Raw genomic sequence first — 50,414 nt, 5'->3', positions numbered from 1 at the left:
CATCTCAAGGGCGGTTTGTTCGGCTGACGGCGCTTTGAGCATACCTCAATGAATCAGAAACCCCCGACTTACGCCAGAGGTTTGTCAGCAGTCTGAGCCTGCCCTTTTGGGGCAGGCTTTTTCTTTGATATCAGAAGGTTTGTGGGGTCGCGGACCCCACGCCCCATTAGTTGTCCTTTGTGAGGAACGTCCGAAACGCCTCAGCATAGTCCGGATGCCAGCGCGACAGCGGCGGGCGGTTCTCGACAATATCCCCGATCGCCCAGACCATGCGCTTTTCATCCAGCGCACGTGGAACATCGTTGTCCGGACAGAGAATATAGAAGTCGCCCCGCTCGATGCTCTCAATCATGAAGTCGACCGTCTGCTCCGCGGTCCAGGCGCCGGCAGGCTTTTCCGCCTGGCCGCGCGCCGTCATCCCTGTCCACACAAAGCCCGGGATCAGCAGATGCGCCGTCACCAATGGGTTGGTCCCATTGCGCAATTCATGCTGAAGCGCTTCGGTAAACACCTTCACTCCGGCCTTCGACACATTATAGGCCGGATCGCCTGGAGGCGTCGTAATCCCCTGCTTCGAACCCGTATTGATCACCAGACCCGGCTTGCCGCGCGTCACCATATGCGGAACAAAGGCCTGCGAACCATACACCACCCCCCACAGATTGGCGCCCAGCACCTTTTGCCAATTGGCCGGATCGAGCACGCTTGAACCCGGCCCGATGGCGGCATTGTTCATCAAGACATCGACTTCGCGCACCGTCTTGGCCAGTCCCGTCATCGCCTCGGCATCGCTGACATCGGCCTCGATGGCGCGGATGTGACTGGCAGCCGCACCGTCATGAATGATCGTCCGCACCGCCGCATCCAGCCGGTCGCTGCCGAGATCGACCAACACGACGTTCAGCCCCATCCCTGCAAACCGTCGCGCGGCCGCCAGGCCTATGCCGGAAGCGCCTCCGGTGATCAGCGCGGTGTTGCCGGGTTGCAGCGCCGGGTGGGTCATGACAGCCTCCATATGGACTTCTGATAGGACGACGGACTACAGCCTGCTTCGACGTAAAAGCAATATCTGAAAACATGGGCTGGCATATGAAACCGCATACCGCGCGAATGACTTTTCTTGTGTTCGGTATGGTGACAGGTGCAACGCCGGCATTGGCGGAAGACGGCGAGGTCATTATCCGTGCCAATCGCCTCAGCGCCTATCGCGGCGATGCGGCCTTCGCCGTTACCGACATCGATCAAGAGACTTTACAACGCGCCGGGCTCGACCAGACCCTGAAGCGCGAAACCCAGGCCTCATTGTTTCGCCGCCAATCGAGCCTGACCGCCAACCCGACCATCCAGGGCATATCGTTACGCGCCATCGGTCCGTCCGGCGCCGGTCGCGCCTTGGTGACACTCGATGGCGTGCCGCAGAACGATCCGTTCGGTGGCTGGGTCATCTGGGCCGCTCTTCCCCAGGACGCCATCGACAACGTCCGTGTCCTGAAGGGCGCAGGCGGCGGGGCCTACGGAGCCGGGGCCCTGACCGGCGTGATCGATATGTCATTGGCGCCTGCGCGCGGCACGCACTATGGCCGCGTCCGCGCCGGCGAAGACCAGAACTGGCTGGTCGCCGGGGGCCTGGGCTTAGGTGATGTCGCCGTCCATTACAGCGCCCGCAATCTGAACGGCGACGCGGCCGTGCGCGCTCCGCAGGCCGGCGCTGCCGACGGCCCGGTCACCGGCCGCGATAGCGCCTGGCTGGGTCATGGCAGCTTTGATCTTTGCGACGGCTGCGGCACCTTGAGCCTCATCGCCGGCACCTATGAAAGCCGCCGCGATACCGGACTGATCGGCGCCACAGCCACCTCGACCGGCGCGCAACTGGCCGTAAGCCTGATCAAGCAGCCGACACCCGAAGCCCTGGGTTGGCGGCTCCAGGCCTGGCACCGCGACTCTGGCCTGAGCAATCGCTCGGTCGCGGTCGCCGCCGGCCGCACGGGCACCAGCACCGCCGCCGACCAGATCAAGACGCCGGCGACCGGCGACGGCATCAATGCCGCGCTGCGCCACCAGAGCAGCGGCACCGAGTGGGAAATCGGCCTCGATGCCCGTGTGACCGAAGGCGAGTCGCGCGAATTCTACCGCTATATGTCGGGCGCCCCGACACGCTACCGCGTCGCCGGCGGCAAGACGGCGCTGACCGGCCTCTATGCCGAGGGGTCAAACACGCAAGGCCCCTGGACCCTGGCCGCCGCCCTGCGTGCCGACACATGGAAGGCCTCTGACGCTCACCGCACGGAAACCGACACGGCCACCGGCTTGCCGACCTTGCAACTGAACCTGGCCGACAAGGACGAAAGCGTCCTGTCCGCCCGGCTGGGCGTCGCCTATGCCTTCGATCGCGTCATCGCCCGCGCCGCCGCCTATAATGGCTTCCGGCCGCCATCGCTGAACGAGCTTTATCGTCCCTTCCGCGTCGGCAACGACGTCACCGAAGCCAATGCCGAACTCAAGCCCGAAACCCTGACCGGTTATGAAATCGGCCTGCGCACACCTGGCCGCGACCGCTTTATCGACGCCACCCTGTTCGCCAATACGCTCACAGATCCCATCGCCAATGTCACTATAGGGACGGGCCCCGGCAGCTTCCCGACTGCGGGCTTTATCCCGGCCGGCGGCACGCTGCGGCAGCGCCGCAATCTGGGCCAGATCAATGCTCATGGCGCCGAAATGCGCGGGCTTTACACCTTCAGCGATCGCTTGGCGGTCAGCAGCTCCGCGACGTGGACGCACGCCCGCGTCGACGCCCCCGGCCAGCCCGCCGATGGCAAACGCCCTGCCCAGGCGCCGGAATACAGCCTGTCGCTGGGCCTGAAATCGCAGCTCGGCAAGACGCAGATCACCGCCGACCTGATACGAGACGGAGAAACCTTTGAGGACGACCTCAATACGCTGACGCTGGAACCCTCGACGCGTCTCAACGTCGATGTCGGTTATCCCTTGAGCGAACGCCTGACGCTCAACCTGTCGGTCGAAAACGCCCTGGACGACGCCATCATGATCCAGCGTTCGGGCGACGGCACCATCAATTATGACAATCGCCGCGCCGTCAGCATCAGCTTGACCTACCGCCGGTAAAATTATTCAACCGACCGGTTGACTATTATTTAGACCGCATCTATATTCAACCACATGGTTGAATTAGAATCCCCCCAACTCAATGCTGTCTTCCATGCGCTTGGCGATGTGACGCGGCGCCGGATGTTGCGGCAGCTTTCAAGCAGTGAACGCACGGTCAGCGAACTCGCCGAACCGTTCGACATCTCGCTGGCGGCCGCCTCCAAGCACATTAAGGCGCTGGAAGCCGCCGGCCTGATCCGGCGCGAAGTCCGCGGCCGCACCCATATGTGCCGCCTCAATCCCGGTCCGATGGCTAGCGCCCATCAATGGCTCAGCACCTATGAGCGCTTCTGGACCAGCCGCCTCGACCTGCTCGAACAGCGCCTGCGTGAAGACGACGCCCGCAAACAATCCCAAACTTCAGAAGGAGACAAGGAATGAACGAAGTCACCACTCTCGACGCCTTTGGCGTCCTGGTCGAACCAGCAACCCTGAAACTGGAACGCCTGCTGCCCGGTCCGGTCGAGCGCGTCTGGGCCTACCTGACCGACAGTGAGTTACGCAAAACATGGCTGGCGGCCGGCGATATGGACCTGCAGGACGGCCTGCCGTTCGAATTCATCTGGCGCAATGACGAACTGTCCAATCCACCAAGCGAGCGCCTTGCCGGCTTTCCGGAAGAGCAGCGCATGACAAGCTGCATCGTCGTCAGCGACCCGCCGCGCAAATTGTCCTTCACCTGGCAAGGTACGGGCGATGTCTCATTCGAGCTGACCCCAAAGGACGATGAAGTCCTGCTGACCGTAACACACAGCCGTATCCCCGAGCGCGGCACCATGCTGATGGTCGGCGCCGGCTGGCACATGCACCTGGATATCCTGACCGCGCGCGCCAACGGCAGGCCGGCCCCCGCCTTCTGGCCAGGCTGGCAGCGGTTACGCGATCAATACGATCAGCGCCTGCCGATCTAGGCTAAGAAAACAAACGCCGCCCGTTTGGAACGGGCGGCGTTCTTGTGAATCCGGAGCGGGTAAGGACGTGCACCGGCAAATGTCTCTGTTCTGAGGCTAGACGGGCGGCCACATCCGTTCCTCAATACGTCTCAGATCATCAACGACAGCTTTGCAGACTTGTTCAAAATGCTTGGAGTAAGTTCCAAAAGTTGAAATTGCATCATCGATAATCTGCTGGGCTTCACTGCTACCAGTATGACCTTTCACCTTTGAGCGAATGCGTTGGACTGCCCGTAGTCCACCCAAACCGGTGCCGCCACTGGCGGCGTCGATACCAAGCAACTTCTCTAACAGCAGAATGCTTTGGTCGTCTTTCGTGTAGGCAATCCCGGCCGCACCCAGCCATTGGCGAATGATTTTCGTTTCAAACCCTTCTGCAATAAGCTTCGACAAATCCATGAATGCTTCCGCCCATTCATCCGTGCTGGTCGTCAGCGGCGTACTTACGCGATCAAACAGCTTTTCATCGCGCAGGGTCCATAGCGGCGACTTCTTCTCGTGCCATTGCCTGAGCATTGAAATTATTTCCCGAAGGGGATGGCTGAAGTGAACCCATTCCCCGAGAAAGTCATTGGTATAAGCGCGTTCGGATATGCTGGTTTTCGGGGGCTCGTTAAACGATAGCCAGTGCAATTGCTCGGTATAAGGCAGTCTGCGGAGGTCGCAGATGTATGCGTGGACCTGCCCGGCCTCGTTCACGTCGTACCCTTTCAAATACCATGCTGCACGGCAGGATACCGACCTCTCACTAACTGTATATTTGTCGCGGTCGGTTTTGTATTTCGACAGAACCTCGGGCTTGAAAAAGGCCGGTGAAAGCTCAAACGGAAGCTCATTCTCGTGCGCTTCAAAATAATTCGTTGTCGCGGCAGGGGCTGTCGATACTGTCGCTACCTTCCCGTGTCTGAAGTCATACGCCGTAAATTCAACGTGCTTCTCATCTCGTTTCCCAAACCATCCGGCCTTTATATCCTCTATGATCTCGGATGGTGCGCGGCGCGGGGAAAGAATTTGGACGCCGCGTGTATAGGCGGCATCACCCGCAATTTTCCGGCGGAAGAAAATCTGATCGCTTCTGTCGTATTTTTCTTCTAGACCATCTGGCCAGCCACCGAAAAATCCCGGACGAAGGAGCGTAAAGTCAAACATCTGGACTAGCGAGGCGTCGGCGACAGCCAGATAGTCCTCCAGTTTATCCCATTTTACCGAGACAAGCTTCACGCCGGAGGTTGCGTCAATGTTAGAAGTTACAGATATGACTTTATCTAAATCCCCGTTACCGTCGTACTTACAGTACGCGCGGTGTTCAGGACGCCAGTGTATTCCGGCCAGGTGCGTGAATTCCTGATGAATCTCGAAATAGTTCCGATCCGCGCCCGCCCATCCTTCAAAAGTCCGCCAGAAAACCAAATCCATCGCCCCCTTCAGGCTCTTGGAGCCGTTGGTGGTGTCTCCCCGCTCAATCCACATACCTTCCCGACCGCCACCTGTCACATAGCTTGCGATACTTGTATCGGGCGTGCTGCTCCATGTCAGCAAATCGTCTTTGTCTAACGGAAAGAGCTGAGAATTGGGAACTACTTGGGAAACCAAATAAGTGAAGGGGCCAGTGGCAAGCAGGGCAACTTCATCTGAAGTACCGTTGGCGTTTACGAATTTGAGATGCCGTTCGCCTGTAATCCAGTTTGTGTATTCGGTCGGATCAGTTGGAATTTCGTCGATCTTTGCAATTGTCTCAATAATTTTTGTATGCGCAAAACTAGTCAAAGTGCCGCTCCGCCACAGAATCGGGCGGAATGTTAACAAATCAACACATCGATGTCGTTAGTTAAAGGCTGTGTCGCCACATTGCCAACGGCAACATAGGGGAACTCAGACACCAAGTGTCGAGGACGACTGTCGCAGTCTTTGCAGAACACACCAAAATCCGGTATCGCCCTCGCGTCGTGAAGCTCAACCGTCCAGATTGCCGCGAGGGATTCTATAAGCGGCAGAACACCAATTCTTCAAATTATTCTACACAGAACCTACACAGGCAAAAATTCCTAATTTTTACCTATATATTTCAACTACTTATTCAAATCCAAAGATTTGGAGCGGGTGAAGGGAATCGAACCCTCGTATTCAGCTTGGGAAGCTGCTGCTCTACCATTGAGCTACACCCGCGTGACTATCGCTAGTGCCACAGGTGCGGCGATGGCGTCAACGTAAAGAAGGCCGCTACCCGCGGAGGGGCGCGGAACTTTCCCGCGCGATCAGGTTGACCGGGATGATATGCGACGGCGTCTCCTTGCCCGACAGGCGCTGCATCAGCATGTCGACCATTATGCCGGCGGCCGACGCCAGGTCCTGGCGCACGGTCGTCAAGGGCGGCGTCAGGAATTTCGCCAGCGACACATCGTCGAAACCGACAAACGCGCAGTCGTCCGGCACCTTGCCACCCCAGTCGGCGAACGCCCGGCGCGCGCCGTGGGCAATCACGTCCGAACCGGCGAAGATCGCGTCGAAATCACCCTTGCGCGCCAGCACGCTGCGCATGGCGGCGTAGGCGGCGGACTCGGTCGGGCGCGTCGAAATGGGCTCGAGGAAGTCCTCGTCAGTATCGGGAACCGCGGCCTTCATCGCTTCGACATAGCCAACATAGCGGCTGTTCATCTCTGGCGCCGAAACATCGCCCAGGAAACGGATGCGCTTGCGGCCCGAGGCCAGCAGGTGCTCAACCGCCATGCGGCCGCCCGCCAGGTTGTCGCTGCCGACCGTACAATAGGCCTGGTTGGGCTGCTGCTCGCCCCATACCACCATGGGCCTGTAGCGCTGGGCGATATCATTGAGCGCCGTGTGCTGTTCGTGCTGGCCGATCACCAGCATGCCGTCGAAGCGGTGCGACTGAACCAACTCATTGAGCCAGCCTTCACGCGGCTGGGTCAGGCGGGTGAGCAAAAGATCGTAACCGCGTGTCACGACGGCATCCGATAGATGACCGATGAATTCGAGCAGGAAGGGGTCGGTGACGTGGCGGCCGTCTTCGCGCGTCATCGGCAGGACCAGGCCCACCGCGCGCGTCGTTTGCAGGCGCAGATTGCGGGCCGACGCATTGACGACATAGCCGTGTTCGCGGGCTATGGCCTCGATTTTTTCGCGCGACGCCTGCGGGATCAGCGGGCTGCCGGCCAGGGCGCGCGATACGGTGGAAACGGAAACGTCGGCAAGGCGGGCAATATCGGCCATCTTAAGCCGCCCGGTGCGGGCGGCGACGGCAGTGTCCAGATTGGCACGCATACTCAAGGCCTCAAAAATTACGAGTGTCTAGCAATGTGCAAAAAACGGCAAAAAACCGTTAACTCCCAGCCACGGACCGCATCCCCAAGGCGCAGTGTACAGAAGCAAAGCGTCTTGGCAATTCGCAATCGGCGACATGACGACGCTTTTTTCACGCCTGTGAACGATATGCCCAATTTATCCACACATGTGGATGTATCGACCACTACATATTGATTTTATGTGGACAGATGAAATTCCCCTGACACCATATATTGCGTCCTTTAACATTTCGTTTACCATTCATAGACGGCTGGGAGAATATCCCACGGGGCATAGTCTATATGTTGCGGTCTGCTTGCTTGCATATCGCAAGTTATATAGGTTTTTCAGGGAGTAGAGAGCATGAGCTGGACTGACGAACGGGTAGAAACCTTGAAGAAGCTCTGGCAGGAAGGCCATTCCGCCAGTCAGATCGCCAAAACGCTGGGCGGCGTGACGCGCAATGCCGTGATCGGCAAGGTGCACCGCCTGGGACTGTCGGGCCGTGCGGCGCCGTCGCAGCCCGCCCGTCCCCTGTACAAACCGCAGCGACCGCCGCGTCCCGTATCGACGCCGCAGCACGCTCCCGCCATGGCGTCCGCGCCGCTGCGCCGAACCGATCCGGTGCTGGCGCGTCCGGTGATCAGCCAGCCCGTGGTGCCCTATGTCGAGACGCCTGGTACGGCGACCGTGCTGACCCTGGGGTCGAAGATGTGCAAGTGGCCGATTGGCGATCCGTCCTCGGACAGCTTCTCGTTCTGCGGCCGCCGTTCGGATGACGGCACGCCCTACTGCGTCGAACATGCCCGCGTGGCCTATCAGCCATCGCAGAAGACCAAGAAGCGCGACACCGGCGCGGACCTGTCGCGCAACCTGCGTCGTTACCTGTAATTGAACTTATCGGGGTTGGGACCTGCGACCCCAAGGCCTTTAAAACCCAAAGAAAAGCCTGGCCTCAAAAAGGTCAGGCTTTTTTTGGCCATCAAAAGATTTTGTGGGGAGCCGACCCCACGCCCCGTAAGTCAATTCAAGACACGGCCCGGATCCGGCAGGTCCAGTGAGAAGGTCGGGATGATCACTTTCAGCGGCGCACCGTCTTCGCGGACAAAGACATAGTAGCCGCTCATCGAGCCCGACGGCGTCGGCAGCGGACAACCCGACGTATAGGTATATTTCTGGCCCGGCTGCAGACGCGGCTTCTGCCCGACCACGCCTTCGCCATTGACCTTGTGCGCGCGGCCAAATCCATCGGTGATCGTCCAGTGACGCGTCTTCAGCTGTACCACTTCATCGGACGAATTACGCATGGTGATGTGATAGGCCCAGGCGAACTGATCCGGGCCGTAGTCGTGCAGCCCGGGCGCCAGGTATTCGACCTCGACGCTGATGGTTATGCCGTGACTGGTATGACTATACACGATCGGGGAATTCTCCTTCTAAAGCCTCGTCCTTCCCTAAAAGTGGAGCCACCTTCCGGACACGAGACTCTTAATTTGTCGCGCCTTTTTGTCCAAAAACCGTTTCACACTTTTTGGAAAGCGCTCTAGATTGCCCGGCCACCGCCCTCGCAGCATATTAATCAATTCGCCGCGACGCACAAAGTTTTTGTTGGACGCGTGCGCCCACAAGTTAAGAGACAAGCCACATTTCATGACCGCCACGACCCTGATCGCGGACCCCGTCGCAGCTACGGCCGACCAGAAACACGGCATCCTGCCCATGCAAAGCCTGGCCGAACTGGTCGCGCAGGGCGTCGTCAAAAGCCAAAGCGCGCTCGACCACGACCAGATCCAGCCGGCCAGCATCGACCTGCGCCTCGGCGACCGGGCTTGGCGCGTGCGCGCCTCCTACCTGCCACGCGGCCGCAAGGTGTCCGAACGCCTGCCCGACGTCGTCATGCATGAGATGGATTTGTCCAAGGGCGCCGTCTTCGAATCCGGCTGCGTCTACATCGCCGAACTTCAGGAAAGCCTGCATCTGCCCGCCGGCATCTCCGCCCGCGCCAATCCGAAATCGTCGACCGGCCGTGTAGACGTTTTCGTACGCCTGCTGTCCGACTATGGCGACCTGTTCGACGACGTCGCGCCTGGCTATACCGGCCCCATCTATGTCGAAATCGCGCCCCAGACCTTCTCGGTCCTGGCGCGCACCGGCACCCGGCTGAACCAGTTGCGCATCAAACGCGGCAATTCGCCCAAGCTCTATACCGCCGACTGCGGCGTCGATCTGACGGGTGACCTGGTCGGCTATCGTGCCCGCCGCCACGCCGGCGTCATCGACCTCGACAATATCGACGGCCACGACCCCAGGAAGTACTGGGAGCCGCTGTACCAGAACAACGGCCAGCTTCTACTGGATCCGGGCGAGTTCTACATCCTGGCTTCGAAAGGCGCCGTCGAAATTCCTGTCATGGAAGCGGCCGAAATGCTGCCGATCGACCCCAGTGTTGGCGAATTCCGCGTCCACTATGCCGGCTTTTTCGACCCTGGCTTCGGCACGGACGAGGCCGGCGCCAAGGGCTCGCGCGGCGTGCTCGAAGTCCGCTGTTTCGACACGCCCTTCCTGCTGGAAGACGGCCAGACCGTCGCACGCCTGGTCTATGAGCCTCTGACCGAACGCCCGGCCCAGCTCTACGGCCAGAGCGGCTCGCACTATCAGGGCCAGGGCCTGAAACTGTCCAAGCACTTCCGGCCCTGGGACGGCACGCATCCGTAACCGCTTCGGTCACGTTTGATAGCAAGGCCGTGATCGGGGTTGACGCATCGCGCTTCAACCCTGAAAGTGCAACCAATCCGCAATCTTAGCTTATGAAGCTCCGGCCAGGAGTCTTGTCCGGCCGGTTTTGCGGGCCTTTTCTGTTTCACACGAACTCTAAAGGCGAGGCATGGACCACCACAATATTTCACTCATCACCACCCTTGCGTCCGGCTTCGGCCTGGCGCTTGTCCTGGGGTTTCTGGCCGCGCGCGTAAAGCTGCCGCCACTGGTCGGCTACCTGCTGGCCGGCATTCTGGTCGGCCCGTTTACGCCCGGCTTCGTCGCTGACGGCCATATCGCCGCCCAGCTGTCAGAAATCGGCGTCATGCTGCTGATGTTCGGCGTCGGCCTGCACTTCTCGCTCGACGACCTGATGTCGGTGCGGAAGATCGCCCTGCCCGGCGCCATCGTGCAGATGTCACTGGCGACCCTGCTCGGCATCGCCCTGACCATGGGGCTATGGGGCTGGGCGTTCGGACCGGCGCTGGTCTTTGGCCTGTGCTTGTCGTGCGCCAGCACCGTCGTGCTGCTGAAGGCGCTCGAGGCCGCCGACGCTACCGAGACCATGAATGGCCGTATCGCCATCGGCTGGCTGGTTGTCGAAGACCTGGTCACGGTTTTGGTACTCGTCCTGCTGCCGCCGCTGGCCCATATTCTCAATGCTGACGGGGCGGCACAAACCGCCACCCATGCGCCGCCGCAAAATCTCTGGATATCGATCGCCACCACGCTTCTGAGTGTCGGCGCCTTTATAGCCCTGATGCTGCTGGTTGGGCGCAAGGTCATGCCCTGGATCCTGTGGCAGGTCGCCAAGACCGGATCGCGCGAACTCTTCACCCTGTCGGTCATCGCCGCCGCCATCAGCATCGCCTGGGGCGCATCGGAACTGTTCAGCGTGTCGTTTGCCCTCGGCGCCTTCTTCGCCGGCATGGTCATGCGCGAATCCAAGTTCAGCCACCGCGCCGCCGAAGAGTCGCTCCCCCTCCGCGACGCCTTTTCCGTGCTGTTCTTTGTTTCGGTCGGCATGCTGTTCGACCCGATGGTCCTGCTGAACAAGCCCATCGAGGTGCTGGCGGTCGTCGCCATCATCATCGCCGGCAAGGGATTGGCCGCGGCCGCCCTCGTCCTGGCCTTCCGCTATCCGCTCAATACCGCCCTGATGGTCGCCGCCAGCCTGGCGCAGATCGGCGAGTTTTCGTTCATTCTTGGCGGGCTTGGCGTCAGCCTGGGCCTGTTGCCGCAGGAAGGCATGAACCTGATCCTGGCCGGCGCGCTGATCTCGATCGCCACCAACCCGTTTATATTCAACGCGATGAAGCCAATTGGCGCCTGGGCGCTCAAGCACTCGAAAACCGTTCGGAGGATGGAGGAACGCGTCGAGCCCCTGGCCGAGCTGCCGACGGCGACCGAGGACCGTTATCTGAAAGGGCAGGTCATCCTGGTCGGTTATGGGCGCGTCGGCAAGCGCATCGCCGAGGCGCTTGACACTCAGGGTATCGCCTATGTTGTCGTTGACCAGAACCGCGAGCGCATTGAAGACCTGCGCAATAACGGCAAGGCCGCGGTCTACGGCAATGCCGCCGAACCCGTGGTCCTGGCCCAGGCGCATGTGCTGAACGCGGCCATGCTGGTCATCGCCACGCCTGACCTGCTGCACGTCCGCCAGATGGTCGATACCGCCCGCCGGGTCAATCCCGACATCGAGGTCGTCCTGCGCACCCACAGCGAAGGCGAAGTCCAGTTCCTCAGAAGCGAGAAGCTGGGCGCCGTCTTCTTTGGCGAGGAGGAACTGGCCAAGGGCATGACGCGGCATATCCTGGAGCGGTTCACGCCGGCACCGGCCGCCGCATAAGAAAGAGGCCGCCTTTTAGAGCGATATGGCGAAAAGTGTAGGCGGTTTTCGCCTTAAATATCGCGACAAAACAAAAACTTAGATCGGTATGACGTTTCCACTTAAAATCATACCGATCTAAACGGCCTCGATTACCTACTTCGCCAGGCCTTCGGCGCGCGCAAGGTCCATGCCGTCGACCAGTCCTTTAAGGGTGGCCATGTCGACATTGTCGCCTTGCGCTTCGATGTTGATCCGTGGCCCGACCAGGACGGAATAGCTGCCGCTTTTGGCGCTGTTGTCGTAATCTTCCGTTACGACGCGGCCGTTGCTGGAAACGATCTTCTTGTATCCGGTTGCCGTCGTCTCGGTCCGGTTGACATTGACCGCCTGAGCCATGGCTGTCAGGCCGCTCATGCTGCCCAGGTCGCTGACCTTCAGCCGAACGGTTCCGGCCCCTAAGGCGTAGGTTGCCTCGGCGTTTGCCACCGCAATGCCGCCGGCCTGGTCCGCACTGGTGGTTGGGTTGGATCGGCTGGCGCCCTGATAGGTTTCCGGCATCAGGGCCAGAAGCTGCGCCGGGTCAACCGTTGCCACAGTCGCCTGCCCGGCCTGCATGGCCGAGGCCTGGGCTTCCATCTGCTTGGTAGCCGCCTCCAGCTTGGCGAGATCGAGCGAGCCAGCCCCCGGCACGGCGACCGTTCCCACAGCCGCGCCGGTAGCGCCCGTCGCGGCGCCACTCAGGAAGCCGCCCGGCATACCGAACTTGTAAATCGGCGCGGACAGCAGGCTGAAGACAAGGCCCAGGACGATCATGACGATGACCGTGACCGCCGTATACCCGACGGCCTTTTCCTGTGGCACATTCATCAGCTTAGGCAGCCCGACATAGAGAAGATAGAGACTATAAAGGCCGAGGATACCCAGCATGGCCAGTGGCGGCAGAATGGCAAAAATACCCGCCAGCCAGCCGGCTGTGCCCGAATAGGCCGCCACCTTGAAGGCGCGCAACTGATTTTTCTGGCCACCGAAGGACGGCGCCAGGGCGTCGATGACCAGGGCAAGGACGAAGACCATAACCAGCGCCAGCACGAATTGCACGACCGCGCCGGTGGCCGCCCACATCAGCGGCGTCTTGTAGCTGATCAACCCGGGAATGCCGACGCCGAATACGCTCATGCCGATGGCACTGGCGATCGGACCGATGGCGGCCAGGGGAATGATGTAGCCGAGATAGATCGATTTGATGTCAGCCGGCTCGTTGGCAATGACATCCCAGGTGGGAGAGGGTTTCAGCAGGATGTTCTTGACGCGGTCGATCAGTGGAGGCGCGGGCTGGGACGGCTTCGATACGGTTTCGGACATGACAACTCCCGGTGTGGAGACGCATCCGGATCATGTGGCGAAACCGGTATGCGTAACAAAAAAGCTAAGACACCATAGGGCTCAGCCCTCTTCGGCGTCACGACTGATACGCATACCAACCTCTTATCGTGATCACGAAAATCCCGGCCGGGCAAGGGATTGCTTTTTTATTTCGACATCAATTCAACCTTAATGCCCGTTAGGTAAACCGATTGCAGTTCATCTCCTGTGGATTGCCATCATGTTTGTCCGTCTTTCCGCCGCCCTCCTTGCCATGGCTGTGCTGGCGACCGCCGGATCGGCGAATGCGCAGTCCCTCACCGGCAGCGGTAAGCTGCTTCTGACCGGCGGTGTCAGCCAGATCGAAGGCGCGGCCGGCGGCGGCCTTACACCGTGGGCGGTCATTGGCGGCTATGGCTCGGCGCGCCAGATCGGCGCCAATGTCTATGCGACCGACGTCAACACCACGGACTTCGATATCCGTTCGACCGGCGTGCTGATCGGCCTCTACGATCGCGTCGAGCTGTCTTATTCGCGCCAGGCGTTCAACACCCAGGACGTCGGCACGGCGCTCGGCCTCGGCCAGAACTATACGATCAATCAGGATACATTGGGCATCAAGGTCAAGGTGCTGGGCGACGCCGTCCTCGACCAGGACCGCTGGTGGCCCCAGGTCAGCGTCGGCGCGCAGTTCAAAAAGAATGACAAGGCCGCGTTGGTGACGGCTCTGGGCGCGCGCCGCGGCAAGGACACCGACTATTACATCAGCGCCACCAAGCTGTATCTGGCACGGGGTATCCTGCTGAATGGCACCTTACGCAGCACGCGCGCCAACCAGTATGGTATCTTAGGCTTCGGCGGCATGGACGATAAACGCCACACCCAGTTCGAAGGCTCGGCGGCCTGGCTGATCAACCGCAAGCTGGCCATCGGCGCCGAGGTCCGCACCAAGCCGGACAACCTCGCCATCGCCAAGGAAGGCGCGGCCTTCGACGTCTTCGCCGCCTATGCGGCCAGCAAGAATATCTCGCTGACAATCGCCTACGCCGACCTCGGCCACGTCGTCACCCGCCGCCAGACCGGCCTTTACGCCTCGCTTCAGGTAGGATTCTGATCATGACCTTTATCGCACTTGCCCTGCTTCTGGCGGCGGCGCCCGTACCCGGCCAGCCCGGCGCCGCCACCACGCCCGTGATCGCGACGGACGGCAAGCTGTTCGCTGAATTCGGCGGCCGCGAAGGCCTTGTGAAGATCGTCGACGACATGTTCGTCAATGTCGACGCCGACCCGCGCATCAACACCTTTTTTGAGCCCGCCAAGCGCGAACAGACCAAGGCGCGCCTGGTCGAGCAGTTCTGCGTCGTATTGGGCGGCGGCTGCACCTACACAGGCAAGGACATGAAGGCGGCGCACAAGAACCTCGGCATTCAGAAGGCCGATTTCAACGCGTTGGTTGAAAACCTGCAAAAGGCGATGGACAAGAACGGCGTGCCATTCTCGGCGCAGAACAAGCTTCTGGCCGCCCTGGCGCCGCAACACCGCGACGTCGTGGAAAAGCCGGCGTACTGATTGATATTGCCCGCACGATGAACCATCGGATGGCCCCGCCCACCGCCTAGCGGCGGTCCCCCCTCCCCATAAATGGGGAGGGGGGACCAATTGCGGAGCAATTGGTGGGCGGGGCCATACTGACGACGCTTCACACTCGGTTGAGCGGGATTATGTCCACCACCGCACCAGCCGCCTGCGCTTGGGCATTGGCCGGCAGGCGCAAGAGCGCATTGGCGCGGGCAAAGACGCTGACCAGCGAGGAGTCCTGATCGCGGAAGGGCGTCACCATCTGGCGGCCATCCTCGGATGTCTCGAGCCTTGCGCGCATATAGGTTTCGCGCGGCCCGGCCGGACCGACGCCCACAGCCAGCGCAGCCTTGATGAAAGGTGATTGCTCAGCCATGCCCAACGACGCTTCGATCCAAGGCTTCAGCAGCAGTTGCGCAACGACAAAGGCCGAGGCGGGATTACCAGGCAGGCTCAGCGTCCTGCGCCCATCGGCCAGTTGCCCGAACGCGGTCGGCTTACCTGGGCGCAGATTGAGCGTTTCAAATTCCAGTGTCAGCCCCAGCGCGCCAAGCGCCGGCTTGACCAGGTCATAGTCGCCGACACTGGCGCCGCCGACCGTGACGATCAGGTCGGCTTCAGCGTGGCGCACCGCCTCTGTAATCGCCGCTTGGCCATCGCCTTCGACGCCGAGATAGGCAGCCTCCCCGCCCCACTCCGCGATCAAGGCCATAAGGGCCAGCGAACCGGATTCAAAAATCTGATCCGGGCCCGGCGTCTGTCCCGGCAGAATCAGTTCATCGCCGGTACACAAGACGGCGATGCGCGGGCGTTTCACGACCTCAAGATTAGCGCGTCCGGCGGCAGCGGCCAGCGACAGGCGCCACGGATCGAGTCGGTCGCCGTTCGCCAGAAGCGGATCAGATGTGCGGAAGTCTCCGCCTTTCGGTCGGATGTTGTTGCTCTTCGCCGTCACAGCGTCGGGCAGGAGGCGGATACCACCTTCGATCTTTTCCGTATTTTCCTGAATGATAACCGCATCGCAGTCGTCCGGCACCGGTGCCCCGGTGAAGATGCGCACGGCCAGCCCGTCGCCAACCGCAGCTTCAAACCGCGCACCGGCAGCGCTCTCGCCAATCACCGCAAGGGTTTCATGCCCCAGATCAGCCTTACGCACCGCATAGCCGTCCATGGCGCTGCTGCGAAACGGCGGCTGGTCGCGCGTCGCTAAGACATCCGCCGCCAGCACGCGCCCCACGGCTGCGTTCAAAGCCACGGTTTCGGGCTGCGGCGTCAGGGCGCCCGAGCGAACGATCCCGACCGCTTCGGTCATGGGCACATTGCGGCGCGCCGGCATCTACTTTTCTTTGAGCCGGGGCATCAGCTCGACCATGTTGCAGGGGCCATGGCGGCTGTCGAGTTGCCAGCGGATGACCTTGTCCCAGCCATCCTTAACCGCGCCGTTAGACCCCGGCAGACAGAAGATGAAGACGCCATCAATGATGCCGGCCAAGGCCCGCGATTGCAGGGTCGACAGGCCAACTGTCTGATAGCTCAGCATGTGGAAGATGGTCGAAAAACCTTCGATCCGCTTATGCAACAAGGGCTCTACAGCCTCAGGCGTGACGTCGCGGCCGGTAATGCCCGTGCCGCCGGTCGAGACAATCGCGTCGATATTGCCGGAACTGACCCAGTTCTTGACGTGCGTACGGATCGCGTCGATGTCATCGCGAACGATAGCGCGCGCCGCCAGGTGATGGCCGGCCATGGTGATCCGCGCCGCCAGCACGTCACCCGACGTGTCGGTCTCCTCGGTGCGCGTATCGGACACAGTCAGGACGGCGATGTTGACCGAGCGAAACGGCCGTTCAGCGTCGATGCGCCCGCCCCCCAGATATTTGAGATCGTTTTCCGTCATTTCGCTCATCTTCGTCCCTATTTTGCGCGCGATATTTAGCCAAAAACCGCTGCACACTTTTTGGCATATCGCTTTAACCGCCGGTCAGCGACATGGTGCGCGCCGGGCGATATCCGGGCGTGTCCTGGGCCAGAAGCGACGATGAGGCAATGACAAAATCATGCCTGCGCGGCTTTTGCACCAGGGCTTGGCTAAGCGCCGTTTCCAGCCCGGCATCGGTCGCATCTTCACGAAGGGCGGCACGCAGGTCGACGTGGTCGTCCTGACCCAGGCACATATAGAGCCGGCCGGTACAGGTCACGCGCACGCGGTTGCAGGTGTCGCAGAAATTGTGGCTGAGCGGCGTGATCAGGCCCAGCCGCCCACCGGTCTCATCAATCCGGTAATAGCGCGCCGGACCCGCCGTGGTGTCATTGACCGGCGTCACGCGCCAGAAGCTTTGCAGTTCGGACAAGACATCGGCCAGCGACACGAATTGCGCTTCGCGATCGATCTCCTCGCCCATCGGCATGGTCTCGATTAGCGACACGTCGATGCCACGCGCATGGGCGAAACTGATAATGTCGGGCAGTTCGGCGCGATTGTCCTGGGCCAGCGCAACCACATTCAGCTTGATGCGGATACCTGCCTCTTGCGCCGCCTCGATGCCGTCCAGCACCCTAGCGAGATCACCGCCGCGCGTGATGCGGCGATAGGCGTCGGGTTTCAGCGTATCGCACGACACATTGATGCGTTTGATGCCTGCCTCGACCAGGGCCGGCACCGCGCCTTTAAGCAGCGTACCGTTGGTCGTCAGGGTCAGTTCCTTCAGGCGCCCGGCATGGACCTCTTCGCCGATACGGCGCAGGAAGTCGAGCACGCCCTTGCGCACCAAGGGCTCACCGCCGGTAATACGCAGCTTGTCGACGCCGCGCGCGATCAGGAAGCGGCTCAGGCGCTCCATCTCTTCCCAGGTCAGCAGGTCCTTGCGCGGCAGGAAGGTCTGGTGCTCGCTCATGCAGTAGGTGCAGCGCAGGTCGCAGCGGTCCGTCACCGACAGCCGCACATAGGAAATGCGGCGGCCAAAGGCATCGATGAGAGGCGCGGTAGAACTCATCCCTGAAATTTAGCCGCAATCGCCGGGACTTCAAGGCTTTACTTGCGCCGAGTTCACGGCCAGACTGGGCTTACAACAGAAAATTACAGGGACGTGATGCGATGAACCGCCGTGACGCGCTTTTGGGCCTGACCGCAGCCACCACCATGACACCGGTAGCAGGATGGGCGAAAACGAAACCGCCAACGGTCGCGACGACCGCCGGACCTGTCATCGGCCAGACCAAGGGCGGGGTGCAGGTGTTTCTGGGCCTGCGTTACGGCGCCGATACCAGCCGCGCGCGCTTTCAGCCGCCGGTCAAACCTGCGCCATGGAAAACGCCTTACAAGGCCGATCATTACGGCCCGGCCTCGCCGCAGGGCAGTACACCCGATCCGTGGGGTAAGAGTGAAGACTGCCTGTTCCTCAATGTCTGGACGCCGGAAGCCAATACAAAAAAGGCCCGGCCGGTCATGTTCTATATTCACGGCGGCGCCTACAGTAATGGTTCCGGCGGCGACGCGCTTTACGACGGCACCAACCTGGCCACAGCCGGCGATGTCGTCGTTGTCACGGTCAATCACCGGCTGAACGCCTTCGGCTATCTCTATCTGGCGCGTATGGAGCGGGCGGTGACCGGCGCTCCGGGGCCCTTGCGCTACTCCGGCAACTGCGGGCAGTTGGACCTGCACCTGGCGCTGGAATGGGTGCGCGACAATATCCGCAATTTCGGCGGCGATCCCAACTGCGTCATGGTCTTCGGACAATCTGGCGGCGGCGCCAAGATCGCCACCATGATGGCCACGCCCTTGGCCAAGGGGCTGTTCCACCGCGCCGCCACCATGAGCGGTCAGCAGGTGACGGCCTCAGGGCCCGGCAATGCCACCTTGCGCGCCACGGCGTTCCTGAAGACGCTTGGGCTCAACGGGGACGCTGACGGCCTCGCCAAGGTTCAGACCCTGCCAATGGAAGACCTGGTCGCGGCGCTGAAGGTCACCGATCCGGTACTGGGCAAGGGTGGCGTCTATATGGGCCCGGTGCTGGATGAGGCCATTCTGTTCCGCCATCCCTTCTGGCCGGATGCGCCGGATCAATCGCGTCACATCCCGATGATCATCGGCAATACGCACGATGAGACGCGCGCCTTCTTAGGGGGCAACCCGAAGAACTTCGCCCTGGCCTGGGAAGACCTGCCGGCCATGCTGCCGCCAGAATACCGCGTAGATATCGACCCTTATCTGGTGATCGACACCTACCGTAAGCTTTACCCCGGCATGACACCGTCGGATGTATTCTTTGCCGCCACCACAGCCGGCCGGTCCTGGCGCGGTGCGGTTGAGGAGGTTGAGGCACGCGCGCGTCAGGGGGCGCCGGCTTTCGCCTATCAGTTCGATTGGGCGACGCCGAAGGACGGCGGCAGGTTGGGCGCGCCGCACACCATCGAAATCCCGCTGGTCTTCCGCAACACCCACGTGCCGGACGCCATCACGACTGACAGCGCCGAGGCCCGGCAAATGGCCGGACTGATCTCGGATGCGTTTATCGCCTTCGCGCGGACGGGATCGCCACAGACGCCGGCGATCCCTGAATGGAAGGGCTATACGCTGGAAAAGCGCGAGACCATGGTGTGGAACCTTAAGCCGGAACTGGCGTTTGATCCGCGCGGTGAAGAGCGCAAGCTGTTCGGCAAGGTGCCGTTTGTCCAGGCGGGGACGTAAAGAACTCTCCTCCCTGTCGCGTAGCGATGGGGAGGGGGACCGCGCGATTGAGCGAAGCGAATGAGATGCGGTGGTGGGGTATTCCGCCGGAGTCACCCCCCACCGTCATCTTCGCTTACGCTCGATGCCACCTCCCCATCGCTGCGCGACAGGGAGGAGGGAGTTACGCTAAACGGCTTACCAGCAGTTCGCTATAAGCCTTTTCAATCCCGGCCACGACCTTGGGGTTCGCCGCCAGCGCTTCCGGAAACACCGAGCGCAAGGCAAGAACCGCCTTCACGTCCGACACATCGTCCTTCAGCTCAGCCCCCAGCGCCAGCAACTCGGTCGCCAGCGGATCGGTGATCGCCTCGCCCTTCACCGCCTTGGTGCGGACAAAGCGCATCCACGCCGCCAGCGGCACGCCAAAGCGCGAAATGTCCTGGCCGCGTTCCAGTGCTTCACTCAGCGAACTCAGGATACGGATCGGCAGCTTCTGCGACCCATCCCAGGCAATCTGTGACAGCAGGTGCTTGATCGCCGGATTGCGGAAGCGCTTAAGGATGGCTTCGCAATAGGCCGGCAAGTCCATGCCCTTTGGCGCTTCCAAAAGCGGCACGACGTCCTTCAGCATCAGGTCGCGGACCAGTTGCTCCAGTTCCGGGTCGCCGACCGCCTGGGACACGCTCTCATAGCCCTTGTGCAGGCCGGCATAGGCAAGCGTCGAGTGCGGGCCGTTCAACAGGCGCAGCTTGGCGCGCTCATAAGCGGGCACATTGTCGGTCAGCGTAACACCAACACTGGCCCAGTCCGGACCGCCGTCGTGGACGTGCTCTTCGATCACCCACTGGGTAAAGGCCTCGCGCTGGATCGGCCAGGCGTCCTCAAGGCCGATGGCTTCGGCCACGCGCGTGCGCAGGGCGTCGTCGGTCGCCGGCGTGATCGAGTCGACCATGGTGCACGGGCATTGCAGATTGGCTTCGATCCACGCCGCAAGACCGGCATCGCCGCGCGCGGCAAAAGCGATGACCGCGGCCTTCAGGCGCTGGCCATTCTTCGGCAGGTTGTCGCACGGGATCAGCACGAAAGGCTTCAAACCTGCGGCCTTGCGGCGGCTTAAGCCTTCGGTGACATAGCCGATAAACGACTTCGGTGTTTGCGGGTTCGCCAGGTCATGAACGATGTCGGCATGGCCGAAGTCGAGCGTCCAGTCAGGCGCCAGGCAATAGCCTTTTTCGGTGACGGTTGAGGTCACCAGTTCCACCGAGGGGCGTGTCAGACGTTCGAACACCGCTTCGATATCGTCGTGCGCCACCAGCACTTCACGCATCGAACCGATGATCTGATAGCGGATCTCGGCATCGAGAATGGCCAAGGTGTAGAGCCCATCCTGCGGCGCCAGCGCATCGCGCACGCCGGCCGAATGCAGCGACACGCCGCAGATTCCCCAGCGCTTGTCCGCAGACGCCAGCGCGTCGAAATAGGCCGCCTGGTGGGCGCGATGGAAGGCGCCCGGACCGAAATGGACGACGCCGATATCCAGGGTCGACGGATCGTAGGCAGGCCTGGTGGCGGCCGGTGACAACTGATCAAGGTTTGCCAGATTAAGACGCGTCATGAGGCTCTCTTGGGTTTCGTTGAGGGCTGCGAGTGAATAACTACGCTATTGGCCTGACCTCTGCCGCCATGCAATACCAAATCGCATTGTTTTCAACTTTTACCGATAAAAGTCATTACCAAAGAAAACAAGATGCGGTTTAGGACCTTTTAGGTTACGGTAACCGGTGTCACTTTCTGACGCAGGTGCTTTTGGGTTAGGTGATTTGGCAAAAACGCTTTCCTGTGACACAAAACCTGCGCAAGTGCCGTAAACTTGATTCGATAACCTATAAAAAAGCCCATATGGCCCGATCCCCCGCACCGAAACCTTTTAGCCAGCCCCTGGCCTCCAGCCGCGAATTCGGCCGCGATATCGGCGACGCCATCGAGGACTTTATCCGCCGCCGCAAGAAGGCGACGATCAACGATGTCGCCAGCCTGGCCCGGGTGTCGAAGAAGACGGTGTCGCGCGTCATCAACAATTCGCCGTCGGTGCGGCCGGACACACGCGATCAGGTCAATGAGATCATCGCCCGCATTGGCTTTCGGCCCGACCCCCAGGCGCGCGGCCTGGCCTTTCGGCGCTCGTTCCTGTTCGGTTTGATCTACGACAACCCGAACGCCACCTATGTCGTCAACATGCAGATGGGCGCCCTCGACAGCCTTCGCGGCTCCGGGCTCGACCTGGTCGTGCACCCGTGCGACCGCCATGCCGACAACTTCATCGAAGACATCCGCGAATTCATCGAGATGCAGCGCCTGGCCGGGGTCATCCTGCTGCCGCCGATCGCCGAGGACCGCAGGCTACTGGAACTGATGGAAGAGCTGGACACACCGGTCATCCGCGTGACGGCCCGATCCGGCGACCGCAATGATCCACCGATCCATACCGCCCAGATCGTATCGAACGACCGTGCCGGCTGCGCCGAAGGCGGCGATCACCTGGCGGCGCTGGGCCATAAGCGCATCGCCTTCATCAACGGCAATCCGGCCTACCCGTCGGCGCACGAACGCCGCGCCGGTTTCGAGGAAGGACTGCGCCGCAACGGTCTCGAGATCGCTCCGGACCTCGACGAACCCGGCGATTATAGTTTCGATGCGGGCATCGCGGCCGCCACCCGGCTGCTTAAGACCGCCAATCCGCCGACCGCCATCATCGCCTGCAACGATCAGATGGCCGCCGGCGCCTATCACGCCGCCTATGGACTGGGACTGAAGATTCCCGAAGACGTCACCATCATCGGCTTCGATGACGCCGACGTCGCCACGCGCATCTATCCGCCGCTGACGACCGTGCGCCTGCCGATCCGCGATATGGCGCGCACGGCGACCGAAACCCTGATGAGTGGTGAGATGACCGAGCAGACCTCGATCGTCTTCCAGTCGAAGCTCATCGTTCGCGGCTCGTCCGGCCAAGCAAAGCGGTAAGGCCAAAATAATTAAATCGCGATTTTTAGCGAAATTGTCGCAAAAAATCTGTTGTCAAAAGCCATGACACCGGTTACCTATGGCGATAACGGGATAATTAGGGAGTGCGGCCGGACCAATCTGCGGGCAATATGCGGGTCCCCGGCCAATTCCAGAACGAAACGACCAAAATGCCAAAGCCCCTCTTTCTTCATGAGGATCGCCTTCTGCCGAGCGATCCCACGCAGCGTACGCTGGCCCGCGAGCTGTACGCGCTGGTCAAGGACTTCCCGATCCTCAGCCCGCATGGCCACACCGATCCGTCCTGGTTCGCCGGCAATGCGCCGTTCGAGAACGCCACAGCTCTTTTCCTGAGCCCCGACCACTACATCTTCCGCATGCTCTACTCACAGGGCATCGACATGTCATCCGTCGGCGTGGCCTCGAAGGCTGGCCCATCCTCGGCCGATCCGCGCGAAGCCTGGCGCATCTTTGCCGCGAACCAGCACCTGTTCCGCGGCACGCCGACCTCGATCTGGATGAACCACGTGTTCGGTACGATCATGGGCTTCGACGTCGCCCTGGATGCCGATACGTCGGACATGTATTTCGACCGTATCGGCGAGCTTCTGGCCTCCGAAGCCTATCGCCCACGCGCCCTGTTCGAGCGTTTCAACATCGAGTTGCTGGCCACGACCGAAAGCCCGACCGACTCGCTGGAGCATCACCAGGCGATCAAGGCGTCGGGCTGGAAGGGCCGCGTCGTCACCGCCTACCGTCCAGACCCGGTCATCGATCCTGAACACGAAGAGTTCCACGACAAGCTGAAGGTCTTTGCCGACCTGTCGGGCGAGGACGTCTATAACTGGCAGGGCTACCTGAAGGCCCACCGCGTCCGCCGCGACTTTTTCATGACCATGGGCGCAACGTCCAGCGACCACGGCCACCCGACCGCCCAGACGGCCAACCTGTCCGCCGCAGACGCCGAGGCCCTGTTCAAGCGCGTCCTGAGCCCGCAGGTCACGGCCGAAGATGCCGAGCTGTTCCGCGCCCAGATGCTGACAGAAATGGCGCGCATGAGCCTGGATGACGGCATGACCATGCAGATCCACCCGGGATCGTTCCGCAACCACAATCAAAAGGTCTTCGAGACCTTCGGCCGCGACAAGGGCTGCGATATCCCCTTGCCGACCAACTACGTCCATGCACTGAAGCCGCTGCTCGACGCCTATGGCAACGAAAAGAACCTGACGGTCATCCTGTTCACCCTGGACGAGACCAACTATGCGCGCGAACTGGCGCCGCTGGCCGGCCACTATCCGGTCCTGAAGCTGGGCCCGTCCTGGTGGTTCCACGACAGCCCGGAAGGCATGATGCGCTTCCGCGAGCAGGTCACGGAAACCGGTGGCTTCTACAACACGGTCGGGTTCAACGACGACACCCGCGCCTTCCTGTCCATCCCGGCGCGCCACGACGTCGCCCGTCGCATGGACGCCCACTTCCTGGCCCGGCTGGTGTCGGAGCATCGCATCGCGATGGAAGACGCCGCCGACGTCATCAAAGACCTCACCTACAACCTTCCCAAAGCGGCCTACAAGCTGTAAGGGATTGAAAATGACACCTATTGATCAATTCTGATCATTAAAACTATCGGAGCCCACCGCGCCATGTGCCAGAATTCGCTGTACCAGAAGATCTACCACGCCACCCATCCTGACATGATGGACGGCGCGGACACGCAGGATCTGCGCGAAAAATACCTGATGGGCGGCCTGTTCGCGCCCGGCGCGGTGGTCCTCAACTACACCCATTTCGAACGCTTCGTCGTCGGCGGCGCAGCCCCCGTCAACGGCCAGTTGAAGCTGCCGGACCAGACTGAGCCCGCTTCGGCCGCCGGTCATCCCTTCCTTGAGCGCCGCGAACTGGGCGTCATCAATGTCGGCGGCGGTTCGGGCAAGGTCAGTGTCGACGGCACGGTCTACGACCTGGCGCAGAAAGATGGCCTGTACATCCCGATGGGCACCAAGGAAGTCCTGTTCTCGTCGGACGACGCCGCCAACCCGGCCCTCTATTACCTGACATCGACCCCGGCGCACCAGCGTTATGAGACGGTCAAGATCTCGATCGACCAGGCCGTGCCGCTGGCGCGCGGCTCGCTGGAGCAGTCGAACGAACGCGTCATCTATCAGTACATCGTGCCGACGACCGCCAAGTCGTGTCAGCTGCTGCTGGGCCTGACCATCCTGTCGCCGGGCAGCGTGTGGAACACCATGCCGCCGCACCTGCACGACCGCCGCTCGGAAGTCTATTTCTACTTCAACCTCGGCGAAAACGACCGCGTGTTCCATTTCATGGGCGAGCCCGACAAGGCGCGCCACATCGTCATCCAGAACAACGAAGCCGTCGTTTCGCCGCCGTGGTCGATCCACATGGGCTGCGGCACGGCCAACTACGCCTTCATCTGGGCCATGGGCGGGGAAAACCTCGACTATACCGACATGAAGGTCCTCGACATCTGCCAGCTGGCATAACTCCACAAGCCCCGAACCAGGAAACACAATAATGGGACTTCAAGCATTCGATCTGACGGGCAAGGTTGCCCTGGTCACCGGCGCCAATACCGGCCTCGGTCAGGGCATCGCCCTGGCCCTGGCCGAAGCCGGCGCTGATATCGCCGCCGCCGGCATCGTGCCGGCCGATGAAACCGGCGAAAAGGTCAAGGCCCTCGACCGCAGGTTTCTCAACATCGACGCCAACCTGATCAGCATCGAGCCGGTCGAACGCATCGTCAAGGAAACCGTAGAAGGCCTGGGCGGGCTTGACATCTTGGTCAACAATGCCGGGCTGATCCGCCGCGCCGACGCCGTCGAGTTCTCTGAAAAGGACTGGGACGATGTGATGAACGTCAACATCAAGGGCGCTTTCTTCATGGCCCAGGCCGCCGGCAAGCACATGATCGCTAAAGGACGCGGCAAGATCATCAACATCGCCTCGATGCTTTCCTTCCAGGGCGGCATCCGCGTCCCCAGCTACACGGCGTCGAAGTCGGGCATTGCCGGCATCACCCGCCTGCTGGCCAACGAATGGGCCGCGAAGGGCATCAATATCAACGCCATCGCGCCAGGCTACATGGCCACCGACAACACGGCGCAGATTCGCGCCGATGAGGTCCGCGAAAAGGCCATCCTCGACCGCATCCCGGCCAACCGCTGGGGCCTGCCGGCCGATCTGGGCGGCACGGCGGTCTTCCTGGCCGCGGCGGCTTCGGACTACGTCAACGGCGCGGTCATCCCGGTCGATGGCGGCTGGCTGGCGCGCTAAGCCAGCAAGCAGATACCAATGCAAATCCTGGGACACCCGGCGGGCACCTCACACCCGCCGGATCATGACCAGGTTGACGAGGGCCAGACAAGGCTGCCGGTGAAACGATCTTTCTCCCGCCAAACGGCAGCCGGCCCTCTCATTTTTTCCTCTATCCCGTATTTTTCAGACCGGCGCTTGACGCCGTTATTTTTTACCCTATACGTAACCAAATGGTTACCTATTGAGGCAATATGACCGCAGCACGGAAAATCCGGACGGCAGAGAATGAAGAGGGCGGCGCGGACGACATCTTCCGCGCCATCGCCGATCCGACGCGTCGCGCCATTCTAGATGCCCTGCGCAACGGCCCCCAACCTGTCAATGCCGTCGCCGAAGCCTTTCCCGTGTCGCGCCCGGCCATCTCCAAGCATCTGCGCATCCTGCGCGAGGCGGGTGTCGTCGAGGAAACGCGCCACGGCCGCGAACGGCTTTATCGCCTCAAGCCCGCCAAGCTCGAACCGGTTGATCACTGGATCCTGACCTATCGCCGGTTCTGGGCCGGCCATCTCAACGCACTCAAAGCCTTTGTGGAGACTCCCGATGCCTGACGCTCGCGCCATTGCCGATATCAACGCCGGCCTCGTACTGGCCACGGTGGATATCAACGCGCCGATCGAACGCGTCTTCGCCGCCCTCACCGACCCGGACCAACTGCCGAAATGGTGGGGCGCCGATGATCTTTACCGCACCACCGCCATGACATCGGACCTGCGCGAAGGCGGCGTCTGGAAGAGCTCGGGCGTGGGCGCCGACGGCACGGGCTTCGACGTCGGCGGCACCTATACGCGCGTCGAAGCGCCTCATCGCCTGGAGATGACGTGGCGCCCGAGCTGGGAAAGCTTTGAAAGCCACGTCAGCTACAACCTGACGCCGATCGAAGGCGGAACGCGTGTCACATTGCGCCACTCCGGCTTTGGCGAGCACGCCCAGTCGTGCGGCAGCCATGCCTCGGGATGGGAGCGGGTTCTCACCTGGCTGGAAGGCTATTTCGCGCCTGAGCAGGGCACAGCCCCCGCCTTTGTCATGAAACTGATCCCGCCGCGGGCGACCTTCCCGTTCGACGCCACGCCGGAAGAAATGGCCGACATGCAGGCCCACGTCGTTCATTGGCAACCCTGGGTCAAGCAAGGCGCGGTCCTTGCGCTGGGTCCCGTGGCCGACGGCAGCGGCGCCTATGGCCTGGGCGTGGTGCGCGGCCTGGCTGATACCGAACTTCAGGCGCTGCAGGCAAAAGATCCGATCATCCTGTCGGGACGCGGCTTCCGCTATGAGACGGCGCCCATGCTGCGTCTGATGACGCCATAATCCCGCCGACCTTCAAAGCTGCGTGGTGGCAAAAAGGGTTGCCGATGACACCGGTTTCCGCTAGTTAGCGCCCAACTGAGGAGACCTGCCATGACCTTCGACGATATCGCCAACCGTTTCGTGACCGCCCGCCGCTCCGCCACGGCGCTCGAAGGCTATCCCGGCGACATCCCGTCGAAGCTCGAAGACTCCTACGCCATCCAGGAACGCGCCATCAAGCTGTGGGACCGCCCTGTAATCGGCTGGAAGATCGGACGCCTGGCGCCGGAAAAACAGGCCGAACACGGCACCGAGCGCCTGGCCGGCCCAATCTTCGCCCCGACCTTCAAAGACTATGACGGCGCCGCGGTTACCCTGCCCGTCTTCACCGGCGGCTTCGCGGCGGTTGAGGCTGAATACGTCTTCCGCATCGCGCACGATACCGATCCCGCCAAGACGGAATACAGCGAAGAAGAAGCGCTGCGCCTGATCGACGGCCTGTTTGCCGGTATTGAAATGGCGGGCTCGCCGCTGGCCACCATCAACAAGCTGGGTCCGACGGTCGTCGCTTCGGACTTCGGCAATAATTTCGGCCTGATCCTCTCGGAACGCCTGGCGGAGTTCGACAGCGACTCCACCGTCGCTACTCTCAGCCCCGACGCCGTCAAGGCCTACAAGGCGCGCACCGAAATCGACGGCCAGGTCGTCGGCGAAGGCGGCCTGTTCACCATGCCGGGCGGTCCGCTCAAGGCCATTGCCTGGCTGGCCGGTCATCTGGCAGGACGCGGCCGTCCGCTGACCAAGGGCCAACTGATCTCGTCCGGCGCCACCACCGGCATCCACGACATTGCCGCGGGCCAGACTTCGCGCGTCATCTTCAGCACCGAAGGCCGCGCCGATATCGTCCTTGAGCTGAAGACCGAAGCCGCCAGCCAGAACAGCCGCGAGCTTTCCCAATAATTAAATGAGCCTTAACGGGTTTCTATGCCAGACGGGCACCTATGGCAAAAATAACGCAGGTGCAAAACTTCTTCACCCGCATGATGCTACCGGTGTCTTTTCCGGCTTGTCTCTGCTTCAGAACTGTGAATAATCAGCGTATTGGTGTCGGGTAGGCAACAACCACTCATGACACCGGTGTCAGGCAGACATTCACACAGTAAAGCTGTGTTAATCAACTGTCTATACGATCATTCTTGTCGGTCGCCAGATCATAACAGACCGCGCAAGTTGGCAAAACGGGGAGTAACCTTATGAAGTCCAAGTCTAACGGCGCCACAGCTGCGTCTAAAATCAGCCGCAATAAGGCCGCCCTGCTGGGTGTTTCGCTTGGGGTCCTGATGGCCACGGCCGTCGGCGCCCATGCTCAGGATGCCGCTCCGGCTCCGGCTGCTGACGAAGGCGATATCGTCATCGTCACCGGCTTCCGCAACTCGCTGCAGACGGCCATTAGCGAGAAGAAGAAATCGACAGACATGGTCGATGTCATCAAGGCGGAAGACATCGGCCAGTTTCCGGATCTGAACCTTGCCGAATCGATGCAGCGCATCCCGGGCGTGTCGATCGACCGCGACGGCGGTGAAGGCAAGCAGATTACCGTCCGCGGCCTGAACGCGGAATTCTCGCGTACGCGCCTGAACGGCATGGAAGCCCTGGCGACCACCGGCGCCAAGGACTCGTCGGGCGGCACCAACCGTACCCGCGGCTTCGACTTCAACGTCTTTGCCGCCGACCTGTTCAACTCGATCACCGTGCGCAAGTCGTTGTCGGCTGAAATCGAGGAAGGCAGCTTGGGCGCCACCGTCGACCTGCAGACCGCCCGTCCCTTCGACTACAAGGGCTTCACCATGGCCGCCGGCGGCCAGCTCGGCTACAACGACCTGAGCGAAGACGTCGCCAAGCGCGGGACCTTCATGATCTCCAACCGTTGGGCGGACGGCAAGCTGGGCGCCCTGCTTTCGGTCGCCTGGGGTTCGCGCAATGTCGTCGAAGACTCCACCAACAGCACGCGCTGGGAAAACTCGTCCGCCGCCGGCACAGCCGGCCGCTTCCAGTCCTACAGCACCAACGGCGGCACCAGCTTTATCAACATTCCGGCTACCGGCCCCATCGCGGACGCCGAAGCGCAGAAGGTCGTCAACGGCCTGCACCCGCGCATTCCGCGCTACAACCACTTCGAAACCGAGCAAAACCGCCTGGGCGTCACCGGCGCCTTCCAGATGCGTCCGTTCGAAGGCACCCTGATCTCGATCGACGCGATGCACGCGACCTTCGAAGCCAACCGCGACGAATGGGAAATCGAAGCCATTTCCTTCAGCCGCACGGGCCAGGGCCTGCCGCAGTCCGACATCTATAACTATACGATCGATGATGAAGGCACGATCACCAAGGCCTCGTTCAACGACGTCGATATCCGTTCGGAACATCGCTTCGACGAACTGACGACCACCTTCAATCAGCTGAACCTGACCTGGGATCAGAACTGGGGCGACCGTCTGAGCACCAAGTTCTTCGTGGGCAGCTCGAAGTCGTCGCAGGAAACGCCGGAACAGACGACCTTCACATTTGAATCCTACAATGTCGACGGCTATTCGTACGACTATACGGATCCGACGGCACCGGTTTTCAACTACGGTAAGTCTTCCACGAACTGTTCACCGGACCAGGCCTGCTACTGGACGTATTCCAGCTCGACCGCCCAGGGCGACGCGTCGCTCATCCGCATTCGTCCGCAACTGGTCGAAAACGAATTCAAGACCACCAAGTTCGACGTCAAGTTCGACCTGAACGACAGTATCACGCTGAAGGGCGGGTATTCGGTCAAGGAATACGACTTCTACTCGGAAGAATACGGTCGCGTGACAGGCACGACGGCCAATGCGGCGCGCGACGAAAACGCTGGCGGCGCGATCGTTGCTGAAATCAACAACAACGTTACCAAGTACTCGCAAACGGTCTCGGTCGGCGGCAACACCTACCTGATCCCGAACCTGGACCTGATCCGCGATACATTTAACTATGACTGCCGCTGCACCAATTCATGGGGCACCTTTACGGTCAATAAGACAAACGCAAGCTCGCGGACGAACAACCGTATCGCCAACGAGCGCGATACGGGCTGGTTCGTGCAGGCGGACTTCCGCGGCGACCTGGGCAACATGCCTTACCGCGGCAATATCGGTCTTCGCGAAGTCACGACCGATATCGAAGTTTCCGGTTATGTCGGCGTCGCGACCAGCGTCAATCCATCGGGCTCGAAGCTGACCACGGTCCAGCGCAGCTACAAGGACTCGCTGCCATCGTTCAACTTCATGATCGAACCGATGGAAAACGTCTATGTCCGCTTCGCCACGGCCAAGACCATGGCGCGCCCGACCCTGCTCAGCCTGACACCGGGCGGCGGCGCCATCAGCACGGGTGCGAACACGATCACCTCCGGCAACCCGGCGCTTGATCCGGTACGCGCCAATACGATGGATCTTAGCTTCGAATGGTATCCGGACCGCGACACCCTGTTCACGGTGGCCCTGTTCCAAAAGGACATCAAGTCCTACATCCAGTCGCGTACTGTTCAGGCCAAGCTGAGCGAGCTGGGCTATAACTATCTCGACCTCGGCGAAACGAGCGACGAAGTCTATAACGTCACCACCCCGATCAACACGCCGGGCGGCGACCTCAAGGGCTACGAAATCTCGCTGCAGAAGCCTTTCACCTTCCTGCCGGGCTTCCTGTCGAAGACAGGCGGCATCATCAACTACACCCACGTCGAGTCGCAGATCCAGTATTACACGACCCCAGGCGCCACGACGACGACGACGGCCAACCTGCTGGGACTGTCGCCGGAAGCCTGGAACATCACGGCATACTATGAAGGCGACGTTCTCGCCGGCCGTGTCGCCTTTGCTTACCGCGACGGCTACCTGTCGCAGTTGAGCCCGGGCTCTTCGGCCGACTTCTGGGGCAAGAACGAGACGTTCAATATCGACGCCCAGATGACGTGGAAGATCAGCAAGAACCTGACCCTTATCCTGGAAGGCATCAACCTGACGGACGAGGCTGACGACCGCTTCATTTCCTACAACACGGCTCAGGGCAACACCGCCCAGGACCTGCTGTACGATTACAGCAAGTCGGGCCGCCAGTACTATGCCGGCTTCCGCTGGAAGTACTGACCCTATCGGAAGCGCCTGTTTCAGGCGGGCGCTTCTTCCTTCATGCGGCTGCGAGCGCATTCTCCCAATAAGCCGCCACTTGGGCGCCGGTTCATCCGGCGCCCTTTTTTTGTCAGGCCCCATTTTGCCCGCACGGTTTGCGCATTCAGGTCTCGACCCTGTGCCGCTCAGCCTTTACAACATTGCCGGTCCCGCCATCCATGCCACAGAAGATTCGCCGCCCCATGCCTACGCCGTCCCCCGCCGCCTCGAATGCTCCGCTCGTCTGTTTCGGCGAACTGCTGATCCGGCTCAACACGATGAGCGGCCGCCTGCTGGAAGAGCTGCCGCAACTGCAACTGCATATCGCCGGCGCCGAGGCCAATGTCGCCGTCGGCGTCCGCCGGCTGGGCCACCAGGCCTCCATGGTCAGCGTGGTGCCTGACAATGCGCTGGGCGCCGGCGCCGTCAACGAACTGCGGCGCTGGGGCGTCGACACCTCGGGTGTCTACACGGCGCCCGGCCGCATGGGCCTCTACTTCCTGACACCGGGCGCTATCCACCGCCGGTCGGACATCGTCTATGACCGCGCAGGTTCCGCCTTCGCCACCGCCCGCTTTTCGAAGCTCAACTGGACGCGCCTGCTGAAGGGCGCTGCGTGGCTGCATGTGTCAGGCGTGACGGCGGCCCTGGGCGCCAACAGCGTCGCGGCGGCGCTCAAGGCCATGCAGACGGCGCGCAAGCTGGGCGTCAAGGTCTCGTTCGACTGCAACTACCGCCCGACCCTGTGGCAGGCCTGGGGCGGCGACGCGCCAACCCTGATCCGCAGCCTGATGGCCGAGGCCGACATGATGTTCGGCGGCTATCGCGACATCGAACTGGTCTTCGGCATGAAGTTCCCAGGCGAAGACGGCACCACGGCACGTGAACGCGCCGCCGCCGATCACGCCTTCAGCCAGTTCCCAAACCTGCAGCGCATGGTTTCAACCCGCCGTACCCAGGTCACCGCCGACCACAACCGCCTGGCCGGCCAGATGTTTACGCGCGGCACGTCCCTGGAAACCGAGACCTACGACATTGTCGGCATTGTCGATCGCATCGGTGGCGGCGATGCCTTTGCCGCCGGTGTCTTCCACGGCATCCTGAACGGTGACAGCGACCAGCAGGCGCTGAACTACGGCATTGCCTGCGGCTGCCTGAAACACGCCCAGCCCGGCGATATCAGCCTGGCGACACACGGCGAACTGGCGGATTTCCTCGCCGGCGGCAGCTTCGACGTCAAGCGCTAGAGCATGGTGCGTTTAAGTCGAACCGCCATCATGCTCTAGATTTTTATCTTATCGCGATATTTAGCCAAAAAACCGCTGCACACTTTTTGGCATGTCGCTCTAAGCAACAAACTCAGGCGCTGAGCTTCTTAGTCGGCTGAGGCAGTTTGGACGCTATGGCCGCGAGCAGCGCGTCAGCGTCCACCGGCTTGGTCATAAAATCATGGACGCCGATCTCGGCCCACCGGGCCTTGTGCCCTTCCATGGCATTGGCCGTCAGCGCGATCACCGGCGTGGCGCGGTTCTGGCCATTGGCGCGGATGCGGCAGGTCGCCGCCAACCCGTCGAGGCCCGGCATCAGCATGTCCATCAGGATGACGTCAAAACGGCGGGCGTGACAGTAGGCAACGGCTTCCTCGCCGTTGCACGCCATGGTCCATAACCAGCCCGTCGGCTTCAGGAACAACGAAACGATACGCCGGTTGATCTCATGATCATCGACGATCAGCACATGAAACTCGGAACCTTGCACAGCGCAGCCTCCCCGACCTTTATAGGAAAGCCTACGCCGGAAGTCTTAACAATTGAGTAAGACTACGCGCTAAAGGTGCATTTTTATTGAAAACGACGCCTGAAATCGCTTCCGCAACGGCGACTATACCAGTTTCGCTTGTATAGATTCCTATTTAACAATCTTGTCGACGACTGCGCGAGTCACGTCGTGATAGCCCGGACGCGCTTCGGCATAGATCCGGCGCGCCATGTCCACACCCCATCCCGGCTGCTTCATCAGCTCGGTATAAAGGGGTCTGCAGAACTTGGCCCGCCCCTGGGCCAGCAGGAAGTCACGCACCGCGGTCATGGCCGGCAGATAGTGCTTCTTGATGGCAAGCGTCAGCCACGCGGCGCGAATTTCCGCGTTCTGGCTCTCGGTGAATTTGAACTGCCCGTCCAGGGCCGCCATCTGTTCCAGGGTAATGGTGTCCGGCATCTGGGTCAGGAAATACTGCCAGTGCTGCGTACTGTAGCCGCTGACGTCCAGCGTCTTGACGTCTGCGCCGCCGGCAAAAGACTGGATCTGCGCCATCACCTGATCCAGCGCCGGCGACGTCGGCACGATGGCGTTGGACGGCAGGCCGCGCTCATACAGCCACTGATGGATCTGGAGCTGCTTTTCCAGGTCGGCATTGTTGTTGAGCAGATTGGTCCGGAGGTCGACCAGGAAGGCTTCCGTGGTCATGCTCTTGAACTTGTAGCGCTCGAAGTAGCCCTTGACGTAGGCATCGAACTTCTTGCGGCCGAAACGGGCTTCCAGCATGCGCAGGAAGGCCGCGCCTTTTTCGTACGGGACATCCGAAAAATAGGCGTCGGGGCTGACGCCCTTGAGGTCGGGATGCAGGCGCGTGAAGTCGGGTGTGCCGGCCGCGCTCAGGTCGTCCAGCGTCTCCTGAAGATCGTGATAACCTAGGACCTGGAGCATGCGCGCGCGCTCGGGCCCATAGACCTGCTCCATGATCCGGTTTTCGAAATAGGTGGTGAAACCTTCGTTCAGCCAGAAGTCTTCCCAGGTGGCGTTGGTGACCAGATTGCCCGACCACGAATGGGCCAGCTCATGCGCGATAAGCGACACCAGCGACTTGTCGCCGGCCAGAATGGTCGGCGTGGCGAAGGTCACCATCGGGTTTTCCATGCCGCCATAGGGGAAGGACGGCGGCAGGATCAGGACATCATAGCGGTCCCAGCGGTAGTCGCCATAGATCTTTTCCGCCGCGTCGAGCATGGCTTCCATGTCGCTCAGTTCAGCGGCGGCCTTGTCGAGCGTCACCTTCTCGGCGAACACGCCGGTACGGTCGCCGACCGCCTTGAAACCGATATCGCCGACAGCCAGCGCGATCAGATAGGGCGCCACGGGTTTGTCGAGCTCGAAGCGGAAGGCGCGCTGGCGCGGTTGCCCCGGCACGGCCTCGCCCTTGGGGGTCAGCTGTTTCGCGGCCATGACGACGGTCAGGTCGGACGGCACGACGATACGCGCCTTATAAGTCTGGCGGATCGCCGGGCTGTCCTGGGTCGGCACCCAGGTGCGCGTGTGGATTTCCTGGCCCTGGCTGAACAGGAAGGGCTTCTGCTTTCCCGCCGTCTGGGCGGGGCTGAGCCATTGCAGGGCGGTGCCTTCAGGCGTCGTCTGGTAGTGGACGACGACCTTCTGCGCACCCTGCGGCAGTTCGACGGTCAAGGGTGCGCCCATCATGGGGTCGTTCTTGCCAAGGGTATATTTCAGCGGTGCGCCGGAGCCGTCGGTCACCTTTTCGATATCGAGCGCGCGCGTATCGAGGACGACGCGCTTGGCATTGGCCTCGGTCTCGAGTTGCAGGCTTGCCGTGCCGCGCAGCACCTTCTTGTTGAAGTCGGCGGTCAGATCGAGATCGACGTGGCGCACACGCGCTTCCTGGGGCCGCGCGTAGGAATGATCATCGACTGTACGCGCGACCATGGCCTCCGGCGTCGCCCGACCCGACGGCTTGGGCTGGCAGGCGGTCAGGCCCGCCGCACCGGCGCCCAGCATCAGGACGGCCGCGGCGGCGGCCGTCAGTCGCCGGACAATCGCGGAAGTGCGCAAGGTGATGTGACGCATGAAGGCCTGGCCCCTGATAAGGCCTGCACTGTAACTGGAAAGGACAGGATCACACAACCGTGAAATTCCCCCTTCCGGCGTATGTGCGGACAAGGTCAGGTAAGAAAAAACCTCCCCAGCCAGGCTGGAGAGGTCCAATCATCTTACGACTGCTTGCGGCGCTTGAATTGTGCGCCTTCGGAGCGGTTGATTTCGCCTTCCGCCGGACGCTCACCTTTGAAAGGCTTGCCGCCGGACTTCGGTCCCTTGAAGAAGGCGGGCTTGCCACCCTTGCCACCGAAGCCCCCTGGGCCCTTGCGGGCGCCTGGGCGGGCATCGCCGTGCGGACGGTCGCCATACGGACGATCGCCACGCCGCTCACCGCGCGGCTGATCGCTCTTCCTGTCATTACGAGGACGATCTTCACGGGGACGGTCGTCAAAGAAACGCTCATCGCGCGCCGGCTTGGCGGCCTTGAACGGCTTGGTCGATGCCATGGGGCCGCGCTCGGCCGCCATCGGATCGTAGCGGTCTGGACGGGGCGCCGGGGCAGCGCGATCGCCGAACGGCTTACCGCCGGGACGCCCACCTTCGGCACGGGCTTTCGCACGGTCCTTCTGGCCCGGACGGTTGCGTTGACGCTTATGGACAAATTCGGCGTCCGGATCGCTGTGGCGGGCTTCGCCCTCGCCGGCGCGCCAACCCTTGCCCGGCTTCGGATCGCCCTTCTTGCGGTGCTCCGGCAGACGGTCGGGCGTGGCCGGCTTGTCGGCAACGCCCGAAGCCAGCATGGCTTCGTCGAGCAGCTTCAGCGCCTGGTCCTTGCGGCGGTCGAAGGACGGGATGCGCTGGCGCGTAATGCGCTCGATGTCCTTGAGGAACTTGCGTTCATCGTCGGCGCACAGCGTAACCGAAATACCGGCGCGGCCGGCGCGCGCGGTGCGGCCGATGCGGTGAACATAGGCTTCCGGTACGTTCGGCAGCTCATAGTTGATGACGTGGCTGACATTATCGACGTCGATGCCGCGCGCGGCGATATCGGTGGCGACCAGCGCGCGCAGCTTGCCGGCCTTGAAGGCCTGCAGCGCGCGTTCGCGCTGGCTCTGGTTCTTGTCGCCGTGGATGGCGGCCGATTCGATGCCGCCGGCCTGCAGATAGGCGGCGACCTTGTCAGCGGCGCGCTTGGTGCGCGTGAAGACGAGCGTGCGGGCCAGCGAATCTTCCGCGTACATTTCGGTCAGCAAGGCGCGCTTACGCAGCGACTCGATGAAGATGACGCTTTGTTCGACGCGTTCGGCCGTGGTGGCTTCCGGCGTGATTTCGACGCGCTTGGGCTCAGTCAGCAGTTCCGAGGCCAGGGCGCCGATTTCCTTCGGCATGGTGGCCGAGAAGAACAGATTCTGGCGCTTGTGCGGCAGCTTGGCGGCGACCTGCCGGATCGGCTTGACGAAGCCCAGGTCCAGCATCTGGTCGGCTTCGTCGAGGACGAAGAATTCGACGCCGCGCAGGTCGACCGTCTTCTGTTCGATATGGTCGATCAGGCGGCCCGGCGTGGCGACCAGGACGTCGACGCCGCGCGCCAGGGCCTTGTACTGCGGGCCGTACTTGACGCCGCCATAGATGGTGGCGATGTGCAGGCCCAGGCCCTTGGAATAGGTTTCGAAGCTCTGGGCGATCTGCGACGCCAGTTCGCGCGTCGGCGACAGAATCAGGGTGCGGACCGACTTCGGCGCCGGGATGATGCGGTTGCGCATCAGGCCCTGCACGATCGGCAGGGCGAAGGCGGCCGTCTTGCCGGTGCCGGTCTGGGCGATGCCCAGCAGGTCGTTGCCGTTCAGCAGGATGGGTATGGCCTGGGCCTGGATCGGTGTGGGGTTGGTATAGCCTTCGCGCTCCAGCGTCAGCAGCAGGGTCGAACTCAGGCCGAGATCGGCAAAGGTCTTGTTGGTCGTCTTGGTCACGTAACGTGCTTTCATTTCGGGCAAGGACAAACGCGCCTCGCCCGCGCCTGTTAAAACAGGCCGGGTGGGACGAAGCATGCGCGTGTCACGGACTTCGAAAGAAAGAGGGCAGGACGTCTTTGCTCTGACGGCCTTTTTGTCGCTGGCGATATGTACCCGATGGACGGGCATATCTCACGCGGCCAGCGCTGAAGTGATGGAGGAACCACCACAAGAGTTATCTCGCGGATGCGAGACGGCTTAAATGCCTATGCTGCGACGAAATGTCAAGGTCATTGATTTGTGCAAATTTTGCACGCACCAACCCTTTGTAAACCTTACGGGCGTAATGTGGTGAACGGGCAGAGTTGACCTCGGGCCGCGTATTTTCGCGCCAGGCGCCCCCCATCCAGAGAATTTTAAAGGAAGTTCGAATGTCTTCGCCGCTGCGCCCTGCCAACCGTTCCACGCCCTCCGCAACACCGGGCGGTACGCGTATGTCGGCCACGGCCAAGGTCGAGATCATCCAGCCGTCGGACTACAGCGACCGCCGTTCCGAACCGCGCGCCGCCTGCGACGACCGCGGCGCCCTGCTTTTCCTGTCCAGCCAGGCGGTCATCCAGTGCCGCATCCTCGACCAGAGCCCCAGCGGCGCGCGCGTTGCGTTTGAAAACAACTGTGCCATCCCGGCCGAGCTGTGGCTGATCGACCTCGACACCAATATGGTCCGTCGCGGTGCGTCGGCCTGGTCGACGCCAACCCGGATGGGCCTGAAGTTCAACTTCGTCCAGACCCTGGTCCCCGGCCAGGCCCGCCCCGCCAAGGTGCCGGAACCCGTGTTCGATGCCTGGATGAAGCTCAGCGGCCAGACTTCTGCGGAAGCTCCAATTGAAGACGCCCGCGACGATACGTCCGACGACGACAACGTCTTTTTCCTGGATTAACTCCGGGCCTGTAAGCCGCAATGGCGTGGCGAAAACCGTTAGCTCGCGAGACACGAAGCGGAGCGTACTTGAGTACGTGAGCATCGTATCGCAGCGAGATGACGGTTTGCAGACCGCCAGTGTGGCTTACACGAGGGAGCGGAAGCGCAGGGTCCCGTTGACGGCCTTCAGATCTTCGAGCGCTTCCTTCGGATAGCCCTTGTCGATATCGACAATGACGTAACCCAGGTTTTCCGTCGTCTTCAGGTGTTGGGCCAGGACGTTCAGCTCGTACTTGGCCATGATCTGGTTGATCGCCGCCAGCACGCCCGGCACGTTACGGTGCAGGTGCAGGAAGCGGTGGCGGCCTTCGACTTCCGACAGCTGGACGTGCGGCATGTTCACGCTGAAGGTCGTGTCGCCACGATTCAGGAAGCCCAGCAGGCGCTCGGACGCGAACTCGGCGATCGCCTCCTGCGCCTCTTCGGTCGATCCGCCGATGTGCGGCGACAGGACCGTGTTGCGGCGGCCCATAAGCGCGCTTTCGAACGGATCGTCATTGGTGCGCGGCTCTTCCGGGAAGACGTCAATGGCTGAGCCGTAGATCTTGCCGCTGTCGATGGCGGCGGCCAGGGCTTCGATATCGACGATATGGCCGCGCGACAGGTTGATGAAGATCACCCCGTCCTTCATGCGCGCGAACTGCTGGGCGCCGAACAGGTTCTTGTTCTCGGCGCGGCCGTCGACGTGCAGCGAGATGACGTCGGCTTCAGCCAGCAGCGCATCGAGCGAGCGGTAGCGGCGGGCATTGCCCAAGGACAGCTTTTCGGCCAGGTCGTAATAGATGACGCGCATGCCGAAGGCCTCGGCCAGGATCGACAGCTGCGAACCGATAGCGCCATAACCGATGATGCCCAGCGTCTTGCCGCGCACTTCGTGGGCGCCGGTCGCCGACTTGTCCCACTTGCCCTTGTGCATGCCGACCGACTTGTCAGGGATGTTGCGGGTCAGCATGACGATCAGGCCGATGACCATTTCCACCACCGACCGCGTGTTGGAATAGGGCGCGTTGAAGACGGCGATGCCCTTTTGCGAACAGGCCTTGAGGTCGATCTGGTTAGTGCCGATGCAAAATGCGCCGACGGCCATCAGCTTGTCGGCGGCTTCGACCGCCTTGGCCGTCAGATTGGTCTTGGAACGCAGGCCCAGGATGTGCACGCCCTGCAAAGCCTGGATCAGGTCGTCTTCGTCGAGCGCGCCCTTGACGGTCGTGACGTCATAGCCTTCCTCGCGGAAACGGCGGACGGCCTCGGGGTGGATATTTTCGAGCAGCAGGACCTTCAGCTTGGAGCGCGGGAAGGAGTAGCGGCCCTGATAGCCTTCGGTGTGCAGCACTTCGTCGAACGAGGCGGCCACTTGCGTCGCGTCGCAGCCTTCGGTCGCGGCGATGACCTTGGGCCGCGTCACATTTTCGGTAAAGGCGTAGAAGCGCTCGGCGGCGCCGCCCTTGTAGACTTCGTAGTCGGTCCAGCCGTCGCCGACCATGACGACGTCACCGTCGAGCGTCAGGCCGCGCACGGCGACGATCTTGCCGCCGTCCTGGCTGAGCGGGTTGGTCAGGTCGAGGCCGATCGCCACGCCCTCCTCGTTCCAGGTCAGCCGGTTGGCCAGGACGTATTCCGGCGCGATGCCGAATTCAGCGACGACCGGGTCGATGAAGTCGTGGAAGCCGCCCGAGATGATGCGAATCTTGCCGGGATGCTCGTTAAAAACGGCGCGGTTGCGTTCGATCGACGCGCTGATCTTGGTCTTCAGCACCTCGACCAGCGAGGCGATGTCGTCGCGCGTCGGCTTCAGGATGCGCACGCGGCGCTGCAGGGCGTCGGAGAAGCTGATCTCGCCCGACATGGCCTGATCGGTCAGGGTGCGTATCTGTTCGACATCCGCGGCGCGCGCCGGATCGGCGGCGGACAGCAGTTCGGCCAGGATGTCGAGCGCCTCGACCTGGGTAAAGGTCGAGTCGAAGTCGAGCACCAGGGTGGCGAGGTTAGGCTGATTGAAACTTGCATTCATGACCGAAACGCCCATATGGAGACCCTCGGGGCTAAAAGCCGCTATTGCTCGCCCCGATACATTTGCGCCGCAGATAAGATAAAAGCGAGGTCGGCACAACCGGCTTAACCCTTTATTGTGGCAGTTCGCGGTGCAATTCTCTAAATTCCGGCCCTGTCTGACGGCAAATCCTGAAAACAGGTAAAATCTGTAACGGCCCTAAAGGTTTCATGCGTTTCCATGTCTGATCCGTCCACTGTTGTTGAAGACTATTCCGCGCGCTTCGTCATCGAAACGCATCCCGTCCACGGCCGCCTGGTGCGGCTGGGCGACACGCTGGACCAGATCCTGAAGGCGCACGACTATCCGGACGTCATCGCCAACCTTTTGGGCGAAGCCTGCGTGCTGGCCGTCCTGGTCGGCGCGTCCTTGAAGTTCGAGGGCCGGCTGATCCTCCAGGCCCAGGGCGACGGCGCCGTGCGCTACGTCGTGGCGGATTACGATACGCGCGGGGGCTTACGCGGCTTCTGCCGCTACGACGAAGGCGAGCTTAACGACCTGATCGCCAGCAATGAAGGCAAGTTCCAGAGCCTGGGCGCGCAGGCGCTGCTCGGCAAGGGCACCTTTATCATGACGCTCGATCCGGAAAACAATTCCGAGCGCTACCAGGGCATTACCCCGATCGAGGGCGAGAGCCTGTCCCTGTGCGCCGAGCATTACTTCGCCCAGTCCGAGCAGGTGCCGACCCAGGTCAAGCTGGCGGTCAGCGAGATCAACGGTCCCGGTGGACCGCAATGGCGCGCGGCCGGCGCCATGATCCAGGCGATCGCGGGCGACGCGACGCGCGGGGAAACGCGCGACTCGTTCGACCATATCCGCGCGTTGTTCGAGACGCTCGGCGAAGAGGAGCTGACCGATTTCGACCTGCCGGCCGATCGCCTGCTCTATCGCCTGTTCCACGAGGACGGTGTGCGCCTCTCAACGCTCAAGACGGTCTATAAGCTCTGCCGCTGTTCGCAGGAGCGCGTCGAAGGCTTGGTGCAGTCCTTTACCGAACAGGAACAGAAGGACATGCTGGAGCCCGACGGCAAGGTGCATATCACCTGCGAATACTGCTCGAAGACCTTCCTGGTCGACCTGCCGGAATAGTCTTCGCGCTGAGACAGGGCTAGAGCGATATGGCGAAAAGTGTAAGCGGTTGTCGCCTTAAATATCGCGACAAAACAAAAACTTAGATCGGTATGGTGTTTCCACTTAAAATCATACCGATCTAGCCCCTCGTCCGGTTCGCCAAGGCGAACCACCTTCTTCCCGCAAGCAGGGAGAAGTAATTACCCTTGAATATCCAAAGAGTAACCGGCCGAACGTACCGTTCTAATCGGATCGAACTCTTCCTTATCGTTCAGCGCCTTGCGCAGGCGGCCGATATGGACATCGACCGTGCGGGCTTCGACATAGACGTCATTGCCCCAGACGGCGTCGAGCAACTGCTCGCGCGAGAAAACGCGGCGCGGATACTGCATGAAGTGGTCAAGCAGCTTGTATTCCGTCGGCCCCAGGTGGATGTCGCGGCCGGCGCGCTGGACGCGGTGCGACAACCGGTCGACCGAGATTTCGCCGAACTCGACGCGGTCTTCGCTCAGGCCCGGACGGATACGGCGCAGCACGGCGCGGATGCGCGCCATCAGCTCGACCATCGAGAATGGCTTGACGACATAGTCGTCGGCGCCGGTATCCAGCCCGCGGATACGATCGCTTTCTTCTGAACGCGCCGTCAGCATGACGATGGGCAGGTTGCGCGTGGACGACTGCTGGCGCAGGCGGCGGCAGACCTCGATGCCCGACACCTTGGGCATCATCCAGTCGCAGACCAGAAGGTCGGGCTGGCGCTCCTTGATCATCACCAGGGCTTCGTCGCCGTCGCTGGCAACTCCGACCTCATAGCCTTCCTTCTCAAGATTGTAGTTGAGCAGGGTCGACAGGGCGTCTTCGTCTTCGGCGATGATGATATAGGGCTTCATGATCTCACATCAGGTTGGGCTTAGGGTGTCGCCTTTCGGGCGGTCCTCGACGTAATCTTCGCCTGTCAGTTCGTAGTGGATATGCTCGGCCACGTTGGTTGCGTGATCGCCGATGCGTTCCAGGTTCTTGGCCATGAACAAAAGGTGCGTGCAGGCCGAGATGGTGCGCGGATCGCCCATCATGTAGGTCAGCAATTCGCGGAACAGGGCGTTATAGTGTTCGTCGACCTCGGTATCGGTTGCCCAGACGCTCTGGGCCAGGTCCAGCTTGCCGCCCTTATAGGCGTCGAGCACGTCACGCAGGCGCGACGAGACCAGCTTGCCCATGCGCTCGATCGAACGGGTGATCGGCGTCATCGGCTCGGCTTCGGCGATGACCAGGGCGCGCTTGGCAATGTTCTTGGCGAGGTCGCCGGTACGCTCAAGCGAGGTCGCGATCTTCATGGCGGCCACTGTCTTGCGCAGGTCGTTGGCCATGGGCTGACGCAGGGCGATCAGACGGATGCACTTGCGCTCGACATCCTTTTCCAGCTCGTCGAGACGATGATCGCGCTGGACGACACTCTGGGCCAGGGCGACATCACGGCGGGCGACGGCTTCGACGGCATCGGCAACCTGGGCTTCAGCGAGACCACCCATCAGAACCACCTCAGCGCTCAGTTGATCCAGCTCTTCCTCGTAGGTCTTGACGATGTGCGGATTCATCTTGCTGAACTGTACCACGGCTGTATTCCTTCGGGCGTTTAGGCGAATTCTGTGACAGTTTTATTATAGGCATGGCTGCATGTGAAAAAACCATGAAAACATGGTTACAATGCGCCTAATACACAGGTCTCAGGCCCTAACCAGCATCTTTGAGAGGTTCGACAAGTCGCAGCCCTGCTGCCGAGCCAAAGGCGCGGCTCTGCGGGAAATAGGCCGTAAAGGCGGTGAAGGTCGCAAGACCTGAACCCGGCAGCGGCGTGACGTTGTCACCATCGGCGTCGATCATGACAAGATCTTCGGCTGCGCTTTGGGTTCCAATCGATTCGACGACAAGGCCACCGCGGTGTCGATTGATGATGTGCTTGACGATGGCCAGGCCTAATCCGGTACCGAGGCGGTCACCGCTCTTTTGTCCTTCGACGCGGTAGAAGCGTTCGGCGAGACGCGGAAGGTGCTCACGGCGGATGCCAGGCCCTGCGTCGCGCACGCGCAAGATCGCGTAGTATTCGTGCACATTGCGGTCGGGCCTGAGCAGGACCAGCTTGGATGCCATCGGATCGGTCGCTGCAATCGCCTGGGTCAGGGTACGATCAAAGACAACCTCGATGGCGACCTCCGATCCCTGAGGCGCGTATTTCAGAGCGTTGTCGATCAGGTTCTGCGCCACCTGAAGGATTTGATCGCGATCCCCTATGACGGGGTAAAGACCTGGTTTTGGTGTTTCCAGGCGGAAACCGACACCTTTTTTCTGCGCAATCAGGCTTAACCCCTCGACTACATCCTTCACCGCGAGAACGAGGTCTGCCTCACCCGACGGCGGTACATGTTCGTTGAGTTCAATGCGTGACAAAGACAAGAGATCGTGGATCAGCCGGCCCATGCGGTCAGCCTGGACGGCCATGATGGTCAGGAATTTCTCCCGTGCCGCTTCGTCGTCTTTCGCCGGCCCGCGAAGCGTTTCGATAAAGCCGGCAAGCGAGGCCAGCGGCGTGCGCAGTTCGTGGCTGGCATTGGCCAAAAAATCAGCGCGCATCTTCTCCATGCGGCGCATATCCGTTTCGTCGCGCATGACGAGCAAGGCAAGGCGCTGCTCCGCGTCCCCGACCGGCAGGGGACTGGCAAAAGCGCGCCAGTATTGTTCACGCGCGCCGCCGGCAGTCTCGAAAGTTGTCGATCGCGATATACCGCCAAACAACGCCTCATCAACGCATTCCAGCACTTCGGGTGTCCGGATGGCGCTGACCAGCAACCCGCCCTGACTTTCAACCTGAAACACCTTTTGTGCGGTCGCATTGGCGAAGACGATCCATCGGCCGGCGATATCGTTGGGCTCGAACCCCGAGACGATCAGGACCGGGTCGGGAATGGCGCGCAGCACTTCCTGGAAACTTGGCCCCTTGGGTTGGACCTTGACCTGGATTTCCGGCGTTTTCAGTTGATCGATGCGGTCGTGAAGGTCGTTTTGCTGCCCCCAGAAGACAAGCAACGTGTAGATGATGGTTAGGGCGGCCACGCCCACGGCGACAGGCCAAAGTGGCGGAACGAACATCATGACGATGACGCAGCCCAGGCCGATCCACGTGCCAAACGGCACAATGCCCCACAACGAACGCCGCCTGATCATATCTGTTTTCGAAACCATTCCTGATCTTGAGGGCTTTTTCGAAAAAGCTCAAGATCGACACGCTGACTACTGATCGCGCTCCGGCTCCCCTGCGGAATGCACGTTCAAGGGAGGAGGCGTGTAACCGCGTTCGGCAACGTTTTCATGACAGTTTCATTGCAGGCGCACGTTAAGCGATAACATAGCCGTGACAATAGGTTGTAGTTAATGATCTATGCGTGGTCGCATTTCCTACGATCAACCGGTGACCGCTTGAGCTGGAAATGCTTATGGCCGCGTCTGACCGTTGCCACGCACAACATATTTGAACGTCGTCAACTGCTCGGCCCCTACCGGCCCGCGCGCGTGCAAACGATCGGTCGAGATGCCGATTTCCGCGCCCAAGCCGAACTCGCCGCCGTCGGCATACTGCGTCGAGGCGTTCCAGATAACGATGGCCGAATCGACCTCGTTCAGGAAGGTCTCGGCGGCCTGCGCGTCCTCGGTGATGATAGCCTCGGTATGGCCCGAGCCATAGGTCTTGATGTGGGAGATGGCCTCGGATTCGTCCCTGACGACGCGGATCGAGATGATCGGAAGCAGATATTCGGTCTTCCAGTCCTCTTCGGTCGCGGCCGCCATGGCGTGGATCGCGCGGGCGCGGTCATCGCCGCGCAGTTCGCAGCCCTTGGCCTCAAGCGCTTTGGCAATTCGCGGCAAAAGCGTTTCCGCCACAGCTTCGTCGATCAGCAGGGTCTCGGTCGCACCGCAGACCGAGACGCGGCGCATCTTGGCGTTCAGCGTGACGGCGACAGCCTTTTCCGGATCGGCGGCGGTGTGGACATAGGTGTGGTTCAGCCCTTCGAGGTGCGCCAGGACCGGCGCCCGCGCCTCCTTCTGGACGCGTTCGACCAGCGAGCGGCCGCCGCGCGGAATGATCAGGTTGATCGTGCCGTCAAGGCCGCCCAGGATAAGACCCACCGCGTCGCGGTCCGAGGTCGGCACCAGTTGCACGCAGGTGTCGGGCAGGCCGGCGGCGCGGAAGCCGTCTTCGAAGGCGGCATAGATGGCCAGCGCCGAATTCAACGCCTCCGAACCGGTGCGCAGGATGGCGGCGTTCGACGAGCGAACGCACAGCGCGGCGGCATCGGCCGTCACGTTGGGCCGGCTTTCATAGATGATGGCGATGACGCCGATCGGCGTCGAGACGCGGGCGATATCGAGGCCATTGGGTCGCGTCCAGCGCGCCAGGTCGCGGCCGACGGGATCGGGCAGCGCCGCGACCTCTTCCAGACCTTTGGCCATGGCTTCGACGCGCGCCGGATTGAGGATCAGGCGCTCGATCATGGCTTCGGTCAGCCCCTTGTCACGGGCGAACTGCTGGTCTTTTTCATTGGCGGCCAGGATGCTCGCTTCGCGGGCGCGGATCGCCTTGGCGGCTTCGATAATGGCGCGCGTGCGCACATCCGGGCCGGCCAGACGCAGAGCCTCGGCGCCGAGCTTGGCCTTGGCAGCCATGTCGGTCATCAGGTCATTCAGCGTGCGTGTGCTCTGGTCGTCCATCTTGGCAATCCTTTGTCAGTCGAAGGCTATATAGCGCAACCGTCGCAAAAGACGACCGTTTCATCGGAAATCAGCGCAGTTTGGCGGGAATCTGGCGGAGTTTGGCGTCCCTAGTCCCCTCTCCCTGCTTGCGGGGAGAGGGATAGGGTGAGGGGCATTGCAGCAGAAACAGCACGCCCGGAAACAGTTTCTGCCCCTCATCCGGTCCTTCGGACCACCTTCTCCCCGTGAAACGGGGAGAAGGAATTAAATCATCGCCATGTCGTCGCGATGGATGACTTCATCGCCTGACGTATAGCCCAGGATAGCCTCGATGTCCTTGCTGCCCCGGCCGCGAATAGCGCGGATATCCTCGGCATTGTAGCTGACAATACCGCGGGCGACTTCCTGGCCAGCACACGAAACGATCGATACCGTGTCGCCCTTGTCGAAGCTGCCCGTGACCTCGACAATCCCCGAGGGCAGCAGCGACTTGCCATTATGCAGCGCCCGCACCGCCCCCTCATCGAGCATCAGCTTGCCGGCCGGCACCACCGTCCCGGCGATCCAGGCCTTGTAGGCCGCGCTCAAAGACGCCTGCGGCTTGAACAGGGTAAAGCGCGCGCCCATGGGACCGCTCAACGACGACAGCGGCTGCACCACAGCGCCGAAGGCAATCAGGGTCGCGCAGCCCGCAGAGCCGGCGATCTTGGCGGCCGCGATCTTGGTCGCCATGCCGCCGGTGCCGACCCCGGCCTGCGCATTGGCGCCGCCGGCCATGGCCTCGATGCGCGCATCGAGCTTTTCGACGAGGGCGATGTGCTGCGCGTCGGGATTGCGGCGCGGATCGTCCGTATACAGACCATCTATGTCCGACAGCAGGATCAGGGCCTCGGCCTTGACCAGCTGCGCCGTCCGCGCCGCCAGACGGTCATTGTCGCCATAGCGGATTTCCTCGGTGACCACCGTGTCGTTTTCATTGACGATCGGTACGCATTTCAGGTCGAACAGGGTCTCGACCGTGGCGCGGGCATTGAGCCAGCGCTTGCGCTTTTCGGTATCCTCGCGGGTCAGCAGGACCTGGGCGGTCTTTAAGCCGACAGCGCGAAACGCCTCGTCCCAGGCGCTCATCAGCAGGGGTTGTCCGGCTGCGGCGCAGGCCTGCTTTTCGTCGAGCTTCAGCTTGGCGCGCGTGACGCCCAGATAGCGGCGGCCGAGCGCGACCGCGCCCGAAGAGACGAGGACGATGCTCTTGCCCGTCGCCGCCAGCGTTGCGATATCGCGCGCCAGACCGGCCATCCATGCCCCGTTGGGACCGCCCGACGGCTTATCGACCACCAGGGCCGACCCGACCTTGATGACGATCCGTTGCGCGTTCAGCAAAACATCCGGCAGAGGCACAGGCGTGCTCATATTCGTCTGACCGGCCATGTTTCGCCTTTTCTAAGCGGATTGAAAATGTTACGGGCGGCGCCGTGCTGGCGCGCTTGTACTGACATGGCGCAGCCTTCGCAAGGCCTTAGGTTTTCAGCGGAACTGGTAACAAAATGAACTATATAGGCACGCGCGGATTTACGGGTTCGAAGACCTTCGCCGATGCCCTGCTCGACGGCCTGTCGCCCGATGGCGGCCTGTACCTGCCGGACAGCTATCCGGTACGCAACGCTTCCGAATGGTCGGATCTGGCGCGCGACTACAGCAAGCTGACCCAGACCCTGCTCGACGATTTCCAGGCCGATACGGTGGGCGCGGAAGCCGCCAAGGCCGCCGTCACCGCCACGACCAACGCCTTCCTGCGCGCCGACGGCCAGGTGCCACTGACACAACTGGATGACAATCTGTGGATGCTTGAGCTGTGGCACGGCCCGACCCTGGCCTTCAAGGACATGGCCATGCAGATGATGGCCGAGCTGACCAGCGGGGCCCTGCGCGAACGCAATGAGACCCTCACCCTGGTTACTGCTACCTCCGGCGACACAGGCGCCGCCGCGGTGCGCGCCTTTGCCGGTGCCGATCGCGTCCGCCTTGTCGTCTTCCATCCGCTCGGTCGCGTCTCGCCGGTCCAGCGTTTGCAAATGACGACGGTCGAGGCCGACAATGTGCTCAATGTCGGTATCGAAGGCGACTTCGACGACTGCCAGAAGATCGTCAAGACCCTGCTCGGCAACGCGGCCTTGAAAGAACGCGGCCTGATCAGCTCGGTCAACTCGATCAACTGGGGCCGCCTGCTGGGCCAGGTGCCCTACTATCTCGCAGCAGCCGCCGCTTCGGGCGCCGATAAGCCGGAATTCGTCGTGCCGACCGGCAATTTCGGCGACGCCTTCGCCGGCTGGGTCGCGCGCTGCATCGGCGGCAATGTCGGCCACCTGCACGCCGCCGTGAACCAGAACGACGCGCTCAACCAGGCGATCAATGACGGCCGCTATGTTCGCCGCCAGGCCGTCGAGTCCGCCTCGGTCAGCATGGACGTGCAGGCGCCGTCGAACTTCGAACGCCTGGTCTATGAAGCCTCCGGCCGCAGCGCCGCCACGACCAAGGCCTTGTTCGACACCTTTGCCACGACCGGCGCGGTCACCCTGTCGCCCGAGCTGCAATCGGCGCTGAAGGCCGAGGTTACCGCTTCGACAATCAGCGAAGACAAGACCGCCGAGACCATCGCCCACGCCTATAAGGCCTATGGCAAGGTAATTTGCCCTCACACCGCCGTCGCCCTGGGCGCTGCGCTCGAACGTCGCGAACCCGGCAAGCCGCAGATATTCCTGTCAACCGCCCACGCCGCCAAGTTCCCGGACTTCGTGCAAAGGGCGCTCGGCTTCGCACCAGAAGTACCCGAAGCCATCCAGGCACTGCACGGCCTGCCCGAGCGCATCACCGAACTGAAGATGGACGAGGCCGCCGCCCTCGATCTGGTCAAGGGCTTTTCGGCTTAAACGTCCATAAATAGGGCAAGGTCCTGCCGCCATCGCGCGTCTTCAAGCCAAAGCCCCGGTCGTCGTCGAAGCAGATGCCGAAACGCCGCAATGTGCGCATGCCGATGACACCGTCGGACCGTTCACCGCGCAATGGCCCCGTCCTTGGCTGACCCAGGCTGACGGGCGTTGCTTCTATGGTGTACGCTCCCAGCTTAAGGTTGGGGACCTTGACCGTGCGGCGGGGCACGCGGACGCTGCTGACATCGAGCGTGTGTCCCGTGGCGATGACCGGATAACGATCCCATAGCTTCAGCCGTGTAACGCAATCGCTGTTCAGGCTGATTTCGGCACTGGCGCCAGTATCCACGAACAGCTTCAGCGGCATACCATCGAGCGTAACTTCAACCAGCACCTTGTGGTCGTCATTCGAATCTTGCGGCAGACGCTGCGACGGCAACATGTGATAGGCGCTGAAATCCGGCCTGCCATTTTCGTGGATGCGGAGTTCGGCCGCTTCGAAATCGAACTCCGTCGGCCAGCCGGTCACGAAGCCCGCGCCCAGCATGCCTTTTGCGTCGGCAAAAGGCGGCCTGCGCAGGCCGACAAAAAGCATTTCCTTGTAGAAATAGGTGTCTTCGATCCCGATATCGCGGATGACATAGACGGGACTGATCTCGACGCCACCGACACCCACGACGCGGATCTTGGTCCTGGCCATAAGCCCCAGTTCGGGCGCCAGCTTGACATTGATACCATTGACCGGCGATCCAGTGTCGATGACAAAGCGATAAGGCCCCTTGTCACCGAACGATACCGCGAGATGCGGCAGACCGGCCCCATTGAACTGGATCGGAATGCGCAGCGCGTCCTTTGCCTGCGTCCCCTGCGGCAGGAAAAGACCGGACAGCCCCAGAAGTGCGTGACGGCGTGACAGCATGGCCGGACTATAGCCGGTTCCAGACGGCAAAAAAGAGGCGGCATCTATGCCACCTGGCATCTATGCCACCTCTTTCTATTAGCCTTTCACGCAAACGACCTGCTTCAGCGTATGGACGATCTCGACATGGTCGGCCTGGGCTTTCATGACCGCGTCGATGTCCTTGTACGCCGCCGGCGTTTCGTCGATCACCTCGGAGTCCTTCCGGCATTCCACGCCTGCCGTGGCAAGCGCGTGGTCTTCCAGGGTGAACCTGCGCTTGGCTTCCGCCCGGGACATGGCCCGGCCCGCGCCGTGCGAACACGAACACAGGGCCTCGGCCATCGGCTGGCCATCGATCCCCCGCACGATGAACGACCTGGCGCCCATCGAGCCCGGAATGATGCCCAGCGTCTCCGGCGTGATCCGCACGGCGCCCTTCCGGGTCACCAGCACGTCCGAACCGAAGTGCCGTTCGTGCGCCACATAATTGTGG

General features: G+C 61.7%; 41 protein-coding genes and 1 tRNA gene (1 of these 42 only partly in view). 21 read left to right on the top strand and 21 right to left on the bottom strand.

Annotation, left to right across the window (positions count from 1 at the left end; all coding sequences use genetic code 11):
• Window positions 1-166: 166 nt before the first annotated feature.
• The gene (locus J2X24_RS13945) at window positions 167-1,003 is read right to left on the bottom strand and encodes an SDR family NAD(P)-dependent oxidoreductase (protein ID WP_245344691.1); all 837 of its coding nucleotides are present in this window, start codon (window positions 1,001-1,003) and stop codon (window positions 167-169) included.
• A 128-nt stretch (window positions 1,004-1,131) separates the two neighbouring features.
• Between J2X24_RS13945 and J2X24_RS13940 the strand changes: the two genes are divergently transcribed.
• Genes J2X24_RS13940 through J2X24_RS13930 form a run of 3 tightly spaced genes read left to right on the top strand, consistent with a single transcriptional unit; the run spans window position 1,132 to window position 4,079 of the window.
• Window positions 1,132-3,126 carry a TonB-dependent receptor gene (locus J2X24_RS13940; RefSeq protein ID WP_245344690.1) on the top strand — a complete coding sequence of 665 codons (1,995 nt, stop codon included), beginning with the start codon at window positions 1,132-1,134 and terminating at the stop codon, window positions 3,124-3,126.
• A gap of 54 nt (window positions 3,127-3,180) precedes the next feature.
• Window positions 3,181-3,549: an ArsR/SmtB family transcription factor gene (locus tag J2X24_RS13935; protein ID WP_209722703.1), complete on the top strand. Its 369-nt coding sequence runs from the start codon at window positions 3,181-3,183 to the stop codon at window positions 3,547-3,549.
• Window positions 3,546-4,079 carry an SRPBCC family protein gene (locus tag J2X24_RS13930; RefSeq protein ID WP_209722700.1) on the top strand — a complete coding sequence of 178 codons (534 nt, stop codon included), beginning with the start codon at window positions 3,546-3,548 and terminating at the stop codon, window positions 4,077-4,079. The genes J2X24_RS13935 and J2X24_RS13930 overlap by 4 nt, the downstream gene beginning before the upstream one ends.
• Window positions 4,080-4,175: 96 nt before the next feature.
• Here J2X24_RS13930 and J2X24_RS13925 read toward each other — a convergent pair whose 3' ends face one another.
• The 3 genes from J2X24_RS13925 to J2X24_RS13915 all read right to left on the bottom strand — a co-directional run bounded on the left by J2X24_RS13925 (window position 4,176) and on the right by J2X24_RS13915 (window position 7,400).
• Complete coding sequence (locus J2X24_RS13925; RefSeq protein ID WP_209722697.1) at window positions 4,176-5,888, bottom strand: hypothetical protein; 1,713 nt, start codon at window positions 5,886-5,888, stop codon at window positions 4,176-4,178.
• Window positions 5,889-6,213: 325 nt separating this feature from the next.
• A tRNA-Gly gene (locus tag J2X24_RS13920) sits at window positions 6,214-6,287 on the bottom strand.
• A gap of 54 nt (window positions 6,288-6,341) precedes the next feature.
• The gene (locus J2X24_RS13915; RefSeq protein WP_245344688.1) at window positions 6,342-7,400 is read right to left on the bottom strand and encodes a LacI family DNA-binding transcriptional regulator; all 1,059 of its coding nucleotides are present in this window, start codon (window positions 7,398-7,400) and stop codon (window positions 6,342-6,344) included.
• Between the two features lie 384 nt (window positions 7,401-7,784).
• Here J2X24_RS13915 and gcrA point away from each other — a divergent pair, with 384 nt between their 5' ends.
• On the top strand, window positions 7,785-8,312 hold the full coding sequence (gene gcrA / locus J2X24_RS13910; protein ID WP_209722694.1) for a cell cycle sigma 70 cofactor GcrA: 528 nt from the start codon (window positions 7,785-7,787) through the stop codon (window positions 8,310-8,312).
• Window positions 8,313-8,443: 131 nt separating this feature from the next.
• Here the strand turns inward: gcrA and apaG are convergent, their stop codons facing one another.
• On the bottom strand, window positions 8,444-8,839 hold the full coding sequence (apaG, locus tag J2X24_RS13905; protein WP_310003844.1) for a Co2+/Mg2+ efflux protein ApaG: 396 nt from the start codon (window positions 8,837-8,839) through the stop codon (window positions 8,444-8,446).
• A gap of 232 nt (window positions 8,840-9,071) precedes the next feature.
• Here apaG and J2X24_RS13900 point away from each other — a divergent pair, with 232 nt between their 5' ends.
• Complete coding sequence (locus tag J2X24_RS13900) at window positions 9,072-10,136, top strand: 2'-deoxycytidine 5'-triphosphate deaminase (RefSeq protein WP_209722691.1); 1,065 nt, start codon at window positions 9,072-9,074, stop codon at window positions 10,134-10,136.
• Between the two features lie 169 nt (window positions 10,137-10,305).
• Window positions 10,306-12,030 carry a cation:proton antiporter domain-containing protein gene (locus J2X24_RS13895; RefSeq protein WP_209722687.1) on the top strand — a complete coding sequence of 575 codons (1,725 nt, stop codon included), beginning with the start codon at window positions 10,306-10,308 and terminating at the stop codon, window positions 12,028-12,030.
• A 135-nt stretch (window positions 12,031-12,165) separates the two neighbouring features.
• On the opposite strand, the gene J2X24_RS13890 is transcribed toward J2X24_RS13895, so the two are convergent.
• Complete coding sequence (locus J2X24_RS13890) at window positions 12,166-13,374, bottom strand: Yip1 family protein (protein WP_209722684.1); 1,209 nt, start codon at window positions 13,372-13,374, stop codon at window positions 12,166-12,168.
• Window positions 13,375-13,615: 241 nt separating this feature from the next.
• Here J2X24_RS13890 and J2X24_RS13885 point away from each other — a divergent pair, with 241 nt between their 5' ends.
• Together J2X24_RS13885 and J2X24_RS13880 are read left to right on the top strand one after the other, a co-directional pair.
• On the top strand, window positions 13,616-14,488 hold the full coding sequence (locus J2X24_RS13885) for a DUF3034 family protein (RefSeq protein ID WP_209722681.1): 873 nt from the start codon (window positions 13,616-13,618) through the stop codon (window positions 14,486-14,488).
• A gap of 2 nt (window positions 14,489-14,490) precedes the next feature.
• Window positions 14,491-14,943, top strand: coding sequence for a group I truncated hemoglobin (locus J2X24_RS13880; RefSeq protein WP_209722678.1), 453 nt, complete (start codon window positions 14,491-14,493; stop codon window positions 14,941-14,943).
• Window positions 14,944-15,073: 130 nt separating this feature from the next.
• Here the strand turns inward: J2X24_RS13880 and J2X24_RS13875 are convergent, their stop codons facing one another.
• The 3 genes from J2X24_RS13875 to moaA all read right to left on the bottom strand — a co-directional run bounded on the left by J2X24_RS13875 (window position 15,074) and on the right by moaA (window position 17,945).
• A complete protein-coding gene (locus J2X24_RS13875) occupies window positions 15,074-16,288 on the bottom strand; it encodes a molybdopterin molybdotransferase MoeA (protein WP_209722675.1) in 1,215 nt (404 codons plus the stop codon).
• On the bottom strand, window positions 16,289-16,858 hold the full coding sequence (gene moaB, locus J2X24_RS13870; protein WP_209722672.1) for a molybdenum cofactor biosynthesis protein B: 570 nt from the start codon (window positions 16,856-16,858) through the stop codon (window positions 16,289-16,291). It lies immediately after the preceding gene.
• A 64-nt stretch (window positions 16,859-16,922) separates the two neighbouring features.
• The gene (moaA, locus tag J2X24_RS13865; RefSeq protein WP_209722669.1) at window positions 16,923-17,945 is read right to left on the bottom strand and encodes a GTP 3',8-cyclase MoaA; all 1,023 of its coding nucleotides are present in this window, start codon (window positions 17,943-17,945) and stop codon (window positions 16,923-16,925) included.
• 101 nt (window positions 17,946-18,046) lie between these two features.
• Here moaA and J2X24_RS13860 point away from each other — a divergent pair, with 101 nt between their 5' ends.
• Entirely contained in the window at window positions 18,047-19,642 is a 1,596-nt protein-coding gene (locus tag J2X24_RS13860) for a carboxylesterase/lipase family protein (protein WP_209722666.1), read from the top strand.
• A 163-nt stretch (window positions 19,643-19,805) separates the two neighbouring features.
• On the opposite strand, the gene J2X24_RS13855 is transcribed toward J2X24_RS13860, so the two are convergent.
• Window positions 19,806-21,239 carry a mannitol dehydrogenase family protein gene (locus tag J2X24_RS13855; RefSeq protein WP_209722663.1) on the bottom strand — a complete coding sequence of 478 codons (1,434 nt, stop codon included), beginning with the start codon at window positions 21,237-21,239 and terminating at the stop codon, window positions 19,806-19,808.
• 284 nt (window positions 21,240-21,523) lie between these two features.
• Between J2X24_RS13855 and J2X24_RS13850 the strand changes: the two genes are divergently transcribed.
• From J2X24_RS13850 to J2X24_RS13810, 9 genes are all read left to right on the top strand, one after another.
• Window positions 21,524-22,648, top strand: a complete 1,125-nt coding sequence (locus tag J2X24_RS13850) for a LacI family DNA-binding transcriptional regulator (RefSeq protein WP_209722660.1) — start codon at window positions 21,524-21,526, stop codon at window positions 22,646-22,648.
• Between the two features lie 170 nt (window positions 22,649-22,818).
• Window positions 22,819-24,231: a glucuronate isomerase gene (gene uxaC, locus J2X24_RS13845; RefSeq protein ID WP_209722656.1), complete on the top strand. Its 1,413-nt coding sequence runs from the start codon at window positions 22,819-22,821 to the stop codon at window positions 24,229-24,231.
• A 78-nt stretch (window positions 24,232-24,309) separates the two neighbouring features.
• Window positions 24,310-25,158 carry a 5-dehydro-4-deoxy-D-glucuronate isomerase gene (gene kduI, locus J2X24_RS13840; protein WP_245344701.1) on the top strand — a complete coding sequence of 283 codons (849 nt, stop codon included), beginning with the start codon at window positions 24,310-24,312 and terminating at the stop codon, window positions 25,156-25,158.
• 31 nt (window positions 25,159-25,189) lie between these two features.
• Entirely contained in the window at window positions 25,190-25,948 is a 759-nt protein-coding gene (kduD, locus tag J2X24_RS13835; RefSeq protein ID WP_209722650.1) for a 2-dehydro-3-deoxy-D-gluconate 5-dehydrogenase KduD, read from the top strand.
• Window positions 25,949-26,181: 233 nt separating this feature from the next.
• A complete protein-coding gene (locus J2X24_RS13830) occupies window positions 26,182-26,538 on the top strand; it encodes an ArsR/SmtB family transcription factor (RefSeq protein ID WP_209722648.1) in 357 nt (118 codons plus the stop codon).
• Window positions 26,531-27,295 carry an SRPBCC family protein gene (locus J2X24_RS13825; RefSeq protein ID WP_209722645.1) on the top strand — a complete coding sequence of 255 codons (765 nt, stop codon included), beginning with the start codon at window positions 26,531-26,533 and terminating at the stop codon, window positions 27,293-27,295. The genes J2X24_RS13830 and J2X24_RS13825 overlap by 8 nt, the downstream gene beginning before the upstream one ends.
• Window positions 27,296-27,385: 90 nt before the next feature.
• On the top strand, window positions 27,386-28,234 hold the full coding sequence (locus J2X24_RS13820) for a 2-keto-4-pentenoate hydratase (RefSeq protein ID WP_209722642.1): 849 nt from the start codon (window positions 27,386-27,388) through the stop codon (window positions 28,232-28,234).
• A gap of 293 nt (window positions 28,235-28,527) precedes the next feature.
• Window positions 28,528-31,446: a TonB-dependent receptor gene (locus J2X24_RS13815; protein WP_209722639.1), complete on the top strand. Its 2,919-nt coding sequence runs from the start codon at window positions 28,528-28,530 to the stop codon at window positions 31,444-31,446.
• A gap of 224 nt (window positions 31,447-31,670) precedes the next feature.
• Window positions 31,671-32,714: a sugar kinase gene (locus J2X24_RS13810; protein ID WP_209722636.1), complete on the top strand. Its 1,044-nt coding sequence runs from the start codon at window positions 31,671-31,673 to the stop codon at window positions 32,712-32,714.
• Between the two features lie 112 nt (window positions 32,715-32,826).
• Here J2X24_RS13810 and J2X24_RS13805 read toward each other — a convergent pair whose 3' ends face one another.
• The 3 genes from J2X24_RS13805 to J2X24_RS13795 all read right to left on the bottom strand — a co-directional run bounded on the left by J2X24_RS13805 (window position 32,827) and on the right by J2X24_RS13795 (window position 37,280).
• Entirely contained in the window at window positions 32,827-33,225 is a 399-nt protein-coding gene (locus J2X24_RS13805) for a response regulator (protein WP_209722633.1), read from the bottom strand.
• Window positions 33,226-33,375: 150 nt separating this feature from the next.
• Window positions 33,376-35,325: a M1 family metallopeptidase gene (locus J2X24_RS13800; protein ID WP_209722630.1), complete on the bottom strand. Its 1,950-nt coding sequence runs from the start codon at window positions 35,323-35,325 to the stop codon at window positions 33,376-33,378.
• A gap of 143 nt (window positions 35,326-35,468) precedes the next feature.
• Window positions 35,469-37,280 (bottom strand): DEAD/DEAH box helicase, encoded by a 1,812-nt coding sequence (locus J2X24_RS13795; protein ID WP_209722771.1) that lies wholly within the window; start codon window positions 37,278-37,280, stop codon window positions 35,469-35,471.
• A gap of 398 nt (window positions 37,281-37,678) precedes the next feature.
• Here J2X24_RS13795 and J2X24_RS13790 point away from each other — a divergent pair, with 398 nt between their 5' ends.
• Window positions 37,679-38,188, top strand: coding sequence for a hypothetical protein (locus tag J2X24_RS13790; protein ID WP_245344687.1), 510 nt, complete (start codon window positions 37,679-37,681; stop codon window positions 38,186-38,188).
• Window positions 38,189-38,314: 126 nt separating this feature from the next.
• On the opposite strand, the gene serA is transcribed toward J2X24_RS13790, so the two are convergent.
• A complete protein-coding gene (serA, locus tag J2X24_RS22945; protein ID WP_209722627.1) occupies window positions 38,315-40,240 on the bottom strand; it encodes a phosphoglycerate dehydrogenase in 1,926 nt (641 codons plus the stop codon).
• Window positions 40,241-40,459: 219 nt separating this feature from the next.
• Here serA and J2X24_RS13780 point away from each other — a divergent pair, with 219 nt between their 5' ends.
• A complete protein-coding gene (locus tag J2X24_RS13780; RefSeq protein ID WP_209722624.1) occupies window positions 40,460-41,368 on the top strand; it encodes an Hsp33 family molecular chaperone in 909 nt (302 codons plus the stop codon).
• Between the two features lie 182 nt (window positions 41,369-41,550).
• Here J2X24_RS13780 and phoB read toward each other — a convergent pair whose 3' ends face one another.
• From phoB to proB, 5 genes are all read right to left on the bottom strand, one after another.
• A complete protein-coding gene (gene phoB / locus J2X24_RS13775; protein WP_209722621.1) occupies window positions 41,551-42,240 on the bottom strand; it encodes a phosphate regulon transcriptional regulator PhoB in 690 nt (229 codons plus the stop codon).
• Window positions 42,241-42,249: 9 nt separating this feature from the next.
• On the bottom strand, window positions 42,250-42,945 hold the full coding sequence (gene phoU, locus J2X24_RS13770; protein WP_209722767.1) for a phosphate signaling complex protein PhoU: 696 nt from the start codon (window positions 42,943-42,945) through the stop codon (window positions 42,250-42,252).
• A 136-nt stretch (window positions 42,946-43,081) separates the two neighbouring features.
• Window positions 43,082-44,569: an ATP-binding protein gene (locus tag J2X24_RS13765; protein WP_209722618.1), complete on the bottom strand. Its 1,488-nt coding sequence runs from the start codon at window positions 44,567-44,569 to the stop codon at window positions 43,082-43,084.
• 267 nt (window positions 44,570-44,836) lie between these two features.
• Window positions 44,837-46,111 carry a glutamate-5-semialdehyde dehydrogenase gene (locus tag J2X24_RS13760; RefSeq protein WP_209722615.1) on the bottom strand — a complete coding sequence of 425 codons (1,275 nt, stop codon included), beginning with the start codon at window positions 46,109-46,111 and terminating at the stop codon, window positions 44,837-44,839.
• A 246-nt stretch (window positions 46,112-46,357) separates the two neighbouring features.
• Window positions 46,358-47,521, bottom strand: a complete 1,164-nt coding sequence (gene proB / locus J2X24_RS13755; protein WP_404977829.1) for a glutamate 5-kinase — start codon at window positions 47,519-47,521, stop codon at window positions 46,358-46,360.
• A 116-nt stretch (window positions 47,522-47,637) separates the two neighbouring features.
• Here proB and thrC point away from each other — a divergent pair, with 116 nt between their 5' ends.
• A complete protein-coding gene (thrC, locus tag J2X24_RS13750) occupies window positions 47,638-49,020 on the top strand; it encodes a threonine synthase (protein WP_209722613.1) in 1,383 nt (460 codons plus the stop codon).
• Here the strand turns inward: thrC and J2X24_RS13745 are convergent.
• Together J2X24_RS13745 and J2X24_RS13740 are read right to left on the bottom strand one after the other, a co-directional pair.
• A complete protein-coding gene (locus tag J2X24_RS13745) occupies window positions 49,001-49,999 on the bottom strand; it encodes an aspartyl protease family protein (protein WP_209722610.1) in 999 nt (332 codons plus the stop codon). The genes thrC and J2X24_RS13745 overlap by 20 nt on opposite strands.
• Window positions 50,000-50,017: 18 nt before the next feature.
• On the bottom strand, window positions 50,018-50,414 hold the 3' end of the coding sequence (locus tag J2X24_RS13740; protein ID WP_209722608.1) for an RtcB family protein. It continues 830 nt past the right edge of the window; 397 of the gene's 1,227 nt are visible here — the last part of the coding sequence; its start codon lies beyond the right edge, outside the window; the stop codon is at window positions 50,018-50,020.

The organism is Asticcacaulis solisilvae (assembly GCF_017875235.1).
GTDB lineage: Bacteria > Pseudomonadota > Alphaproteobacteria > Caulobacterales > Caulobacteraceae > Asticcacaulis > Asticcacaulis solisilvae_A.
The sequence above is the reverse complement of the archived record's forward strand: the minus strand, read 5'-3'. Positions and strand labels throughout refer to the sequence as shown.

Coding starts and splice junctions, on each gene's coding strand:
- J2X24_RS13945 (WP_245344691.1), bottom strand. CDS start 1,003: ATGACCCACCCGGCGCTGCAACCCGGCAACACCGCGCTGATCACCGGA.
- J2X24_RS13940 (WP_245344690.1), top strand. CDS start 1,132: ATGGTGACAGGTGCAACGCCGGCATTGGCGGAAGACGGCGAGGTCATT.
- J2X24_RS13935 (WP_209722703.1), top strand. CDS start 3,181: ATGGTTGAATTAGAATCCCCCCAACTCAATGCTGTCTTCCATGCGCTT.
- J2X24_RS13930 (WP_209722700.1), top strand. CDS start 3,546: ATGAACGAAGTCACCACTCTCGACGCCTTTGGCGTCCTGGTCGAACCA.
- J2X24_RS13915 (WP_245344688.1), bottom strand. CDS start 7,400: ATGCGTGCCAATCTGGACACTGCCGTCGCCGCCCGCACCGGGCGGCTT.
- gcrA (WP_209722694.1), top strand. CDS start 7,785: ATGAGCTGGACTGACGAACGGGTAGAAACCTTGAAGAAGCTCTGGCAG.
- J2X24_RS13900 (WP_209722691.1), top strand. CDS start 9,072: ATGACCGCCACGACCCTGATCGCGGACCCCGTCGCAGCTACGGCCGAC.
- J2X24_RS13895 (WP_209722687.1), top strand. CDS start 10,306: ATGGACCACCACAATATTTCACTCATCACCACCCTTGCGTCCGGCTTC.
- J2X24_RS13890 (WP_209722684.1), bottom strand. CDS start 13,374: ATGTCCGAAACCGTATCGAAGCCGTCCCAGCCCGCGCCTCCACTGATC.
- J2X24_RS13885 (WP_209722681.1), top strand. CDS start 13,616: ATGTTTGTCCGTCTTTCCGCCGCCCTCCTTGCCATGGCTGTGCTGGCG.
- J2X24_RS13880 (WP_209722678.1), top strand. CDS start 14,491: ATGACCTTTATCGCACTTGCCCTGCTTCTGGCGGCGGCGCCCGTACCC.
- J2X24_RS13875 (WP_209722675.1), bottom strand. CDS start 16,288: ATGCCGGCGCGCCGCAATGTGCCCATGACCGAAGCGGTCGGGATCGTT.
- moaB (WP_209722672.1), bottom strand. CDS start 16,858: ATGAGCGAAATGACGGAAAACGATCTCAAATATCTGGGGGGCGGGCGC.
- moaA (WP_209722669.1), bottom strand. CDS start 17,945: ATGAGTTCTACCGCGCCTCTCATCGATGCCTTTGGCCGCCGCATTTCC.
- J2X24_RS13860 (WP_209722666.1), top strand. CDS start 18,047: ATGAACCGCCGTGACGCGCTTTTGGGCCTGACCGCAGCCACCACCATG.
- J2X24_RS13855 (WP_209722663.1), bottom strand. CDS start 21,239: ATGACGCGTCTTAATCTGGCAAACCTTGATCAGTTGTCACCGGCCGCC.
- J2X24_RS13850 (WP_209722660.1), top strand. CDS start 21,524: ATGGCCCGATCCCCCGCACCGAAACCTTTTAGCCAGCCCCTGGCCTCC.
- uxaC (WP_209722656.1), top strand. CDS start 22,819: ATGCCAAAGCCCCTCTTTCTTCATGAGGATCGCCTTCTGCCGAGCGAT.
- kduD (WP_209722650.1), top strand. CDS start 25,190: ATGGGACTTCAAGCATTCGATCTGACGGGCAAGGTTGCCCTGGTCACC.
- J2X24_RS13830 (WP_209722648.1), top strand. CDS start 26,182: ATGACCGCAGCACGGAAAATCCGGACGGCAGAGAATGAAGAGGGCGGC.
- J2X24_RS13825 (WP_209722645.1), top strand. CDS start 26,531: ATGCCTGACGCTCGCGCCATTGCCGATATCAACGCCGGCCTCGTACTG.
- J2X24_RS13820 (WP_209722642.1), top strand. CDS start 27,386: ATGACCTTCGACGATATCGCCAACCGTTTCGTGACCGCCCGCCGCTCC.
- J2X24_RS13815 (WP_209722639.1), top strand. CDS start 28,528: ATGAAGTCCAAGTCTAACGGCGCCACAGCTGCGTCTAAAATCAGCCGC.
- J2X24_RS13810 (WP_209722636.1), top strand. CDS start 31,671: ATGCCTACGCCGTCCCCCGCCGCCTCGAATGCTCCGCTCGTCTGTTTC.
- J2X24_RS13800 (WP_209722630.1), bottom strand. CDS start 35,325: ATGCGTCACATCACCTTGCGCACTTCCGCGATTGTCCGGCGACTGACG.
- J2X24_RS13795 (WP_209722771.1), bottom strand. CDS start 37,280: ATGAAAGCACGTTACGTGACCAAGACGACCAACAAGACCTTTGCCGAT.
- J2X24_RS13790 (WP_245344687.1), top strand. CDS start 37,679: ATGTCTTCGCCGCTGCGCCCTGCCAACCGTTCCACGCCCTCCGCAACA.
- serA (WP_209722627.1), bottom strand. CDS start 40,240: ATGAATGCAAGTTTCAATCAGCCTAACCTCGCCACCCTGGTGCTCGAC.
- J2X24_RS13780 (WP_209722624.1), top strand. CDS start 40,460: ATGTCTGATCCGTCCACTGTTGTTGAAGACTATTCCGCGCGCTTCGTC.
- phoB (WP_209722621.1), bottom strand. CDS start 42,240: ATGAAGCCCTATATCATCATCGCCGAAGACGAAGACGCCCTGTCGACC.
- phoU (WP_209722767.1), bottom strand. CDS start 42,945: ATGAATCCGCACATCGTCAAGACCTACGAGGAAGAGCTGGATCAACTG.
- J2X24_RS13765 (WP_209722618.1), bottom strand. CDS start 44,569: ATGATCAGGCGGCGTTCGTTGTGGGGCATTGTGCCGTTTGGCACGTGG.
- J2X24_RS13760 (WP_209722615.1), bottom strand. CDS start 46,111: ATGGACGACCAGAGCACACGCACGCTGAATGACCTGATGACCGACATG.
- proB (WP_404977829.1), bottom strand. CDS start 47,521: ATGGCCGGTCAGACGAATATGAGCACGCCTGTGCCTCTGCCGGATGTT.
- thrC (WP_209722613.1), top strand. CDS start 47,638: ATGAACTATATAGGCACGCGCGGATTTACGGGTTCGAAGACCTTCGCC.
- J2X24_RS13745 (WP_209722610.1), bottom strand. CDS start 49,999: ATGCCAGGTGGCATAGATGCCGCCTCTTTTTTGCCGTCTGGAACCGGC.